The 50,883-nt window shown below is 41.9% G+C and carries 43 protein-coding genes (1 of these 43 cut by a window edge); 19 read left to right on the top strand and 24 right to left on the bottom strand.

The features are described from left to right. Positions 1 to 145: 145 nt before the first annotated feature. On the top strand, positions 146 to 655 hold the full coding sequence (locus H6G05_RS10555; protein WP_190578132.1) for a hypothetical protein: 510 nt from the start codon (positions 146 to 148) through the stop codon (positions 653 to 655). A 196-nt stretch (positions 656 to 851) separates the two neighbouring features. On the opposite strand, the gene H6G05_RS10550 is transcribed toward H6G05_RS10555, so the two are convergent. Beyond that, positions 852 to 1,958: a hypothetical protein gene (locus tag H6G05_RS10550; RefSeq protein ID WP_190578131.1), complete on the bottom strand. Its 1,107-nt coding sequence runs from the start codon at positions 1,956 to 1,958 to the stop codon at positions 852 to 854. A 909-nt stretch (positions 1,959 to 2,867) separates the two neighbouring features. Between H6G05_RS10550 and gnd the strand changes: the two genes are divergently transcribed. The 8 genes from gnd to H6G05_RS10510 all read left to right on the top strand — a co-directional run bounded on the left by gnd (position 2,868) and on the right by H6G05_RS10510 (position 8,457). Then, positions 2,868 to 4,292 carry a decarboxylating NADP(+)-dependent phosphogluconate dehydrogenase gene (gene gnd / locus H6G05_RS10545; protein ID WP_190578130.1) on the top strand — a complete coding sequence of 475 codons (1,425 nt, stop codon included), beginning with the start codon at positions 2,868 to 2,870 and terminating at the stop codon, positions 4,290 to 4,292. A 195-nt stretch (positions 4,293 to 4,487) separates the two neighbouring features. Further along, complete coding sequence (locus tag H6G05_RS10540) at positions 4,488 to 5,300, top strand: hypothetical protein (RefSeq protein WP_190578129.1); 813 nt, start codon at positions 4,488 to 4,490, stop codon at positions 5,298 to 5,300. A gap of 1 nt (position 5,301) precedes the next feature. Continuing rightward, positions 5,302 to 5,724, top strand: a complete 423-nt coding sequence (locus H6G05_RS10535; RefSeq protein WP_190578128.1) for a DUF488 domain-containing protein — start codon at positions 5,302 to 5,304, stop codon at positions 5,722 to 5,724. Positions 5,725 to 5,797: 73 nt separating this feature from the next. Then, positions 5,798 to 6,100, top strand: a complete 303-nt coding sequence (locus tag H6G05_RS10530; RefSeq protein WP_190578127.1) for a hypothetical protein — start codon at positions 5,798 to 5,800, stop codon at positions 6,098 to 6,100. A 12-nt stretch (positions 6,101 to 6,112) separates the two neighbouring features. Then, a complete protein-coding gene (locus tag H6G05_RS10525) occupies positions 6,113 to 6,754 on the top strand; it encodes a PD-(D/E)XK nuclease family protein (protein WP_190578126.1) in 642 nt (213 codons plus the stop codon). Further along, entirely contained in the window at positions 6,747 to 7,907 is a 1,161-nt protein-coding gene (locus tag H6G05_RS10520) for an anhydro-N-acetylmuramic acid kinase (protein ID WP_199310453.1), read from the top strand. Before H6G05_RS10525 ends, H6G05_RS10520 begins: the two co-directional genes overlap by 8 nt. A 36-nt stretch (positions 7,908 to 7,943) precedes the next feature. Further along, a complete protein-coding gene (locus H6G05_RS10515) occupies positions 7,944 to 8,201 on the top strand; it encodes a hypothetical protein (protein WP_190578138.1) in 258 nt (85 codons plus the stop codon). Continuing rightward, on the top strand, positions 8,188 to 8,457 hold the full coding sequence (locus H6G05_RS10510) for a type II toxin-antitoxin system RelE/ParE family toxin (protein ID WP_190578125.1): 270 nt from the start codon (positions 8,188 to 8,190) through the stop codon (positions 8,455 to 8,457). The genes H6G05_RS10515 and H6G05_RS10510 overlap by 14 nt, the downstream gene beginning before the upstream one ends. Before the next feature lie 52 nt (positions 8,458 to 8,509). On the opposite strand, the gene rpsB is transcribed toward H6G05_RS10510, so the two are convergent. The 9 genes from rpsB to H6G05_RS10465 all read right to left on the bottom strand — a co-directional run bounded on the left by rpsB (position 8,510) and on the right by H6G05_RS10465 (position 20,078). Continuing rightward, a complete protein-coding gene (rpsB, locus tag H6G05_RS10505) occupies positions 8,510 to 9,289 on the bottom strand; it encodes a 30S ribosomal protein S2 (protein ID WP_190578124.1) in 780 nt (259 codons plus the stop codon). A 288-nt stretch (positions 9,290 to 9,577) separates the two neighbouring features. Beyond that, entirely contained in the window at positions 9,578 to 12,562 is a 2,985-nt protein-coding gene (locus H6G05_RS10500; protein WP_190578123.1) for an ATP-binding protein, read from the bottom strand. 71 nt (positions 12,563 to 12,633) lie between these two features. Then, positions 12,634 to 14,043 carry an ABC transporter substrate-binding protein gene (locus tag H6G05_RS10495; protein ID WP_190578122.1) on the bottom strand — a complete coding sequence of 470 codons (1,410 nt, stop codon included), beginning with the start codon at positions 14,041 to 14,043 and terminating at the stop codon, positions 12,634 to 12,636. Between the two features lie 82 nt (positions 14,044 to 14,125). After that, positions 14,126 to 14,776: an HAD family hydrolase gene (locus tag H6G05_RS10490; RefSeq protein ID WP_190578136.1), complete on the bottom strand. Its 651-nt coding sequence runs from the start codon at positions 14,774 to 14,776 to the stop codon at positions 14,126 to 14,128. A 23-nt stretch (positions 14,777 to 14,799) separates the two neighbouring features. After that, positions 14,800 to 15,741 carry a phosphoglycerate dehydrogenase gene (locus H6G05_RS10485; RefSeq protein WP_190578121.1) on the bottom strand — a complete coding sequence of 314 codons (942 nt, stop codon included), beginning with the start codon at positions 15,739 to 15,741 and terminating at the stop codon, positions 14,800 to 14,802. Positions 15,742 to 15,930: 189 nt separating this feature from the next. Further along, positions 15,931 to 16,953, bottom strand: coding sequence for an AEC family transporter (locus H6G05_RS10480; RefSeq protein ID WP_190578120.1), 1,023 nt, complete (start codon positions 16,951 to 16,953; stop codon positions 15,931 to 15,933). A 198-nt stretch (positions 16,954 to 17,151) separates the two neighbouring features. Beyond that, a complete protein-coding gene (locus tag H6G05_RS10475; RefSeq protein ID WP_190578119.1) occupies positions 17,152 to 17,913 on the bottom strand; it encodes an SDR family NAD(P)-dependent oxidoreductase in 762 nt (253 codons plus the stop codon). Between the two features lie 67 nt (positions 17,914 to 17,980). Then, complete coding sequence (locus tag H6G05_RS10470; RefSeq protein WP_190578118.1) at positions 17,981 to 18,424, bottom strand: cupin domain-containing protein; 444 nt, start codon at positions 18,422 to 18,424, stop codon at positions 17,981 to 17,983. A 79-nt stretch (positions 18,425 to 18,503) separates the two neighbouring features. Continuing rightward, the gene (locus H6G05_RS10465) at positions 18,504 to 20,078 is read right to left on the bottom strand and encodes an iron uptake porin (protein WP_242025401.1); all 1,575 of its coding nucleotides are present in this window, start codon (positions 20,076 to 20,078) and stop codon (positions 18,504 to 18,506) included. A 581-nt stretch (positions 20,079 to 20,659) separates the two neighbouring features. Here H6G05_RS10465 and H6G05_RS10460 point away from each other — a divergent pair. The 3 genes from H6G05_RS10460 to fabF all read left to right on the top strand — a co-directional run bounded on the left by H6G05_RS10460 (position 20,660) and on the right by fabF (position 23,241). Beyond that, positions 20,660 to 21,502 (top strand): glutaminase, encoded by an 843-nt coding sequence (locus H6G05_RS10460; RefSeq protein WP_190578116.1) that lies wholly within the window; start codon positions 20,660 to 20,662, stop codon positions 21,500 to 21,502. A 186-nt stretch (positions 21,503 to 21,688) separates the two neighbouring features. After that, positions 21,689 to 21,925 carry an acyl carrier protein gene (gene acpP, locus H6G05_RS10455; protein WP_094536188.1) on the top strand — a complete coding sequence of 79 codons (237 nt, stop codon included), beginning with the start codon at positions 21,689 to 21,691 and terminating at the stop codon, positions 21,923 to 21,925. A gap of 62 nt (positions 21,926 to 21,987) precedes the next feature. Beyond that, positions 21,988 to 23,241: a beta-ketoacyl-ACP synthase II gene (gene fabF, locus H6G05_RS10450; protein WP_190578135.1), complete on the top strand. Its 1,254-nt coding sequence runs from the start codon at positions 21,988 to 21,990 to the stop codon at positions 23,239 to 23,241. Positions 23,242 to 23,433: 192 nt separating this feature from the next. On the opposite strand, the gene H6G05_RS10445 is transcribed toward fabF, so the two are convergent. Then, positions 23,434 to 23,799 (bottom strand): Rieske (2Fe-2S) protein, encoded by a 366-nt coding sequence (locus tag H6G05_RS10445; RefSeq protein ID WP_190578115.1) that lies wholly within the window; start codon positions 23,797 to 23,799, stop codon positions 23,434 to 23,436. Between the two features lie 925 nt (positions 23,800 to 24,724). Here H6G05_RS10445 and H6G05_RS10440 point away from each other — a divergent pair. After that, the gene (locus H6G05_RS10440; protein WP_190578114.1) at positions 24,725 to 25,258 is read left to right on the top strand and encodes a hypothetical protein; all 534 of its coding nucleotides are present in this window, start codon (positions 24,725 to 24,727) and stop codon (positions 25,256 to 25,258) included. Between the two features lie 359 nt (positions 25,259 to 25,617). On the opposite strand, the gene H6G05_RS10435 is transcribed toward H6G05_RS10440, so the two are convergent. The 4 genes from H6G05_RS10435 to H6G05_RS25015 all read right to left on the bottom strand — a co-directional run bounded on the left by H6G05_RS10435 (position 25,618) and on the right by H6G05_RS25015 (position 32,414). Further along, positions 25,618 to 25,821, bottom strand: a complete 204-nt coding sequence (locus H6G05_RS10435; protein ID WP_322096348.1) for a toxin-antitoxin system HicB family antitoxin — start codon at positions 25,819 to 25,821, stop codon at positions 25,618 to 25,620. A gap of 266 nt (positions 25,822 to 26,087) precedes the next feature. Continuing rightward, a complete protein-coding gene (locus tag H6G05_RS26000; RefSeq protein ID WP_408962473.1) occupies positions 26,088 to 26,189 on the bottom strand; it encodes a ribbon-helix-helix domain-containing protein in 102 nt (33 codons plus the stop codon). A gap of 88 nt (positions 26,190 to 26,277) precedes the next feature. After that, the gene (locus H6G05_RS10425) at positions 26,278 to 30,513 is read right to left on the bottom strand and encodes an AAA-like domain-containing protein (protein ID WP_190578113.1); all 4,236 of its coding nucleotides are present in this window, start codon (positions 30,511 to 30,513) and stop codon (positions 26,278 to 26,280) included. Beyond that, the gene (locus H6G05_RS25015; RefSeq protein ID WP_199310449.1) at positions 30,513 to 32,414 is read right to left on the bottom strand and encodes an AAA-like domain-containing protein; all 1,902 of its coding nucleotides are present in this window, start codon (positions 32,412 to 32,414) and stop codon (positions 30,513 to 30,515) included. Before H6G05_RS25015 ends, H6G05_RS10425 begins: the two co-directional genes overlap by 1 nt. Before the next feature lie 463 nt (positions 32,415 to 32,877). Between H6G05_RS25015 and H6G05_RS10410 the strand changes: the two genes are divergently transcribed. Next, entirely contained in the window at positions 32,878 to 34,269 is a 1,392-nt protein-coding gene (locus H6G05_RS10410; protein ID WP_190578112.1) for an NAD-dependent malic enzyme, read from the top strand. 101 nt (positions 34,270 to 34,370) lie between these two features. Here H6G05_RS10410 and H6G05_RS10405 read toward each other — a convergent pair whose 3' ends face one another. Beyond that, a complete protein-coding gene (locus H6G05_RS10405; RefSeq protein WP_190578111.1) occupies positions 34,371 to 35,039 on the bottom strand; it encodes a hypothetical protein in 669 nt (222 codons plus the stop codon). Positions 35,040 to 35,172: 133 nt separating this feature from the next. Then, entirely contained in the window at positions 35,173 to 36,486 is a 1,314-nt protein-coding gene (locus H6G05_RS10400) for a 3-isopropylmalate dehydratase large subunit (protein ID WP_242025398.1), read from the bottom strand. 139 nt (positions 36,487 to 36,625) lie between these two features. Here H6G05_RS10400 and H6G05_RS10395 point away from each other — a divergent pair, with 139 nt between their 5' ends. The 4 genes from H6G05_RS10395 (at position 36,626) to H6G05_RS10380 (ending at position 42,478) form a co-directional block, all read left to right on the top strand. Beyond that, positions 36,626 to 36,883 carry a hypothetical protein gene (locus H6G05_RS10395; RefSeq protein WP_190578109.1) on the top strand — a complete coding sequence of 86 codons (258 nt, stop codon included), beginning with the start codon at positions 36,626 to 36,628 and terminating at the stop codon, positions 36,881 to 36,883. Then, entirely contained in the window at positions 36,876 to 38,492 is a 1,617-nt protein-coding gene (locus tag H6G05_RS10390; RefSeq protein ID WP_190578108.1) for a site-specific DNA-methyltransferase, read from the top strand. Before H6G05_RS10395 ends, H6G05_RS10390 begins: the two co-directional genes overlap by 8 nt. A 554-nt stretch (positions 38,493 to 39,046) precedes the next feature. Beyond that, positions 39,047 to 39,406, top strand: a complete 360-nt coding sequence (locus H6G05_RS10385) for an endonuclease domain-containing protein (protein ID WP_190578107.1) — start codon at positions 39,047 to 39,049, stop codon at positions 39,404 to 39,406. Positions 39,407 to 39,766: 360 nt separating this feature from the next. Then, positions 39,767 to 42,478, top strand: coding sequence for a DEAD/DEAH box helicase (locus H6G05_RS10380; RefSeq protein ID WP_190578106.1), 2,712 nt, complete (start codon positions 39,767 to 39,769; stop codon positions 42,476 to 42,478). 10 nt (positions 42,479 to 42,488) lie between these two features. On the opposite strand, the gene fbp is transcribed toward H6G05_RS10380, so the two are convergent. Beyond that, positions 42,489 to 43,517: a class 1 fructose-bisphosphatase gene (gene fbp / locus H6G05_RS10375; protein ID WP_190578105.1), complete on the bottom strand. Its 1,029-nt coding sequence runs from the start codon at positions 43,515 to 43,517 to the stop codon at positions 42,489 to 42,491. A gap of 74 nt (positions 43,518 to 43,591) precedes the next feature. On the opposite strand from fbp, the gene H6G05_RS10370 reads away from it, so the two are divergent. After that, positions 43,592 to 44,791: a protein phosphatase 2C domain-containing protein gene (locus tag H6G05_RS10370; protein ID WP_190578104.1), complete on the top strand. Its 1,200-nt coding sequence runs from the start codon at positions 43,592 to 43,594 to the stop codon at positions 44,789 to 44,791. Positions 44,792 to 44,816: 25 nt separating this feature from the next. Here H6G05_RS10370 and H6G05_RS10365 read toward each other — a convergent pair whose 3' ends face one another. The 6 genes from H6G05_RS10365 to H6G05_RS10340 form a co-directional block, all read right to left on the bottom strand. Next, positions 44,817 to 45,941: an alginate O-acetyltransferase AlgX-related protein gene (locus H6G05_RS10365; protein ID WP_190578103.1), complete on the bottom strand. Its 1,125-nt coding sequence runs from the start codon at positions 45,939 to 45,941 to the stop codon at positions 44,817 to 44,819. Between the two features lie 87 nt (positions 45,942 to 46,028). Continuing rightward, positions 46,029 to 47,492, bottom strand: a complete 1,464-nt coding sequence (locus tag H6G05_RS10360) for an MBOAT family O-acyltransferase (RefSeq protein WP_190578102.1) — start codon at positions 47,490 to 47,492, stop codon at positions 46,029 to 46,031. Then, positions 47,489 to 48,274, bottom strand: coding sequence for a cell division topological specificity factor MinE (gene minE / locus H6G05_RS10355; RefSeq protein WP_190578101.1), 786 nt, complete (start codon positions 48,272 to 48,274; stop codon positions 47,489 to 47,491). Before minE ends, H6G05_RS10360 begins: the two co-directional genes overlap by 4 nt. An 8-nt stretch (positions 48,275 to 48,282) precedes the next feature. Beyond that, a complete protein-coding gene (gene minD, locus H6G05_RS10350; RefSeq protein ID WP_094536334.1) occupies positions 48,283 to 49,086 on the bottom strand; it encodes a septum site-determining protein MinD in 804 nt (267 codons plus the stop codon). Positions 49,087 to 49,088: 2 nt separating this feature from the next. Then, entirely contained in the window at positions 49,089 to 50,177 is a 1,089-nt protein-coding gene (gene minC / locus H6G05_RS10345) for a septum site-determining protein MinC (RefSeq protein ID WP_190578100.1), read from the bottom strand. 90 nt (positions 50,178 to 50,267) lie between these two features. Then, positions 50,268 to 50,883 carry the 3' end of an ATP-dependent Clp protease ATP-binding subunit gene (locus H6G05_RS10340; RefSeq protein ID WP_190578099.1) on the bottom strand. 1,874 nt of this gene lie beyond the right edge of the window, so the window shows 616 of its 2,490 coding nt (coding positions 1,875-2,490); its start codon lies beyond the right edge, outside the window; it ends in the stop codon at positions 50,268 to 50,270.

The following is a 50,883-nucleotide window of genomic DNA, read 5'->3' as shown; positions in this document are numbered from 1 at the left end:
GAAATTTATGCTATTCATTTTTGGTGCTGGTGTTCAATATCCGCACCTTATACGATGAATGGCTTTTTTATCTATAACTCCTAATTCTGTCCGCAGTATTGATGGGAAGCATAAAATAAAAAATATAAACATCAAAATCTAAGCTGTGATACCAACTCTTGATGTCAAATATGCTTATTCGATGTGTCTGGGAATAATAATTGCCCTGACAGGTGTTTCCCTATGGCAACGTTTGCACCCAACGACACCTCGAGATATTGCTGAAAATATTGAATCGACTAAAGTTGTCGTACCGCCTTTACCCGCAACTTTTACGCGCCCCAGTCTCAATGATGGCGAGAATATTGGCAGCCTGCGCGTCGGCAATCGTACCGATCGCTCCGTGCGGATTGTCCTGTTTTCGCGAGTTACCTCCCAAAATGTGTGGCAAGCGATTGAGCCTCTGAATTGGGACTTCGCGCCCAATGAAGGTGGTAAAGAGGGCTTATTGTTGTCTTTGCCAAATTATAAAATTGCGATCGGTAAAGGTGATGTGATTTTTGCCTTCGCCACCGATGGTTCCCGCACTTACTGGGGACCAAATATTGTTGGCGAAACCGATGCCCCATTTTGGGACAGCCAAAACAAAGAATGGAGTATGGTATTGCAACCTTAATAGCTATAGCAAAAAAAGAGTTAGCTAGTACAAACCAAAACCCAAGAATCAAGTGGCGGCGCGAAGCGCCGCCACTCGATTCTTGGGTTTTATGTCCTAAACAAAACTTGCTTTGCTATATCAGTAGGGGCAATTCATGAATTGTCCCTACTGATAGCTAAAAAAAGCCCCTCTCGCATTGCGAGAGGGGCTTTTTTTAGCTATCAGTAGGCTCTTTGCGCTTAATCAATGGCTTCGGTACGGGTGGACGATCTTCCGAAGAAAATCTGGGACGTGGTGGATAAAAAGCACCATCACCGCCATCACCTGTATAGGATGGCTTAAATGGGCGATCGCTATAGGGGCGATCGTTGTATTTCCTAGGCGCAAATTTGCCACCGCCACTAGGACGACCCTTAAATTGTGAGCCGCGCTTACCCTTATAAGGAATAATTCCAATAAATTCACCATCAATAATCGTCAAGACATCCCCTTGACGTTGCACATTCACGCTCCAGAATTGTCCAACAGCATCAGTTGGCAACAACCCTGTAAGACGAACCTTGAATTTGCTGTATTCCTTGGTGACTTTATCTTTATGTTTATCAAACTTTTGCTCAGTACGGCGTACCTTAACAATTACTGAATTATCTTCAGTAGATTGGCTAGAGATCTCACCGCGCACCGAAAAATAACCATCTTCGACACTAGGATCAAGGGGGATATCAGGTTTACCAAGCTCAACAGGAGCCCACACGCCAGATATCTGTACATGTAATTTGCCTGCTTTGTCATTGGTTCGTGGATATACTACCCACAAATATTCGCGATCGCTTTCTAGACGCTTTTTAACAATCGAAATAATCTTGCCAAGTAGTACGGCATCAACTTGAGAACCATCCGTTGTGAGGATATGCCCTTTCGCAAAGTTATCTTCACTAGCAACATATTTCCCATAGATTACGCCGATCGCTCGGTACTGAAATGGCTCTGTTGCGGCTGGAATTGGCTGTAAACAGACTTTATTTTCTTTAGAATCTTCAGATTGATTATCTACAGATGCTTGACTGTCGCCAGTACGAATTAAGTTAGGATTTTTAACTTTTAAAGCCGCAGGAATAATCTTGGGAATAGGTTTAACTATATCCTCGGTTTGTTGCGATGACTTTTGCTCTTCAGCCTGAGTAGACTCTGGAGACTTAGGGGCGATAACTTTAACAACTTCTAGTTTAGGCAAGTCTTTAATCGGAGGTTTAGGTGTAACAGATCTTGGTAGTTTACTATTTGAGTCATCGGATTGGCTGGACTTATTGATTTTACTCATCTGAACCTCCAGAAAAATAAGTTGTCTAATGCGGACTAGACCTTACTAAGCAATTGCTAGAAAAATATGTTAATCAATCAATATCGAACTTACTTCTAAATACAGTCTGTATAAAAAAGAATTCTAGTCGAAAGATATCTCAGATTTAACTGAGATAAACCCATATTTAAAAACTACCTAAACTTAAGTTCCGCAAAAAAATTAAATGTCTAGGTAGTCTAACTTATCCCCTTGCTAATTGGCTTTGTGGCTTTAGTTTGGTTAGCGATAGCGATATTGTTAAATTTAGTTTTAGTTGGAGATGCATATATTGCCCACCTTAACTAAACTAAGCATACACCGTTATAAGTCAGACCTGTGAATACTTCCCTGAATGCTTCACAGAATTTCATGGTGTCCGCGATCGTATGGTAATTAAATGAAGCAACTTAACTTGCTTTGATTATACCAATCCTAATTCATTAAAGAAACTTATAGGATTAGTGAGAATTTACTTCTGCGGGGTAACTCCTCTTCACCAGATTATACAAAATCACAAAATGGCGTAGCCATTTTGTGATTGTAAAACTCTTGCTGGGCTTGGTTTTAATACGCAAAAGTGTGGTCACACTTTCGTGAATTGTTATTTATTGTTATTTCTTGATGTTTGAATTAATGTTTGATTTAATCCCCCCCCCAAAAAAAAAAGTAATGGCGACGGCGAAGTGTCGCCATTACTTATACATTTAGACAAGCGATAGCCATAGAAGTAGAACTTTTGGTGCTGATGGTATTAAGGATTTACAAAGGATTTGCGATCCCCGCTAAATCAGCGCTTACGATACCTTTGTCCTTAAGTTCAGTAAAAACTGACTTAACTTTGGGAATGCATCATATTGTTCATGGACGTTCATGAATAGAGAGGATTTTATGGCATCTGACAAGCAAAATTTTGGATTGATTGGTTTGGCGGTGATGGGTGAAAACCTTGCTCTAAACATTGAGCGCAATGGGTTTTCGATGAGTGTTTATAACCGTAGCCGCGACAAAACTGATAAGTTTTTAGCAACCCGTGCTGCTGGTAAAAATTTCAAAGGCACATTTACGATCGCTGAATTTGTTGCATCCCTAGAGCGTCCCCGCAAAATGTTGATCATGGTTAAGGCGGGAGCGCCAGTTGATGCAGTTATCAAAGAGCTAATTCCCTTTTTGGATGAAGGTGACATTATCATTGATGGCGGTAACTCGCTCTATGACGACACCGATCGCCGCACCGTGGAGCTAGAGGCAATTAATCTCAAATTCATTGGTATGGGCGTAAGTGGAGGTGAAGAAGGCGCACTTAATGGTCCCAGCATGATGCCTGGTGGGCAAAAGTCAGCCTATGCTGAGATTGAGCCAATCGTGACTAAGATCGCGGCTCAAGTCGATGATGGTGCTTGTGTAACCTACATCGGTAAGGGTAGTGCGGGGCATTACGTCAAAATGGTGCATAACGGCATTGAGTATGGCGATATGCAGTTGATTGCTGAAGCTTATGATTTGCTCAGTACTGGTTTGGGCTTGACGGCGAGTGAGCTGCATGAAACCTTTACCGCTTGGAAAAGCTCAGAGCTTGATTCTTATCTAATCGATATCACGACAGATATTTTTACGAAGATTGACGATCTCACTGGAGATGCGTTGGTCAATAAAATTCTTGATGCGGCTGGGCAAAAGGGGACAGGTAAATGGACGGTACAGAGTGCCTTTGATTTGGGTGTACCGATCCCCACGATGATCGCGGCGGTGACTGCAAGGGTAATGTCTTCTTATAAAGAAGAGCGGGTTGCAGCCTCGAAGGTGTTAATCAGTTCGACTTCTGGTAAGTATGAAGGCGATCGCCAAGAATTTATTGATGCGGTACGTGATGCGCTGTACTGTTCCAAAATTTGTTCCTATGCTCAAGGTATGGCGCTACTTGGTGCGGCTTCCCGTGACTTTGGCTATGACTTGAATCTAGGTGAAATTGCCCGTATTTGGAAAGGTGGTTGCATTATCCGTGCGGCTTTCCTTGACAAGATCAAGCTTGCATTTCAGCGCAATGCTCAACTACCTAACCTGCTAGTTGATCCCGATTTCAAGCAGACGATTTTGACTAAAGAAGCAGCATGGCGCAAGGTGGTTATGGCGGCGGCACAGTTGGGTATTCCGATCCCCGCGTTTAGTGCATCTCTTGATTATTTCGATAGTTACAGACGCGATCGCCTACCTCAAAACTTGACTCAGGCACAACGCGATTACTTCGGCGCTCACACCTATGAGCGCACCGACAAGCCCAGAGGCGAATTCTTCCACACTGAGTGGATGAAGTAAACCAAAGAAGGCGGCGCAATGCGCCGCCTTTTTTAATATTTGTTAAAGAAAGCGGCGCAAAAATAAATCAACTAAAAATTTTAGTTTTAGCTGAAAAATTACTGTTAAAGTAGTAAGATTTTTATTGGGAAAGTAGAGCAGAGATTCTAATATGCCGATTACAACTTTGATAGCAATATTTTTGCTAATTTTGTTATGGAAAGAAGAAAAATTTTAATTGCGACTAAAACCTATCCAGCGATTAGTACTAAATATAAAGAAACGGTTTGTACGGCTGGCATCCTATTAGATGATGATGAAAAACCTCTACAGTGGATTCGCATTTACCCTATTAGATATCGTGGTCTAGATACAGATAAGCGTTATAAGAGATGGTCTATTATTAGCGCTGAAATCGAAAGGAACGACAAAGATTATAGACAAGAAAGCTATCGAATCAATGATACATCGATAAATATCATTAGAACTATAGGCACAGACAATAATTGGGAAGATCGCAAATCTCTTGTATTGCCTTTACAATTTAATTCAATATTTGAAATTGAATCGCAAGGAAAATCCTTAGGTATTGTTAAACCTAAAAGTATAGAAAAATATTTCTCTAAGACTACTGAACGTGAATGGAGTAGCAAGCAGCAAGCCGTGCAAGATCAAGGTGATTTGTTTGAGCCATCAGTTGAATTAGATAAAATACCATATCAGTTTTACTACCAGTTTACAGATATGGATAACATAAAGCACTCATACTCTATAAGTGATTGGGAAATTTCACAGCTCTATAGAAATTGTAGAAATAACTCTCAATCGAACACTTTAGAAGGTAAGGAAAAAGAGGCTATAATTAAAGTTAAGGAACAACTAGAAGGCAATTTTTTAGCTAAAAAAGACCTTTATTTCATTGTAGGCAATCTAAAAAATCACAAGAAAACTTTTATGATTATAGGTATTTTTTATCCTCAAAAAATTGAACCTTTAAAATATCAAACTTTAAGTTTATTTGACTTATAAAATGACTACTTCAACAATTTCTACTAAAAATTCTATCCTAACTTTTGGTTATGGAAATAGGAAAGACTATGACTCTTTTCTAGAATGTCTAAAGACATTTAATGTTACTTGCGTTATTGATGTAAGGATGACTCCAAGGGCTTGGACTAGAAAATGGTATGGAGATGCTATTCAAAAACTTTGTGCGTCTCATGACATTCTTTATATATCGAAAACAGCACTTGGCAATGTATCAGGCAAGAGTAATTGGATACCACCTGATGCAGCAAAAGCAAACGAATCATTGCTAGAAGTTGCTGAAATACTTGAATCTAAAAACATATTATTGCTTTGCGCCGAAATGGATTGTTCAAAATGTCACAGGCTCGAAGTTGCAAAAAAATTACAGAAAATGACTAGTTCTTTGATAAAGAACATTACTTAAATAATTTTGTGTGTCTGTAAATTTTTCAGATCTGAATCACTTAAACTTAAGGGAGATCGCAGAGATTAAACTAATGGCTGAAAGATGGACAGATGAACGGTTAGATCGTTTTGCTGACAAAGTAGATCGGATCGCTGACAAGATAGAGCAGCAAGGCGAACAAATAGGCAGACTCATAGAGGCTTTGTACCTTGAACTGCCCAACATCAAGGCTGAGATAAACAGTGTTAGAGAGGAAGCCAGAGAGCAACGTGAAACCCTCCATGCTGAATTGGTAGAAATCAAAGAAATTACCAGACAGCAAGCCATTGTTGCTCAGACTCAAGCCGAAAGCATTAGACTGATGATTGAAATGCTAAATCGAAAACAAGCTTAGCAAGATAAAAAAATGCCTCAAACTGCTGTCACACAGGTTATCAAAACCTTAAACCATGTCCATCAAAGGCTCGGTCTACAGAGAGCCACTGATAGCCAATTTTTTACAGAGTGGTTTGAGGGGTTACCACAACTAACAGCTTTAGAACAAGAAACTTTAGATTTAATTCGACAACGCTTTCGATACCATCGTGAGGAAGGACAAGTTACTGAAGGTGCAGTCAATGCGATCGTCGTGTCGCGATTAATGGAATTAGCTGGTTTCTACGATCCCCCATTTCGCTTGCGATCGGAATTATCTGTCGAGATTGAAACCACAGTTGAGAATGAAACCTTACGGGGACGCATTGATTTTTTGGTCGTACAGGAACGTTTTTGGCGCGTAATTATTGAATCCAAAGAAACTGAATTTGATATTGAAGTTGGCATTCCCCAAACACTTGCCTATGCGATCTCCTCTTCACAAGAATCATCACCATTATTTGGCATGGTTACAAACGGTAATAATTTTATATTTATCAAGATTGATCCCCAGCTTAAACTGTATGACTTTTCAGAAACCTATTCAATGTTGTCGCGAACCAATCATCTTTATGATGTACTGCAAATATTAAAAGCGATCGCTACTATCTTTTTAGCTACAACTCATGATTAATGCGCCAACGGACAAAATATTAGCGATCGGCTTAATTAGTGGCACATCGGTGGATGGCATCGATGCAGCTCTGGTGGAAATTATCGATCGCCATGAAAAACTTGAAACTAACTTAATCGCAGGATATACCTATCCTTATGCTGCCGACCTGCGTACCGAGATATTAGCTGTCTGTGCAGGTGCGCCGCGATCGCTACAACAAATATGTGAACTCGACGATCGCATAGCCGAGAGTTTTGCCCAAGCGGCGATCGCGATTATGGAGAAAGGCGATCGCTTACCAGATTTGATTGCCTCTCATGGTCAAACAGTTTTTCATCGCCCACCAGTCACTCCTCAGGACGGCAAAACTGGACTCGGCTATTCGGTGCAATTGGGGCGAGGTGCGGTAATTGCCGAATTAACAGGGATTAAAACTATCAGTGATTTCCGAGTTGCTGATATTGAAGCAGGTGGACATGCGGCTCCCCTAGTGCCAATGCTAGATATTTTGTTGCTATCTGATCCTACAAAATATCGAGTATGTCAAAACATTGGTGGTATCAGTAACCTAACTTACCTGCCTCCAAAAGCCCTAGAAAATCAAGAAAAAGTTTTTGGTTTTGATAACGGTACAGGTAATGTCCTGATCGATATGGCATCACAAAAATTATTTGGGGTTGCGTTTGATGCGGATGGCGCGATCGCCCGCCAAGGTCAGCCTGATTTGCTATTGATTGATAAATGGTTAGAACAAGAGTTTTTTGTCACCGCACCACCAAAATCTACTGGGCGCGAGTTATTTAGTCCTGCATATTTAGAAAAATGTTTGCAGGAATGTGGAGGACTTAGCGATCGCGATATTATGGCAACACTTACAGAATTTACAGCAAGGGCGATCGCCAAAAGTTATCGTGACTTTCTGCCCGTATTTCCCGATGAGGTTTTAATCGGTGGTGGTGGTGGTCATAATGGCTATTTGATGGAGCGCTTACAGGATTTAGTTAAACCTGCGATCGTGATGCGTACCAATGACTGTGGCATTGATAGCGATAGTAAAGAGGCGATCGCCTTTGCGGTGTTGGGATATTTAAGAATCAAAGAACGCTGTGGCAATTTACCCAGTGTCACAGGTGCTAAGCGATCGGTTTTATTAGGTAAAATTTATCAATAGCAATATTTTCAACACTACTTTTATAGGTATCGAGCAATGTCAAATAAAGATGCCATCATTAACGAGTTGCAATATATTCCCGAATCTAAACTATCTGCTCTATATGATCTGATTCACTATTTTCGATTGGGAATTAATAGCGAGATAGAGCAAGAATCTGATAAAGATCTCGCAATAGATCAACATCAATGCTTAAAAACCATACAAAAAATTAAACAGGAAGGTTTATCGGGCTTTACCGAGATTAGTGATGTAAAAGCTTATATTCAAGATTTAAAACATGAAATTATTTAAAGATGATGACTATAAACGTAAAGAACACAAATTCTTTAAAAAACGTCCTCACTTAATTGACAAGTATGGAGAAGTTTTAGAAAAGCTTAAAACTAATCCATTTGATCCATCACTAAAAACACATAAATTAAAAGGCGATCTTAGCGAATTTTATGCCTTTAGTCTGACCTATGAATACCGCATTATTTGTGTTTTTTTAGTCCAAAATGAGACAATAGTTTTAGTCGATATTGGTAGTCACGATGAAGTTTATTAATACCAATAAAAAAGGGGGCGCTTAGCACCCCCTTTTTTATTTTTGAGAAGCTTTAAGCAACTTCCTCTTCATCGCCTGTGATGATCGCTTCATCTTCGATGTAAGCTTCAGCATCTTCAGCAGAAACTTCATACTCGATATCTTCGATATCGCCATGACGACCTTCGTAGATGGCATCTGCAAGCTTGCCAACGATCAACTTGATCGAGCGAATTGCGTCATCGTTTGCAGGAATCCCAATGTCAACGCTATCGGGATCGCAGTTGGTGTCAAGCAAAGACACAATGGGAATCTTCAACTTTTGGCATTCTTGAACAGCGTTGTACTCACGTTTGTGGTCAACTACGATCACGATGTCGGGTGGCTTACGCATAAGCTTGATACCGCCAAGGTACTTACGTAGCTTTTCCATTTCGCGGCGAAGTGTAGATGCTTCTTTCTTAGGGAGGCGATCAAGTGCGCCACTTTCGTCGCGACGTTCGAGATCCTTGAGGCGATCGACACGGGTTTTGATCGTTGTCCAGTTGGTGAGCATTCCACCCAACCAGCGTTGGTTGATGTAGTAGCTACCGCAACGGGCTGCTTCTTGAGCAATCAGACCAGCAGCTTGACGCTTTGTGCCTACAAACAATACTTTTTTGCCTTGCTCGGAAGCTTGACGCAAATAAGCGTAAGCTTCTTCGAGGTATTGTGCGGTTTGCACAAGGTCAATAATATGAACGCCATTACGCTCGGTGAAGATGTAAGGCTCCATCTTGGGGTTCCAGCGACGGGTTTGATGCCCGAAGTGAACGCCCGACTCTAGCAATTGAGCTAGGGTTACGACTCCCATTTAAGTTTTCTCCTGTGTTCGGGTTTATCCTTGCGCCTGAGATGGAATCTAGTAGTTACAAGTAACTCTAAACACCCGAAACCTCAAGCGTGTGTTTTTTAACAGCTTGTCTAGGATAACTCATATGTGGATCAATAGCAAAAGGCGATCGCCTTTTGCGTAAGTTCTAAATTTGTGAGTTGTTAAATTAAGGCGAAGCACTTAATTTAACAACTTGATTTTTGATAGCGCAGCTTCGTCGCGCTATCAAAAATCAAGTTGTTAAATTGCAGAACCCTAATATCTTTACTATTGGTCAGCAATTAATAAAAAACGAATATGTTCCATATTTTGCTCAGCACGCAGAGATTGTACTTGCTCGGCTAACTTGGTACTAGCAATAATTACATCAGGTTGAGATGCGATCGCACTAGCTCTCAAATCATCTTGAGGAGAGATTTTAGACGGTAAGAAACCTTGATTTTGCAACATATCCATCAATAGATCAATCGAGCCAAAGTTATCTTCAACTACGAGAATCTTTTTGCCTGTAGAAGCTTTACTAGATAAAAGAATATCTACCTCACGCAACAATATCGCCATATCTAGGGGTTTCGTCACATAACTATCAATACCTAGATGGCGACCCTTGTTTTTGTCATCTAATACAGAAACAATGATAATCGGAATATCTAATGTCGCAGGATCGGATTTGAGTATCGCCGCTACATCGTAGCCACTAATACCTTCCATCACAATATCAAGGGTAATCAGATCAGGACGACTTTCTCGTACTTTGGCGATCGCATCTTGTCCACTTCCTGCTTCGCGCACAGAATATCCTTTAGCTTCCAATTCCTGTCTGAGGAGATTACGGATGCTAGGATCATCATCAATAACGAGAATATTTTTGGGATGATCAATTGCACTTGGGCTGTCAGTTGGAGTTTGACCATCAGTCACAACTCTTTTCTTGAGTTGCTCAATGAGAATATCAAAATTAATGGAAGGAAGTTGTTCGGCTCCTGTACTAATCGGTAAAGTGAAAGAGAATGTACTACCTTTGCCAACTTCACTTTCCACCCAAATTTTGCCGCCGTGATGGGCGACGATTTCCTTAGAAATTGGTAGTCCTAGCCCTGTTCCTTGGGGCTTATCAGTGAGAGTGTCACCAACTTGCTTAAACTTTTCAAATACTTTCGGCTGATCGGATTCGGAAATGCCTACGCCTTGATCGACAACACTGACCACAATAAATTGATTGTCTTGTCTCACTCGGCAAGTGATACAGCCTTTCTCAGTAAACTTTACAGCATTAGAAATGAGATTAATTACAACTTGGATCAGACGATCCTTATCTCCATAGACATCTGGCAAATCCGCTTCAATTTCTCGTACTGGGGCTAATCCCTTTTGCTCAAAAAGGGCTGAAGTTGCCGAAAAAGCCCGATCAATTACTTCCGTAATTGCCATTGGCTGCATATTCCATTGCATTTTACCAGCTTCGATTTTGGCAACATCTAGAACTTCGTTTATTAGCTTGGTGAGACGTGTTCCCTCAGATACAATAATTTCAATATTTTCACTGACTTGGCGCACACTTCGGTTCACTTTCTTGTCATCGGACTGGATTAGAGGAAATATTGACTCTTCTAGTTTTTTCTGAATCAATTTAGCAAAGCCAAGTACAGAAGTAAGTGGTGTTCGCAGTTCATGGGATACGGTAGAGATGAAGTCTGTCTTCATTCGATCTACTTCTTTTTCGGCAGTAATATCACGAATTAGAATTACTGTCCCCAAATAATTTGTTCCCAATGGAGTGTCTTCTGAGATATTTTCTTCGCCAAAAATCGAAGTAGCAACTGCTTTGCCAATACGACGATCAGGCAAAGAGAACTCCTCACTAAAGACTTGTTTGGGATTTTCTCTCGTATTGATCACTAGATTAGTGATTTCTTCAGCTTTAAATATTTCTTTATAACTTGCAGCTTTAGATATAGCTTTGCTGCTGATCCCGATCATGCCTGCAAGGGCGGGGTTAAATTGAGTAACTTGATCTTCGCTATTAACTACCACCAATCCATCGACCATGTTATCGATAATTGCTTTGATCTCACTGGTACGCTGCTCGACTTTCTGCTCCAGTGTACGGCTGTAATCAGCTAATTGTTCACCCGAAGCTTTAAGTTGAGATGTCATTTGATTGAACGCGATCGCCAAAATCCCAATTTCATCTTCAGTTAATACAGGCGCTTGTGAATTAAGATTACCTCCAGAAACTTGGTTGGCGGCATCAGCGATCGCTAAAATTGGTTGAGAAATTCTTCGCGCAATCAAGTACACAGCAGTCAATAAGATACCTGCGGAGCTTAATCCAATCAGCAAAATATCACGAGCTAGGCGATCAGCTGGCTCAAAAGCTTCTGACTGTGAGATTTCTGCAAGTAAAGCTAGATTGAGGTTGTCAATCCAAATAAAACTACCCAGTACAGGAACAGTTTTATAGTTCTTATATAAACCTTCCCCATCTTTTCCTAAAGCGGCGGCGGAAATACCTTCACTTTTGATATCTTTGGCAAGTTGCTGATTATCTGCTCCCGCCCCTGAAATCAGAACATTTTTAGCGGTCAGTCTACCTACTAAATAGGTTTCACCACTCACACCTAGTCCAGTACGTTCGCGAATAATATCATCCACCCCTTGCAGATCGAGATCAACTGCCACGACACCAATGCGATCGCCCAATTTATTAATTAAAGGCGCAGCAAAAGTCATCGCCGCCTTTCCTGAAATTGGCGATATATAGAAGTTAGGAACAATAACGCGGGATTGGTCGCGAGTAAAGTAAGTAGTGGTATTGCCGAGAGGCTGATATTTTCCTTCTTTTTGTTTGTCTGTGGAAACGATGGTAATTCCGTTATTTGTCAGGATAGAAATTTGACGAATATTTGGTTTGACAGTAGATACATCCGCCATAAACTTCTGGAGAGATTCTACAGCCGCTTTAAATTCTGGAGATTCGCGATCCTTCGTAAAAGTGATCTCAGAATTAACGAGCAGATCTGGTAACTGCGTCATCAAAATTACATCACGCCGTTGATTGTCAACCCATTGATTTACTTGAGCTTCCTTTAGCGATGTGGCTACCGCGAGTCTATCAATTACTGATTTCCTCAGAGCATCACGACTGCGTGTATTTGCACTTACAGCAACGACTAAAACTGTGACAATCGACAGAACCGAGAAATATGCCACAAGTTGTAACAGCAAGCGTTTCTTAAATTGGTTGATCATCTTCCATACTCACTTTACTAACGATTCTGAAGGAAATAAGAGAGGGTGCTTTGCACCGCTTAACATCCCGATCATTTCCACTGGGTGAAAATATTCTTAATTTGAGCGATCGCTTCATTGGCTGCTTGCTGAGGCGTATTCGCACCTGTAGCTACAGATTTGATGGTTTTCCCCCATATTTGCTTTGCGCCTACTTCTGAATAAGCAGGATTCTGCGATGTATAGAAAGATTTTGTATTCTGAAATTGCTTAGTTGCAGCCAAAATATGAGGATCTTTGGAATCTTTATAATAGGGATCTTCCAATAATTTGGGCATGGTCGGGAAGTACCTTCCTCCTGCACCCTTCAAATAGGTGAGCAAATTATCAGGTTGGATAATGTGGGACAACAAATTCTTAGCAAGATCTTGCCTTGCTTTCTCTTTAGCAATATCATCCTTGTTTTCTTTAACGTTAGCAGCAGCAAATATAACCGCTTGTTTCACCGCTACTAAATAGTTGAGAGGTTTTCCATCGGGGGCAAGTGACCATTCTGTGGTTACGAGTTTTTTGTTGTAGACTTCAGGATCAAACTGCTGAGATGCAGGGATAGACAAGCCGGGGTTGGTGGTCATGAATGAATTGCGACTCAGAAATACTTGATTATTGTCAGCATCTGTCCATTGCACAGCCGTGGGCGGCACATGTTTACTCTTATAAAATCCTGTATATTTTGTTAATGCGTCGATAATACCTTGGCGATTTTTGGGACTATCAATTTGCAATTGTCCATTGTCATCAAGTAGCTCTACCCCATAAGCAGTGAGGAACTGCTCAAACATGAAGATCACATCCGTACCTTCGGCAGACATGGGCAGTCCGATGCCATAGAGATCTTTTTTGCCTTTGTTGTTAGCACGGTCTTGTGCTGTTTGCCAGAACGTCCAAAAGCTATCCCAATCTTTAGGGATACTAGTGTCAGCCATTCCGACATCAGCAAGGAGGTCGCGCCAATAATGTAAACCAGCCGATAATTGGGCGATCGGTACAGCATAGTAAGCAGGCTTAGGATTGGCACTATTTTTATAGGCGACAGCTTTAAGAGCGATTGGGCTAAATAGATTTTTAACAGGTTCTACAACATCAGAAACATCTACTAATTTATTTTGCCAAGCTAACTTTGGATAGAGGGCAAATTCAGCCGTGTTACTAAATAAAATATCAGGGGGATTGCCATTCTCAAGGGCATTTTCAGCATCACGGTTGATCGAGCCATCATTATAAAAAGTGATCTCCACCTTGCTATTATTCCTTTTTTCCCACTCCGCCACAATTTGGGAAAGAGCCTCGGTCTCAGCAGGATAGAAGCTTTGAATCCACCAAACACGAAACTTAGATGTTCTTTCGGGGATTCGATAATTTAGGACTGTGGAATCGCTACAGGCTGCCAAACCCAAACCTGCTAAAGACAGAGACAACCGATTAAACTGACGACGAAGCATAGGTTTTTAAGATAAGAAGAAAGCAAAACTGGAAATCTCAGAATTCAATATAAACATTGCAATGCAATGTTTATATTGAATTTTATATGACTAGTTCAACAAGGTCTGGGAGAACTATTGTCCCTTCAGGAAAGGGATCAGTTTTAGGATATTTCATCACCCTGCCTATAAATTTTACACCCGCAGCGATCGCACCTTCATAATCAGCGATCGCATCGCCAACCATCAATACGCGATCAGGCGCGAAATCATATTTCGACAAAATCCTTTGAATAATATCTCCTTTTTGGTCTGGAGAACCATGCACAGATACAAAATAATGGCTCATATTCCGACGTGACACAATCCTTTTTAACTCTTGATCGGGAGTTCCTGAAGCTACAAATAGCGGGATGGATTGATAAGTATTTTCTAAAAAATCATAGGCTCCTGACACATAAACTGCATCTACTACTGCATCTTCGACATATTGCGAAAATAGATTTCCCAGTCTCAGTTCCTCTTCTTGGGTTAAAGTTTTACCCAGCAAAACTTCGTGATAATACCGAAACTTGTCAAACCTTGACACGCCTCCATGAAGTAGATGATAGGCTTTCACCTGCTCGACAATGCGATCGCCATATTCTGCGTATAAAGCACCAAAAGCTTGAGTTTTGACATCCACTGACTCCACGAGGACTCCATCAAAATCAAATACGATCGCATCATATTTTTTAGGGATGCTTTTAGTCATGATTTCGGTCATGGTATTTTGAATCACTTAGCTAAACCTAGACTTACGAGGCTATTAAATAGATTTTGAGAAGCTTCTTGTTCCATCTGGGTTCGGGCTTCTTTAGCATAGGAACCCATATGAGGCGTTAAAATAACTTGGGGCAAGGTACTGAGTTTTCCAGAATATGGCTCTTCTTCAAACACATCAAGGGCTGCACCTGCCAAATGCCCAGAAACTAGCGCATCATACAAAGCTTCTTCATCAACTAGTCCCCCTCTAGAAGTATTGATTAAAATACTACCTGCTTGCATCTTATTGATAAAGTTGCGATCGACTAAATGATGATTGTCTTGGTTATAGGGAATGTGGATCGTGATTACAGTTGAACGGGCGATAAATTCATCTAAAGATGAGATGCAAACGGTATCAGCAAATAGGGAATCATCACGAAAAATGTCATAGGCGATTCTCTTTGCCCCAAAAGTTTTTAACAACTGCCCTACGCGATTGCCAACTCTTCCATAGCCCAAAAGTCCCACCACTTGTGAGGCTAGTAATTTGCCCATTAGAGGTTTCCATGTACCTTCACGCAAAATGCGATCGGCTTCTGATGTGCGCCTCAGCAGGGAAAGGATTAGACTCACTGTTAGTTCAGCCACAGCAATTACAGGAGCTGTAGGAGTAATATGCACAGGAATTCCTAATTCTTGCGCCGCCACGAGATCGACACTATCGGTTCCAATTCCACACCGTGAAATCACTTTTAGAGATTTCGCTGAATTTAAAACATTACCAGTCAGAGGTTCAACACCTGCAATCATGCCCACAATAGCGTCATCACTGAGTAGATCTAAAATCTCTGTTTCCTTGAGCTTTCTACCATAGGGATTTAAAACAATTTCAAAGCCTTGATCTTGTAAGCTTTGCAATACCTGATTGCTTTTTACATCAAAAGACGAAGTACTGATTAGTAGTTTAGGCATGTTTTTATTGCTTTCTAGATTGACCTTATCAATTCTGTCAAGAATTTTCCAGTAAGTCTACATAACTATGGCTGATATATTCAACTATTTTTCACGCAAAGATTAGATTAAACTAATGATTTTTGTTTATGGATTACATAAAAACATACCTAAAATTAAATTTTATATAGCTGAAGCCAAAGGTAGATTTTATGAAAATAGCCATAACCAAATAGGTATGGTGAACAATAAAAGAACTACGCCAAAAGCTAAGGTGGTAACTGTTAGATCGCGATCAAGATTATAGGCTTGGGCAATTACAAGGGTCGAGAAAGCTGGGGGCATCGCCATTTGTAAAACCATTGCCATCCGAGGTTCTCCCGTTACCCCAAAAAACATTAGCCCTGTACCAACTACTAATGGAGTAAACAGCATCTTAATGGATAGGCAAGTTAAGGCTCTCTTGACGTTGCGGAGAGTCTTTAATTGACTTAGCTGCATCCCAATCATCACAAGGGACAAAGTTACTGTTGTCCATGCGATCGTACTCATCCCCGTTGTAACCACTGTAGGCAAAGGGATAAATCGCATTCCCACCCCAATTGGTAAGCTCCATAAAGCGGGTGTCTTTGCCATTGATACGAATGGATTTGGTCTCTTTTGACCGCCAGACATGCTGCCATAGCGACTAGCCAGAGCGATCCCCACCGAATAAGCCGCAATAGTTGAGCCAATCAGGTCATAAAACAGTGACCAAGCAAAATATTGGGGACCCACCAGAGCCAGACTGACGGGATATCCCATAAAAGCGGTATTCCCTAAAGTCATGGCAAGTAAGAAACTCCCCTGCGTTGCCCCTGACCACGAAGTTTCATGTTCTAAGGCTGTATCCATACTGGGACTAGTTTCCACATTCTTTTCTCTAGAAGTAATCCCCCTTGATAACTTACTAAATCTTTCATCACTTACACCAAGATCGATCCAAATCCAAGCTAGTCCCGCACCGACTAAAATTGCTACCCAAGCTGTAGTTGGAGCAATCACGATCCATCCCGATAGATCCGCTTGACGCAGAAAAGAAATAATACTGATCGGAACACCCACAAACAGTAAAGCCTTACCGAGATAAGTAGTAAAGATTTTGGGGAGGAGCTTTCCTAAGACATAGCCTAAGAGAGTCCATCCAATTAATCTCACGTAGAGCATGACGAGAGGGTTTTCTAACGTGAACATAAAATTTCAACCATAGGAACTAAGTGTGAAAGATAAGAAAGAAATCATAGTATCTGCTATGCCAAAGCACAAAATAGCTATTCTATTTTGTGCTTTAAAACCCCTACTGGGTTTGCTTTACAACTCATAAAAGTGTGATGACACTCTTGCGAATTGGTATTAATTGTCTGTGTCAAAAGCACTCCAGATTAAGTGTTGTTATAATTGTCCCCCGTTTACATCAACGATCGCACCTGTCATATAGCTAGATAGTTGCGAAGCTAAAAATAGAATTACATTTACCTGTTCTTCCATTGAGGCAATTCTACCTAGAGGAATGGAGTCGATTAACTTTTGTTCTGCTTCAGGTGGCAAAGTCGCTACCAGCATTGGCGTGTAAGTTTGACTGGGACAAACCACATTGACATTAATTTGATAAGGGGCTAGCTCGTAAGCAAGCTGTCTTGTAAAGCCAATTACTCCTGCTTTTGAGGTAACGTAATGAATTCCTGACAATTTACTGCGAAAATGCCCAGCGATCGAGGAAACATTGATGATTTTGCCACTTTGTTGACGCTTCATGATTGGCACTACATGTTTGCAACAGAGAAACTGACTAGTGAGATTTGTTGCCATAACTTTGTTCCAATCTTCGAGGGAAATATCCTCAATCTTGGCAACTTGGTTAATCGCCGCATTATTAATCAAGATATCAATCTGTCCATATGTCTGGAAGACTGTGGCGATCGCCTGTTTAACTTGATCTTCGTCAGAAACATCACAGGGAATCGACAATGCTGATTTACCCGTTGCATTTAGTTCTGAAGCGATCGCCTCTGCACCACTACGCGAGATAAAGACAGTATGCGCTCCGTAAAGCGCGATCGCTTCAGCCACTGCCAGACCGATGCCACTACTTGCCCCAGTAATAATAGCCACTTTTCCCTTAAAATCGTGGGGAAATTCATGGGGTTTAGTCATAAGCTGAATCAACTAATTTTTTAAATGTTTTTGAGTAATGAATCGCTGTGTTTAGCGCAGAAAATCATTACTCAAAAACATGATCTTCCACAAAAATATGATTTACATCAGGTTTGCCGATCGCCAAACGGATTGAAGGTTTATCGCCAATAACACGAATATTATGGATTACCTTGCGTGGCACAAAAATGATGTCATCCTTAGTCGCACGGTAAGATCCATGTCCATCCACATCCCACTCTAACTCGCCTTCCATGATTACCCACCACTCATCTTCGTTGGCATGGTAGTGAGTACGATTACTCTCACCAGGTTTTTGGCAAATCATGACCGCGCTCATCATGTCAGTATAAATGAGGCGCACTGACCAAGATGGTTCGCCCATCTCTTTTTTGATGTCTTCTAAACGGTTAAAAATGCGGTTGATGCTGTCATGGGTATTCGCTTTGGCAACACCATCATCTTTCATTACCGTAGCAAGATCTCGGTCTTGTTTTGCGATCGTGGTCATAGCTAAAGTACTCCATTTAACTTTTTATAAAAATCATCATAATAAATATAAAGGCACGCTAAGCGTGCCTTTATATTTATTAGAACGAGAACGTTGTGCGAATTACACCAACGGTTGCAGTTGGATTAGTACTCACACCTTCAGGATTAAACACCCAGAAAACTCCAGGGGTAATACTGATATTCCTGCTGAGACGATAACGATAGAACAGTTCTAAATGATAGGGAGTCGAATTAACTGCTCCCAAATTTGCCAAGCCACCAACTGATGAGCGATTAATCGGCTGTCCAAATAGAACACTTCCCATACTACCTTCGCTAAATAAATCATTGAAGGTTAAGCCCGTAATCCAAGTGGTAAAGGTTGTTGATGCAGAGGTATTGACTGAATCTGCAAAAATCAGCGCTCCCCAAGTATGGAAAGAGATTTTTGGGGTGATTTTCCAAGCTAAGTTGCCTGCGATCGAGTTAGCTCTGGTTGAACCAGATACAGCATTAATCCCATCAGTGGTAATAGATTCTGAGCTAGTTAGCCCAGTTCCCAAAGAACTTCTGCCATTACCTGCAAACTGATGGTAAGTATTTGCATAGGTAACAGAAGCATCAAGATTTTCAGCAGGTTTGAATAAAAGCTGAACTAGAGCAATGGTTGATCCACCAAACAAACCACCCTGTCCACCAGGTGAAGGCGAAGCTGCATTGGATGCACCGTAACCTGCTTGAATTTTGAATTGATCAGAAACCTTCCAGTCAAAGGCAAATAGCGAAGATGTGCCAGCAATCCGCATTAGGGGATCAAAGCGACCGAACCGAGAAATTGAACCCTGACCATTGCTAGCTACTGGTGAAAGTACGGTGAAGAACTCATCGGGGAAGCTGATTGGGGCAACGTAGAGAGTTACTTTATTGTCAAGGATAGGGAATTTATAATCAAGAAGGCTAAGTGCAAAAGAGTTGTCTGTGGTAGAAGCACCAGGTCCAATTCTGACTGAGTTCGTTCCTAACAGACCAGCAAGACTGGTTGATCCACTAGCGGCAGCAAGGTTGTTGCCTGCTTCCAATCGAGTTCTGAGGGCATCTTTACCTGTAAAGCTGGTATTGAGCACAAGGCGAGTACGATTGCCTAATGTAACGTTGGATCTGGCATCGTTAGGTCCACCACTACCTGCGGTTGCCGAGAAGATCACTTCGCCAGTGAGTTTTGTCGTGGTGGAAAACTGTTGTGCTTCTAGCTTGGCAGTTTTGGCATCAAGGGCATCAACACGACCACGTAAAGTAGCAAGTTCAGCAGCAAACTCTTCCTGTAGCTTTTGTAGAGTGGCTAAATCTTCCTTACTAACTTTGTCAGCTAAGCCAGCCGAGATGATTTCATTGATTTTGTCGAGACAAGCATTCAGCCCTGCGGCAAATTCGTAACGGCTAGTCGCTTGTTTACCACGATAGGTACTGTCTGGGTAGCCTGCAATACATCCATATCGCTCAACCAAAGATTGCAATGCCGTGAAAGCCCAGTCGGTTGGTCTTACATCACTAAGCTGAGATACAGATGTAACATTTTGCGCTTGAGTGGTTAAAGGGTCTAATGGTACAGCTTTATAAGTGTCAGGCTTGTTAGGCGATGTCGATGTTTCTGCATAAGCCAGAAGCGGTGACATAGACAAAGCTGTTAAAAAAGACAAACAAGCTACAGTACGAACAGAAAAACTTTTTACCTTAAACATCCTAAATATTATCCTCTTGATACACCTAGTAATAAGGTTAAACTTCTTAGTCTTGGATGTCAAAGGCATATTTGGCTGATATTTTAAAGCAAATAAATTGACGAGGTTCAATCGCTCGATTTTGCTCTAGGTGTGAGTGATTACAGTAGCTAGACATAATCAATTACAAAGCAAAACCCATAAAGTTGCACCTACATGGGGGCAACTTTATGGGTTTTGGTAATTTAGCTTGTGCAGGTACTTGTAAAAACTGTGTTTATTTGATGACTTAATACCAATTTAGGACTTACGCAAAAATGTCTTTAAACCCGCATTGCATCGTAAGGGCAATTCATGAATTGCCCTTACGATGAGTTCTTTTGCGTAAGTAATACCAAGTTAAGAATTTCTTAACTTGGTATTACTGGCTTTAGTGCCGATGTGTGAGTGATGCAGATTTAGAGATAATGATGCAACGTAATAAACTGTTGTAAAGATAGGGTGAAGCACTATCTTTACAACATAAGTGGGATTTTATGCTCGAAAATCATCTTCAACAATGGCTACAATTAGCGCGACAAGAAGTCTCAAGGGGAAAGCTGCCAAACTATATTCCTTTATTAGCTAAGGCTGATCCCGAGTTAATCGCGATCGCTGTTCAACAGATACAAGGCGATCGCATCATGGCTGGTGATAGTGACGCTGCTTTCCCATTGATGAGTGTGATCAAGCCCTTTTTGTTACTTTATTTACTCGAAAATCTCGGTAGAGATGCAGTTTTTCAGATGGTTGACTATCAACCGAGTAACGATCCATTTAATGCAATTCCTGACAGCAAGCCCCAGAACCCGATGATTAATAGTGGTGCGATCGCCCTTTCTTCACTATTAAGATCCTCTGATACTTTACAAAATTGGCTCAATCAGCGCTCTGGAGCAAAACTAACACTCGATTTAGCCATGTTAGATTCTGTGAGATCGGTGACCAATCGACGGAATTTAGCGATCGCCGATCAGCTTCAATATTTAGGAATAATTGCTAATCCTAGTCAAGCCCTTGCAGTTTATGAAGAAATTTGTTGTTTGCGCGGCAATGTTCAAGATCTGGCTCAAATTGGCACTTTATTAGTTAGTACTGAGCGATCGCCACATATCCCCATAGTTTTAGAAATTATGTCTCAATGTGGCATGTATGAGTCATCAGCAGACTTTGCCAAAAATCTGGGATTACCTTCAAAGTCCAGTATTAGTGGGGCTTTGCTATCAATTATTGTTGATAAAGCGGCGATCGCTTGCTATAGCCCTGCTCTTGACGAGTTTGGTAATTCCATTGCGGCAGTATTTTTAATTCAACAGGTTAAAAATTATGTCCAAACTTAAAATTCAGTGGTGCAAGGGTTCGCCACGCGCTACTGAATTTGAGGCAAAGCCCTAAAATAACCCTAAATATTCGCTAAAAAATTGAATTTGTTAGATAGTTATTTGCGATCATGTATATACAGCTACCTTTATCCGATAAAATTAAAAACGCTAAAAAGTTTTTGGTAGTAAGCAGAGAATAAGTAAATGAGTACATTTGAGCAAGTTCAAGAAATCGTTGCATCCCAATTAGGCGTTGATAAAGCCGAAGTTAAGCCTGAAGCTAGCTTTGCGAACGACCTTGGCGCTGACTCTCTTGATACCGTCGAACTAGTTATGGCTTTGGAAGAAAAATTCGGCGTTGAAATCCCCGACGAAGACGCAGAAAAAATTGCCACCGTGCAGAACGCCGTTGATTACATTGACAGCAAGCAAGCTGCCTAGTGAAATATGAGGGTTGCTTGGCAACTCTCATATTTCGTAAACTCTATCCAAATCATTACGAAATGCAAAACCCTCAGCCCCTCTCTCGCGTCGTTGTCACTGGACTAGGTGCAATCACACCGATCGGTAACACGGTCGAAGAATACTGGCAAGGTCTAGTTGATGGCAAAAACGGGATTACCGAAATTACGCGCTTTGATACCACCGATCATGAATGTCGAGTTGGTGGTGAAGTCAAAGATTTTGATCCTCTTGCTTATGTCCCAGCCAAAGAAGCGCGACGTATGGATCGCTTTGCTCAATTTGGTGTGAGTGCCAGTATCCAAGCTTTGCGCGATGCAAATCTAGAAATAACGCCTCTTAATGCTCCTCAGATTGGGGTTTTGCTAGGTACTGGCATTGGCGGCTTACAAGTACTCGAAGATCAGCATGAAATTATTCGTACTAAGGGTCCAAGCCGTTGCAGTCCATTCATGATTCCGATGATGATCGGCAATATGGCGGCAGGTTTGACGGCAATTCATACGGGTGCACAGGGACCAAATTCCTGCACAGTGACTGCTTGTGCGGCGGGTTCAAATGCGATCGGCGATGCATTTCGTCTAGTCCAAAGTGGTTTTGCCCAAGCGATGATCTGTGGTGGCACTGAGGCGGCGATTACACCACTTGGCTTTGCGGGTTTTGCCTCGGCAAGAGCCATGTCTCGCCGCAATGATGATCCTGCCCATGCTTCCCGACCCTTTGACAAAGATCGTGATGGCTTTGTGATGGGTGAAGGTGCAGGAATTTTGATTATCGAAAATCTCGAACATGCTCTAGCGCGTGGGGCGAAAATCTACGCTGAAATTGTAGGTTATGGTTGCACCTGCGATGCCTATCACATGACCTCACCTTCTCCCAATGGTGAAGGCGCTGTCAGAGCAATGTCCTTAGCTCTTAAAGACGGTGATATTACACCTGAGATGGTGGACTACATCAATGCTCATGGTACAAGCACTTCAGCAAATGATAGTACTGAAACTAAGGCTATCAAAAAAGTTTTGGGTGATCATGCCTATAAGGTTGCTGTTAGTTCCACCAAGTCGATGACGGGTCATTTGCTGGGCGGTTCGGGTGGCATTGAGGCTGTAGCGACAGTTTTGGCAGTAAAAAATGATATTGCCCCGCCAACGATGAACCTAGAAAATCCCGATCCTGATTGCGATCTAGACTATGTACCTAACAAGTCTCGTCCGATGACAATTAATGTGGCGACTTCTAACTCCTTTGGATTTGGTGGTCATAATGTCACTCTAGTCTTCAAAAAATATCAATAGACTCGATATAGCAAGTGTCAGTCTTGTTAAAAAGTGAGGGGCGGCGCGAAGCGCCGCCCCTCACTTTTTTGTTTTTTATAGCAAAAAAAGAGTTAGCTAGTAAAAACCAAAACCCAAGAATCGAGTGGCGGCGCGAAGCGCCGCCACTCGATTCTTGGGTTTTATGTCCTAAGCAAAACTTGCTTTGCTATATTATGCGTCAATGAATAGATCGGAGCCTTCCTGAGTGACTGTGAAACTTTTCACATCAGTAGAAGTTTTACCCATAGCGATCATTTTCTTGGCAATATCAGGCAGGGGAATCCCGACAAAAGATTCTACCCATTCAGTATTCTTGCCAGTACAAACTTCAAACTTGGAACCGTGGAAAGGGCAAGTAATTACACCATTTTCAAATTTGCCTTTGGCTAGGGGTAGTCCAAAGTGAGGGCATTTATTCGCGATCGCACAATATTTATCACCAACTTTTGCAACGATGACAGATTGTCCATTGGCGCTAGCTTTCAGGACTTTATCAGAACTGACATCTGTAGCTGAGGCAACTTTGACTTTAGCCATTTGTTTTATTAAGTAATGAATTGAGTAATGTAAGACACAAAAAACTATATCACACGCCTAATTTACTCTTACTTTCAGCAAACCCGAAAAGAGAATGATAGTGCTTCACGCAGTCATTCTCTTTTCGGGTTTGCGTCCTACAGCGCCTTGCGCTCAAACCCAAACCAACAAAAATCATGAAAGCGTTGCGAAGCAACGCTTTCATGATTTTTGTTATGGTTCGTTTGATTGGTAATTGCTGTAATACGAGTGACGACAGCTATATGTAAGCTCAAAAATAGTGGAGGCTCTCAGGGACTCCACTATTTTTGAGCTTAGCTTAATATTTTGTCAGAAAATGCTAGAAAAAAAGATCATACTTTTTCTGTTCCAAGAACTTGTTTGTTAATGTCTTGATTGATGTCATCAAATATCAGTATTTTTATCGTTAAAAACAAGTTTGAGATAGCTATAGAAAATATTATGAACCCTGAAAACCTTGCTAATAGATGTTTTTGAAGATTTCATCTATACAATTACTCTACATAACCAATTCAAATAAACTGTGCTAACTTAGCTGTGTCAACGGGAACAACATACAAAACATTTTGTTTTCTACGTTGTTATCTGTATTGATGTTTGGATTAATCTCTAAGATTTTTTAGCGAGTCTAACGGATGGGTGTTGAGCAATTGTGAATTGATTAAGAAATTCTAATCATTGAATTGGGATATCAGTTGGCAAAGATATTTGTAAATGTGTTGAGTACAAACTATTTGTTTGTCGAATCAAGCCTACTTATGTCTAATTAGATGGAGATTTAATTAGATAGTTCCCAATTTAGTATCAAGATTTAGAATCAAAATATTATTAAAGACATTTTGACTCGCTAATTTTTTGCAGAGATTATCTAAACCCAAATAATTAGTGAAATGTGAGGAAAACGATGACTATTGAAGACGCACTCAATATCGTAGATTCTGTCTTGGGAAATAAGAGCCTCAGTACAATTCAAGAGGCAATCTTTCGTCAGACTTGGGAGGGTAAGACTTATTCGGAAATTGCTGAAAAAGCTGGTTATGATGCCGCTTATATTCGTGATGTTGGTTATAAACTATGGCAATTACTGTCAGAAGCTTTTGGCGATCGCGTTACTAAAAATAATTTGCAAGTGGTTTTGCGTCGTTACAGCAATCGCGCATTAAATGCTAATCCTAGTGTTAGTAATAATTACCAATCTGTGATTAATTCCCAAATGGTTAGTGCTACTGCATCACCTGTGACTTTGCCGACGGCTACAGAGTCATTTAGTCAAGAGATTAGTAATGGTGCTTCTAAGCTTTTGCAATTACTTGCAAGGGTTTTGACTGAGCCTATTGGCGATCGCCCCATTAATCATCATTGGCAGCAAATCCATGACTCAACCACTGATTCTTCGCTAAAGTTAACGATTACCGTAAATCTCAGCATGGCTGATTAAAACCTCGGCTCTAGCCACTCTCTTTTGTAATGGGGCGTAACTATAGCAATGCAATTTTTGCTTAGGGCATGAACTCCAAATAAATGAAGGTGGCGCTTTGTCCCAACCTCCTATTTATACCAACCCACAAAACGGCGTAGCCGTTTTGTGGGTTTAAAGCCTTTACTGGGTTTAGTTTTTAATTCACGAAAGTGTGCCAACACTTTCGTGAATTGGAATTAACTCTTGCTTAGGTACTTATGTTGAGGTATGGCTTCAGATCGAAGATTTTTTGTTCGCCATTTTAAAACCAGAGCATTAAACGATAGTTGTCAGAGGGTTTAACTCTTTCGATGTAGGGATTCAGGATTATCTCCGTTTTATTCGGTTAGGGAATCCAATTTATCAAGTAGTTCTAGTCCTGCCGCCCGATCGCCTTTAGCTGCTAACAGCTTAAATCTGGTATGGGTATCAAATTCGACAAGGGCGATCGTGGAGAGTTCTTCGATGAGTTTATTGACGCTCAAGCCTTGACTTTCTGCGAGTTTTTTTAGCCTGAGGTGTTTGTCGTCTGGTAGACGGATGGTTTAGGTTGCCATGAGTCACTCCTGATAATTTGTTCTGGTTTTAGAAGAGTTTACAGTTTTTCCTCAAACATAGCTTCTAGATTACGATTGCGCCTCTAATCACTCGCATGATTTCTATGTCTTCAGATCCTGTGAAGTCTTGCTCTTAGCTGATTAATTGCTGTTTCGCCATCAACGCCTTCTCCGCGATCGAGTTCTGCGGCGGCGATGTCGATTTTGTTGCGGAGTTCTTCGACCCAGCGATCGTAATGGTTGCGTTTTTCTCAAAGTTGCAATGCTTCGGCAATTACTTCAGTGGCTTTAGTGTAGCGTCCTGTGGCAAGCTGGGTTTGAATGAATTGCTCTTGTTCGGGTTGGAGGGTGATGGTTATAGGCTAGTTGATGCGATCGTTATATCGATTATATCTAGCGAGAAAATAATAAACATTATCCCTGTTTTTTCCTTTTACCTTTTTACTTTTTCCTTGGCTCAATGCCACACATTTGTCTGTCGCTGTCTGTGGCGTTGGGGTTAGAGGAGAGATAGTCGTGGAGTTTATTGCAGCCAAGGATTAATAGGCGATCTAAATCTGTTTCAATACTGTTCCATAGCCTCGCTGTATTATCGGCAGAAGCAGTGATAATTTTGCTGCCATCAGCACTGAAATTAAAGTTCCTGATCGACCCTGTGTGACCTCTTAAGGTTGCGAGATGATTGCCATTGAGATCCCACACTTTAGCTGTTGTATAATCAATAGTAACAATTATTTGACCATCTGGGCTAAATTTTGCACTCCCAACGACAGCTCGATCATGACTTAATTCAGCAAGTAGATTACCTTGGATATCCCACATTCTTGCTGTACCATCTTGATAAGAAGTAACTACCATATTGCTATGGGGGCTGAAATTAGCACTCTCAATAATAGATCTATTCTTTGCTTCTAGTTTAGAGATTAAATTTCCTTTAATATCCCATACATCGGTTTTACCTTGAGAAGTAGTGACAATTTTTTGACCATCTGGGCTTATGTTTGCAATTGTAAGATACTCTAACCCTTTCAGTTCTAAGAGCTGATTGCCATTGGTATCCCATAAACGTGCAGAGTTGTCATAGGAGGCAGTAACAATTTTGTTGCTATCTGGACTAAAATTCGCACTTGTAACAGCATCTCTATGCCCTTTTAGTTCAACTATTAGATTGCCACTGAGGCTCCATATAAAAGCAGAGTTGCCAGAGGTAGTAACAATTTTGTTGCCATCTGGGCTAAAACTCGGATTTTGCTGCTTTTTGAGTGTTGTGAGCTGATTACCATTCAGATCCCATACTCGGACAGTATGCTCGTAAACATTGTTGTCATAGGAAGCAGTGGCAATTTTGTTGCCATCTGGGCTAAACGCACTGCTACCACCTTCTAGCTTTAAAATTTGATTACCTTTGAGATCCCATAGTCTTGTGGTGAACATAGAAGAAGTAACAATTTTGCTGCCATCTGGGCTAAAACTTGCGCTCTCAACAAAATGTTCCAAATATTCATGCCCCTTGAACTCTGCAATTAAATTATTTTTGATATCCCATATCTGTAACTGACCATATAAAATAGTGACAATTTTGCTTCCATCCATAAAACTAGTACCTTCTCTAGAATAACCTTTTAGTTCTGCAACTTGGTTGCCTTTAAGATCCCATACTCTCCCTATTCCATCTGGAGAAGCAGTGATAAGTTTACTACCATCTTTGCTAAACGTAGTTATAGAACCTTTTATGCTTACTGTAGAACTTGGAGGAGGTAAATACTTGTTTTTGAGTTCCCCTACTGTTGTATTGCCATCGAAGGAGATATATTCACTGAGATCCCGTACTACTGTATTGTCATTTCCAGAGGTAATAAGCTTACTACCATCTTTGCTAAAGGACACGCTACCGTTCAAAGTTGTAAGATCTTTGAATTCTGCGAGTTGATTGCCTTGTAGATTCCATACTCTTACAGTGCCATCATGGGAAGAGGTAACAACCTTGCTACCGTCTGGACTAAACTTCGCTCCTCCTCTAAGGTAATCTGTATGACCTTTTAGTTGTGCGAGTTGATTGCCTTGTAAATCCCATATCCTTGCCGTTTTATCATCAGATGCAGTAACTATCTTGCTGCCATCATGGCTAAAATATGCACTCCATAAAGATCCTGAATGACCTTTTAGTTCTGCGAGTTGATTGCCTTGGAGATCCCATATCCGTGCTGTCTTGTCAAAGGAAGCGGTAACAACTTTACTGCCATCTGGACTGAAATTGCCTCTCCATACCATATCTGTATGTCCCTTAAGCTCAGCGAGCAGATTACCTTGAATATCCCACACCCGCGCAGTATTTCTTTCATCAGTAATGACGATTTTGCTGCTGTCGGAACTGAAATTTATTGCTTCCCCTCTAACAGCAGCCGAATGACCTTTTAGTTCTACGATTAAATTACCTTGAATATCCCATATTCTTACAATTCCATCAATAGAAGGAGTCGCAATTTTAGTTCCGTCGGGGCTGAAATTTCCCTCGTAAATATCATCTTTCGGAAACTTTAAGCGATTTATCTCTGACATTTGATACACAGCTTGTTGCAAGAGCGGCAAAACATCAGATTGCCTAACTTTTTGCCAATCTCTTGAAGCTTTATCAATTTGTTTCAGTTTGTTACCCGCTCTCAAAGCCGATAGCTGAAATTCAATCTCTTGATTATCCAAAAATGCAACCTTTGCATTAACACTCTCCAATCGCACTTCTGCTAAAGCAACTTGCGTACTAGCTCTTTCTCTAGCCGCCTCAGCCCTATCTAACTCAGCCTTTGCACTAGCCAATTGCGCCTGAGCGTCATCCGTCAACTTAGCCAATTCCTCCTTTGCTTGTTCAACCTCTGCATCCGCTATCTCCTTTTCCGTCTTAGCCTTCTCCGTCTCAACCTTCGCAATCTTAAGATCCTCTGTCGCTTTCTTAGTTTTTTTATCTGCTTCCCTAGCCCTTTGATTCGCCCCCTTAGCGTTAATTTCTGCATCTTTCTTATCAAAATTAGCCCTATCCGTTATCTCTTTCGCGTCCTTCTCAATTTTTGCAACCTTGCGGTTAGACTCATCAACCGAAGCTTTAGCCCCAAAAATCACCAATACTGCCGCCAATAAAGTCCCTGTCAAAATTAACGAACCAATCCTTATTCTCCGCTTAGCAGTCTCATTCGCTTGGTTGAGAGTTTCATTTGCCTCATTCAGTTTCTCATTTGCCTCCTCAGTAGCCACCCGTGCCAACCTTTCAGACTCCAAGGACAAAGCGATCGCCTGTTTCTCCACCTCACGACTAGACTGCAAAAACTGCTCATCCTCATCACCCAACCTTTTCCCCTTAGCCCAAGCCTCCGCCTCAGTCAACGCTTGACCTCGCAACAAGAATGACTCCTTCTGCTCATCATTCTCCTGCCACGATCGCATAGCCGAAGCATAAAACTCTGGGCGCAAATCAGCTAGGGCGCGACTTACCCATACCTGATTGAACACTTCAGCATAAATCCGATTGTAAACAATCAACCGCCCGTCTCGCTTCACCACCAACCCCGTTAACCGTAACTGCATCTGGTCATAACTCTCATCGGCGGCGATTCCCAAAGAGATCCCCCCTACCCCCCTTGCAAAGGGGGGCTTTTCTGATTCTCCTCCTTCTAAAGGAATCTCTAACAGAATCTCTTCTCCCCCCTTTCGTAAGGGGGGCTGGGGGGGATCTCCATCCAAAACCTGCTGATACAACCCCAACAATCGCCCCCTTCCCCTCTCATCACTCTGCAAAATCCTATCTCTAATCGTCTTCAAATGCGCGGGAATATCCTGCGCTTCCCAATTCTCAATCACATTATCATGCACGATCGCACTTACAAGCTCATCAGCCGATCGTCCCAAATCATAAGCCGCCGAGATTAAAGCCAAAAGCTTTTGCGTCAGAAAAGGTTGTCCACCCGTCCAATCTAAGATCGCCGCTAAAACTGCTTGCGGATCGCTGACGCGATCGCCTAAACCTCGCGCCAAAGGTTCCGCCTCTTGCAGCGTAAACCCACTCATCTCCACCGCATGACCAATATTAAACGCCGAACTGCCCTTACCACGGATCAAATCCGCAGGCGTGGCAACTCCCAAAAAAGTAAAGGTTAAACGCTTATATTCAGGCTTCTCCGCACGACGTTCATACAACGAGCGAATTAGAATAAAAAAGCCATCAGTATCAAATTTGAGACTGAGCAGATTATCAACTTCCTCAATAAAAATCGCGATTTTGTTAGGGATATTTGGTAATAGAACTTGCTCAATGAAATAGTCAAAACGTTCCACTACCGAAATTGATTGAGCATCCAGTTCCTTCCACCATTTCGGAAAGTCGATCGCCGATTCTAAATGCAAATCGCCAATTAATCGCTTAATCGTCCCCGCATACCATTGATCCTCGCGCAAAGTCGTCCCCCTCGTCTGCGGATCGATTACCGCACAGACAAAGCCTTCCATCTGCAAACGTTGCATTGTCCGCACCCGCAAACTCGACTTACCCATCTGTCGCGAGTTAAACACAAAGCAATATTCGCCATTTCTGAGACGTTCTAATAATTCGCGATCGCACTGTCGTTCCACATAGGCTGTATTGTCAATCGGCAAGCTACCGCCAACTTGGTATTGAAAATTGCTAGACATTAGCTACCTCCTAAGCGATCACGAAAGTATAACTTATACAACAAACATCTCGGTGTGACATCGTTATCAATGCGGGATATTAAACCCTGACTATCGAGCTTAAAACTGATTTCCGATCGCAACCGCACAGGTGCATCGGCAACTACTACCTTTTGCATCGCCTCACCAAGTTCGGGATAGTCCTCTAGGGTTTTGAGATGTCCCATCAAGTAACTGCTGTAAATTCCTGCTTCCGTTGGTGCAGTTCGCAAAAAGTTCTCTAGGGTAATGTCTCCCGAAGCAATCCGATAGAGCGCCGATCGCACTAGATAGGGATGTCCGCCGATCAATTCCATAAATCGTGAAAGTTCAGCGTCAGTCCAAACCAATCGATGTCGCACCAGCAGTTCCCGCACCTGCTCCGTCTTAAATTCGCGCAATTCTACAGGAAAACCGACATTAAATGGTGATTGATTAATATCCTTTTGGGCGTAGGGTTCTTGGGAATGCACAATGATCAGGCGCAGCTTACCCCATAGCGGATGACTTCGCGATCGCTCATACCAGCCACGCAACAAGCCGCAAAAATCCGTCTCGATTTCGGGATAGTTAAATACACGATCAAAATTATCAATGGCGATCGCTAGTGGTTGTTCATTGCCCTCTAATAAATATTTCTCGAAATAGTCCGTACAGTTATCATTTGCGCCAAAAATATCATCCCAATATTCCTCAGTCTTGACCCGCACGCCCAGAGCTTTGCCAACAGAAGCACAGAACCACTGCATGAATTTTTCAGGATCGGCAAAGATTTTTTGATTGGTCTGTTCCAGATTTAAAATCACGGTGCGATAGCCTAAACCCTCTGCATGATTAATCACCCTTGCCATCAGTGAAGACTTGCCCATACGGTGCGGCGACTTAATCCGCAATAGCGATCCTGATTTTTTGATCTCCTCATAACAGCGCGACTCATAGCCTGAAGCGATGTAAAACCGCGAATCGATCGCCACCTGTCCTTCCGTTGATTCCAAGGCGATCGCCGTATTTTCGTGATCTGGTGGATTTTGCTTGATGGTGATGATCGTGGTGGAGTCATCCAGAATTTCGCGCAAGGCAACCAGCATCTCGTTAGCAGTGCCATAGCGATCGCGAAAGTTTAGCCTTATCGCCTTATCTAAAAACGCCACAAAAGCAGGATTAAAATTCCCCGCAAAGCGCTGCCATGAAAGTTCGCCCGTCTGCGGATCAGTATCAAATTCAGAACTTAATTTGCCTGTTAACAAAAAAATCGCTGTTAAGCCCAAACTATACAAATCACTGGCAAACCCAACTCGCCCGATCGCCTGTTCCGATGGCATAAAGCTGGGCGTGCCGATTACCACTGAGCAAGTTACATCACCTTGCGCCGTCATCGCTGTTGCCAATGTTGCCTTGACAGCTCCAAAGTCAATGAGTACAGGTTTGCGATCGCTAGTTCTTAAAATAATATTTTCAGGTTTAATATCGCGATGGATGATACCGCGATCGTGAATGTGTTCTAAGGTTGGCAATAAATCGAGCAGAAGTTTCTGAACTTTAGATTCTGACAAACATCCATCAACACGGACAAGATCATTTAGATCCTTGCCATCAATCCATTCTTGAACTAAATAAAACTCGTCATTTTCACAAAACGACGCATAAAGCTCTGGCACAAGTCCATTATCTTTGCCCAAAGCTTCTAGTGTTGCGGCTTCCCGTTGAAAGCGATCACGCACCATTTGATAAATGTCAGGATTATCAGCGATCGCCTTGAGTTGCTTGATCACACAAATCCGTCGTGATGGCATCTGTGTATCTTCCGCCAAAAATGTTTGACCGAATCCACCTGAGCCAAGCACTCGGAGAACTTTATACCGATTGGACAGGATGGTAGTCATGGTTCCTTACAATTCGCGACTTTCATTAGAAGCATCATGAACATTGCTAAACATCAATAGTTCATGATGTTTACTACTTAGAACTTGGATTATTAATTGACGTTATCGCTGATGTGCTAATGATATTAGGAAATTGAGATTTTGCCATCAAATTATTGGGAGTTAATGTATGGCTTTTATCAGAACAGTATCAGGACAAATCAAAACCCAAATAGTGTGAGGCGGCACGAAGTGCCGCCTCACACTATTTGGGTTTTATGTCCTAACAAGAATGGCGACAGCTATAGAAATACAAGAAAGAATAAGTGGCGGCGCTTCGCGCCGCCACTTATTTATCAAGAGCATGGGTAGAACTGCTTAGCATAAAGAAAGTGTGATTTGTAACGCAACCCAACCAAACAATCAGGTAACATTGCATAGAGTCAGGTAAAGCCTGATTCTATGCAATTAATTACTCCTCACGATGCAACAACTAACACCTAATCCCAGCTTTAGCTTGACCATCCGCGTGCAACTCCTCAACCGCGCAGGAATGCTATCTTCAGTCATTGGCGCTCTAGCTGAAGCGGGAGGGAATCTCGGACAGATTGACCTGATCCAACAAACTCGCAAAATTTCGGTACGGGATATCACAGTAAATGCTTATAGTGCCGAGCATATGGATAAATTGATTGCCGTCGTCAAGGCAGTCCCCGAAATTCGGGTTCTCGATGTTTACGATCGCACTTTCCAAATTCACAAAGGCGGCAAAATCCATCTCGAAGCTAAAGTAGCCGTTAAAGGACAAGACGATCTGGCGATGGTCTATACCCCTGGGGTGGGGCGCGTATGTATGGCGATCGCCGAAGACAAGCGTAAGGTTTATGACTACACGATTAAATGCAACACGATCGCCGTAGTTACAGATGGCACGGCTGTTTTGGGACTTGGAGATATTGGGCCAGAAGCAGCGATGCCTGTGATGGAAGGCAAGGCGATGCTATTCAAGCAATTTGCAGGACTAGATGCTTTCCCAATTTGTCTAAATACCAAAGATGTTGATGAAATTGTGGAAACTGTAAAACGTATTTCACCAGCATTTGGAGGTGTGAATCTCGAAGATATTAGCGCTCCCCGTTGCTTTGAAATCGAAAAACGACTCAAAGCAGAACTAGATATTCCTGTGTATCACGATGACCAACATGGCACTGCGATCGTCGTGGTCGCAGCTACCATCAACGCGCTTAAGGTCGTCAGCAAACCAATCGACACCGTCCGCATTGTCATGAATGGTGCAGGCGCATCAGGGATTGCTGTAGCCAGACTTTTACGTGAAGCAGGTGTAAAGCGCATAGAGATGTGTGACTCCAGAGGATGTATCAGCAAAGATCGTCCCGATCTCACTCCTGAAAAACAAGAGTTTGCGAGCGATCGCTCTGGTTCCCTAGCAGATGTAATCAAAGGAGCCGATATGTTTGTCGGTCTGAGCGTCAAGGGTGCGCTCACTCCCGAAATGGTAAGAAGTATGGCTCCCGCGCCGATCGTCTTTGCGATGGCAAATCCAAATCCTGAAATTCAACCAGAGCTGGTGGAAAACGATGTAGCCGTCATTGCTACTGGGCGCAGTGACTATGCCAACCAAATTAATAATGTTCTTGCCTTCCCAGGGATTTTCCGTGGTGCGCTTGACGCAAGGGTAACGCAGATTACCATGCAAATGAATCTAGGAGCAGCTCAAGCGATCGCCTCTTTAGTTAGCAGCAGTGATCTTGCCCCTGATTTTATTATTCCTTCTGTATTTGATCCCCGTGTCTCCCATGCCGTTGCTGCTGCTGTCCATGCGGTCGCACGTCAGCAAGGGATAGCCAACGCATAAAGGAAAGGGCGTGCAAAGCACGCCCTTTCCTTTATATAAAAGCCTGTAAAGTTGCGCCCCACAGGGGCGCAACTTTATAGGCTTTTCTTTGGCGTAGCTACTTATGCTTGCATGGCAATAAACTCGTCCACTAAATTTAGAAGTCTTTCGATCGCCTCATTGAGATTAATTGAATTTACGGGAAATCCATGGGCAACCCGATTTCTAATTTCATTTAAAGCGATCGCTCTTTCAAATTGATCAGGGGAAATTGCCAACTGATTAGAGAGATGATGAATCATTAATATGGTGGGTAAGCGATCAATCGGTATTAATAAGTGCCTTGCATGTCTTCGCATTAATATCTCTGCAAATATCCACAGGGATAGAAACGCCGCCTCATGCTCACCAATCGAGATTAATTTGGCGATCCGTTCTTTGCGATGTAGGATTTGCGATCGCGTGAGTTTATGGTCGTCAATATCTTCTTCAGCGATCGGTGTAGCATCTTCTCCCGTAATTAGTAGAAAACGCCAGCCACTATGCTCTGCAACAAACTTAGCAATATCTCGATAGTGAGAAACGGCTAAGTTTGTCGCTACATCTATAACCTCAATAATAAATCCTTGATCAGCGGATATTTTTACCAATAAACTGGGGCTATATCCATTTAAATCAAACGGTAGCTGATGGGTAAGAGGTTGATAAACAACTTCATATCCTTGTGAGCTATAACAATCAATAACTTTTGTTTTGACTAAACTATTAATACTTGTAATACCTGAACCCATTCATCATCCTGACTTATATCAATATCCGAAATTGCGACTACACTTTCGGATATTAAAAACCAATCCTCGTAATACTCAAACATAAGATGGCTAAGCTATTTTATGTTTGGGCATTACGGGCTTTAGGAAAAAATCACATAAAATCACGCGGATCGGTGATATGTCCTGTCAAAGCCGAAGCCGCCGCCGTATAGGGAGAGGCAAGATAAATCTGGGCTTGTTTGTTCCCCATACGTCCAGGGAAATTGCGGTTTGTGGTCGAGACACAAACTTCTGCTTCGTTCACCCGCCCAAAAGTATCTTGGGGACCGCCCAAGCAACCTGCACAGGAAGGAGAAGCAGGTTCAATACAACCTGCTTGCAAGAAGATTTCTGAGAGAGTTAAGCCATCAATCTTCAAGCTAAATAAATCGTTGTAAACCTTTTGGGTAGCTGGCACAAGGTAGGTTGGAACCTTGACTTGTTGACCTTTAATCAATTGAGCTGCGTGATAAAAGTCTTCCGTTTTACCACCTGTACAAGAACCAATATAGACACGATCAATCTTCACATCTTGGACTTCACGCACAAGGGCGCGGTTGTCGGGGGAGTGGGGCTTGGCAACAACGGGTTCGAGCTTAGAGACATCGTAATGCTTGACATAGTAGTACTCAGCATCAGCATCGGCATAGAGCGACTCAAAGGGCTTATCAGTACGCGATCGCACATAGTCAAAAGTGGTTTGATCTGGAGCGATCGTGGCATTTTTTCCACCAGCTTCGATCGCCATATTGCAGATGGTCATCCGTTCTTCCATCGTCATTTTGGCGATCGCATCTCCTTCAATTTGCAGCGATCGATAGGTTGCGCCATTTACACCAATATCGCCAATGACCTGCAAGATCAAATCCTTAGCCAAGAGATAGGGGGGCATTTCGCCATCAAAGACAAACTTCATCGAAGCAGGAATTTTAAGCAAGAGTTTGCCTGTACCCATGACAAAAGCGGCATCGGTATTGCCGATCCCTGTCGCAAATTGCCCAAATGCTCCTGCGTTGCAAGTATGAGAATCAGTGCCAAATAAAACTTCTCCTGGACGGGTGTGACCTTCTTGGGCTAAAGCAATATGGCAAACACCTTTGTAATCAGGATTAGCTTTAAAGTCAGAAAGATCAGTGATGTCGTAAAAATATTTAATGTCTTGCTCTTTGGCAAATTCTCTCAAAATATCAATATTGCGGTTAGCTCTTGCATCTTTAGTAAAGATGTAATGGTCAGGAATTAATACTAATTTTTCCTTATCCCATACCTTCGCATCTGAACCAAACTCGCGCTTAAATACTCCGATAGTGCCAGGTCCACAGACATCATGGGTCATTAGCAGGTCAGCATTCACCCAAATATTTTCGCCTGGGCTAACGTGACTTTTGCCCGACGCTTTTGCCAAAATCTTTTCGGTGAGTGTCATTCCCATAATTGTGATGTCCTTGCGTAGATGTCTATTCCTACTTGTGTTGTAAATTAAATTATAGTCTGAGATCGGAATATCGCTATGGCTTAAAACGAAATAGTATCTTAGAAAATCATAAAATATTCGAGATCAACTGATGCCCCAGCCAAATGCCATTGCTAAAAAGACTCAAGTTATTGATGTATTAAAGCGCGACTATTTTTTGATAATTCCTGAGCTTGTGAGGAATTGGACAGCCGATCAGCATGAGAAAAATCGGTTGAGCAGATCGCTGGCTGCATTTGAGATCGCTAATCTGGCGGATATTACAACGGCTCAGACGGCTAGCTCGATTATCAATGGGGAAAATGATAATGGGATTGATGCAATTGAGTTGGAGGGTTTATATGACTAAAAAGCAAAGATTAGAACTTACTTGGATTGGGAAGGATGTACGTCCGCAGTTGGAGCCGCGTATTTTGTTGGAAGATCCTGAGAGGTCTTATACGGCGGCGCATCGGGTGAGTGATGATGATATTTTTGATAATCGCTTGATTTTTGGGGATAATTTGTTGGCTCTCAAGGCTTTGGAGTCTGAGTTTGCAGGAAAGGTTAAATGTATTTTTATCGATCCGCCTTACAATACGGGGTCAGCTTTTGAACATTATGATGATGGTGTGGAGCATTCGATCTGGCTTGGCTTAATGCGCGATCGCTTAGAAATTTTGCGAAATCTATTATCTAATGATGGTTCTTTATGGATAACGATTGATGATAATGAAGCTCATTATTTGAAAGTAATGTGTGATGAGATATTTGGACGTGCAAATTTTGTAGCAAATGCAGTTTGGCAAAAGAAATATACAGTAGCAAACGATGCTAAATGGTTAGCAGAAAACCACGATCATCTTTTGATATTTGCTAAGAATAAAGAATTATGGCGACCATATAGACTTGGACGTACTTCTGAAATGGATGAGCGCTATCGCAATCCTGATAATCATCCTAAAGGAGTCTGGAAAGCTACCCCTATTTATGCAAAAAGAACTGGTTCTGAAAAAGAACAAGCATTCTCATTTCAATTTAAAAATGGCTTTGTATGGATGCCGCCCAAAGGAACTTCGCCTAGATTCCCTGCTGAAACCCTGCGAAAGCTAGATGAGAATGATGAAATTTGGTTTGGAACTGATGGAAAAGCAAATCCTTCACGAAAGACTTTTTTAAGTGAGTTAAAAATTTCAGGGACTCCACCAGCGACTATTTGGCTACACACTGAAGCGGGAAATAACCACGAAGCACGAGAAGAAGTTAAAGCAATAAATCCTGATGATTCATTTGCTACACCTAAACCAGAGAAGCTTATTCGACGCATATTAGATATTGCAACAAAACCTAACGATCTTGTTCTTGATTCCTTTGCAGGATCAGGCACAACAGGCGCAGTCGCGCACAAAATGGGAAGACGCTGGATCATGATTGAACTTGGCGAACATTGCCATACCCATATTATTCCCCGAATCCAAAAAGTCATCAATGGCGAAGACCAAGGCGGCATTAGCAAAACCGTTAACTGGAAGGGCGGCGGCGGATTTCGGTACTATCGCCTTGCGCCATCATTGCTCGAAAAAGACAAATGGGATAACTGGGTGATCAACAAAGACTATAACCCCGCCATGCTTGCCGAAGCCCTTTGTAAAATCGAAGGATTCAAATATGCACCCTCAGACACCTTCTATTGGCAACATGGCTACTCCACCGAACGCGACTTTATCTACGTCACCACTCAAAACCTCAGCCATGAGCAACTCGCCAAACTATCCGAAGAAGTAGGCGAAGAACGCAGTTTACTCGTTCTATGTAGCGCCTTTCGCGGCAAAACTGACAACTTCCCTAATCTCACCGTTAAGAAAATTCCTAAACAAATACTCTCTCGCTGTGAATGGGGACATGACGACTACAGCCTCAAGATCGAGAACTTACCCAAAGCACCCGTAAAGCTTGGACAATTGGAGTTAGGACTATGAGCGAGATTAAAGACAAAAATTATCTGCCCCCTAGCCCCCAATTCTGGGGGAACAAGAAAATAAAAGTCTTTCAAAGTCCCCCAGAATTGGGGGATTTAGGGGGCTTAGATACATTGAAACGTAGACAAATCGATGCGTACTCAGTAGCTAAATACTACAAAACTAGGGCTATGAGCAAATCACAGAATCCAGTCAAGTCAACAATTAATCGCCCCCTAGCCCCCAATTCTGGGGGAACAAGAAAATAAAAAAAGTATTTCAAAGTCCCCCAGAATTGGGGGATTTAGGGGGCTTAGATCCATTGAAACGTAGACAAATCGATGCGTACTCAGTAGCTAAATACTACAAAACTAGGGCTATGAGCAAATCACAAAATCCAGTCAAGTCAACAATTAATCGCCCCCTAACACCCAATTCTGGGGGGATAAGAGCAAGAAATTATTCAAAGTCCCCCAGAATTGGGGGATTTAGGGGGCTTAGATCCATTGCAACGTAGATAAACTGATGCGTACTCATTAAAATCTAGAGACTCAAGCTGGAAATATTACACAAACATGAAAAATTCTAATAGGATTCGTGGTACTACAAGAGAGATTGAAGAAGCTGCCCGTCTCTTAAGGCAACAGTTAACACCTGCTGAAGAAATATTGTGGCAAGCATTGCGAGGACGTAAACTCAATCAACTTAAGTTTCGTTGTCAGCATCCTGTCGGAAGATTTATAGTTGACTTTTATTGTCCTAGTGCCAAATTAGTTATAGAAGTTGATGGAGATATTCATAATCAACAACAATCCTACGATCAAGCAAGAACAGAGCAAATGCAAGCTTTTGGTTATCGCGTTTTAAGATTTACAAACGAAGAGGTGATAAATGATTTGTCAAATGTTCTTATCCAAATTACTGAAGCCAGTTGATTGCAGTTATTCTCTTCCTAGCCCCCAATTCTGGGGGAACAAGAAAAGAACCGTCTTTCAAAGTCCCCCAGAATTGGGGGATTTAGGGGGCTTAGATACATTGCAACGTAGACAGAAAAACCTTAAACGCAAATTAGCTACGCACTGCGTAGCCAATCTCAAGCAAAAATATAACTGGTAATTGCCCTCTAGCCCCCAACTCTGGGGGAACAAGAGTGGAAAATTCTTTCAAAGTCCCCCAGAATTGGGGGATTTAGGGGGCTTAGATACATTGCAACGTAGACAGAAAAACCTTAAACGCAAATTAGTCACGCAGTGCGTGACCAATCTCAAACAAAAACATAAAAAGAGAAAACCACTATGAATAATCATGTCAATGCGATCGCCAATCGCCTCAGCCTCCGTCATCCCCAACGCGACTCATTGCAAATATTAGATCGCCTTTGTGAACTCTTGCCAATTCACAAAATCCAAGATCTTGAAACCAGCCTCGCCGTTATTAAAAAAGAATTTCCCACCGTCACCGACTTTGATCGCGAATTTCCATCTCTCTGCTTTGCACTCGCCACAGGCGTTGGCAAAACCCGACTCATGGGCGCATTTATCAGCTATTTACACCTAGCCCATGACATCAAAAATTTCTTAATCCTTGCCCCAAATCTCACCATTTACAACAAACTAATTACCGACTTCACGCCCAATACTGCCAAATATGTATTTACGGGTATCTCTGAATTTGCAATTAATGCCCCCGAAATTGTTACAGGCGATAACTACGAAAAATCTTCAATCATCACTAACTTTACGGGTTGTCGCATTAATATTTTCAACATATCTAAAATCAATTCCGAAGTACGCGGCGGTAAAAGCCCAAGAATCAAACGCCTATCGGAATTTATTGGCGAAAGCTATTTCGATTATCTAGCGCAACTAAAAGACCTCGTAATCTTAATGGATGAATCCCACCGTTATCGAGCATCCGCAGGAGTTCGCGCCATTAACGAACTCAAACCATTGCTAGGCTTAGAAGTCACCGCCACACCCTTTATCGAAACCAATAAGGGAAGCGTACCGTTTAAAAATGTGATCTATGACTATCCCCTCGGACGCGCCATGAGCGATGGATTTGTCAAAGATCCCGCCGTCGTTACTCGCAAAGATTTTAATCCTTCATCAATGTCACCCGAAGCGATCGAACGTCTCAAACTAGAAGATGGCATCTATCTCCACGAAAACATCAAAGCCGAATTAGAAACCTACGCCATTCAAACAGGCAAAAAAATCGTCAAACCCTTTATGCTGGTCATTGCCCGTGACACCACCCATGCCTCAGATTTAATCAAACTCATTCAATCCGATGAATTTGCTCAAGGGGAATACAAACATAAAGTCATTCAAGTTGACTCCAGCAAAACAGGCGCACAGGAAGATGAAATGGTCGATCGCTTACTCAAGGTCGAATCTCCCGATGAACCCACCGAAATCGTAATCCATGTAAATATGCTCAAAGAAGGCTGGGATGTCACCAATCTCTATACAATCGTGCCATTGAGAGCCGCTAATTCTAAAATTCTAATCGAGCAATCGATAGGGCGTGGCTTACGTTTACCCTATGGAATGCGTACAGGCGTAGAAATAGTTGATCGCCTCAACATTGTCTGCCATGACAAATTCCAAGAGATCGTCGATGAAGCCAAGAAACCCGAATCTCAAATTCGTCTCAAACAAATCATCCTCACTGATGAAGACCTCCAACAAAAAACACAACCCATAATTTCGCGATCGCAACTATCCCAAGCCCTAGGACTGCACCCTATAGAACCTATTTATTTACCTGCTCAAGTATCTGAAAATTTATCCGAACTTGAACCGCAATCCGAATCACACTCTACTCAACCGCCCCTATTCACTACACCCATAGAACAAAAAATTGCCCAACTCACCTATCAAGCCATCCTCAAACTCGAAAGCCAACCTGAAAAAGTCCCCACCACCGCCCATCTTGCCAATCCCAAAATCCAAGCGATCGTCCGCGAAGCCGTAAAGCGAGAATATCAACCCGCTCAAATCGAAATCGAAGGCGTAACCCCACCACCAAACATTGAAGCGATCGTTGCCAAAACCACTAACCTAGTTATTCAACAAACTATTGATATACCTAGAATTCTGGTGCTTCCCATTGGCACAGTGAGATCGGGCTTTCGCTCCTTTGCGATCGATCTCACTGACTTAAATTATGGTATTCCATCCAAAGAAGAACTTCATATTCAATCTCTTTCCACCGAACAATTCACATCCCTAGAAATCACCAGAATAAACTTCGAGAAATCACACCTAGAAAACTACATTGTCGAAAGCTTAGCCAAGTTTGATGATATCTGCTACGACGAACATTCTGACTTGCTCTATGACTTAGCAGGTCAAATCGTCAGCCATTTTCTCAATCAATATTCAGAAGATGATACCCGCAATATTTTAAGAGTTCGACAAAATGAAATCGCCAACTTTATCCATCATCAAATGCAGCAAAACTTTTGGGAAGAAACCACAGATTATGAAGTCAAAATCAGCAAAGGTTTCACAACTCTAAAAGATAGTGCCTACAACACAAGTCCCAAAAATCGCCTCGATTATCGCTTTTCGCCGCCAGATAAAAGCAATATGTCCAAATATCTGTTTACGGGCTTCTCAAAATGCCTCTACAAAGAGCAAAAATTTCAATCTGAAGCCGAAAGGATTTTGGCAATAATCTTAGAACGCGAAGCAATCAAATGGTTTAAACCCGCCAAAGGACAATTTCAGCTTTATTACAAATGGCATGGCAACTATTCAGAATATCAACCCGATTTTGTCGCTGAAACGGCAGAAATTATCTATATGCTCGAACCCAAAGCCCAAAATGAAATGGATAATCCCGAAGTACTAGCAAAAAAAGACGTGGCAACACAATGGTGTCAACACGCCTCAGAATATATGCTCAATCATGGTGGCAAGCCTTGGCAGTATGTCCTCATCCCTCATGATGCGATCGCCCAAAATATGACAATCAAAGGTTTAGGCGATCGCTATTGAGTTATTTCTTTTAAGGATTTAAGAAAGACTCTACTACTTTGACATTCTCAGAACTACCGATAATCAATGGTGTGCGACTGTGTAATTTTTGGGGGATCACATCAAGAATTTCTTGAGTTCCTGTAGTCGCACGACCACCTGCTTGCTCAATTAAAAATGCTAGAGGAGCAGACTCGTAAAGCAAGCGTAACTTCCCATCCGCATGTCCAACTGTGCCTGGATAGAGAAACACCCCACCTTGAAAAAGAATGCGATGAATATCCGCAACTAAAGCTCCTGAATAACGTGCTGTATTTCCTGCTTGGCGATGAATATAACGGACATATTCACGCATTGGTTCTTCCCATTGCCAGAAGTTGCCTTCATTAACACTATAAATTGAACCTTTAGCAGGAATATGAATATTCTCTTGAAAGAGAATGAATTCTCCAATACTAGGATCGAGGGTAAAGGCATGAACGCCGTTCCCTAGGGAATAAACCAGCATCGTGCTTGTGCCATAGAGAATATAGCCTGCACCAATTTGTTTCCGTCCCGACTGCAATAAATCTAGAGCTTCTCCAGATTCATCATTCCCTTCTTGTTGACGAATCGAGAAGATAGAACCGATCGCTAAATTTACGTCAATATTGCTAGAGCCATCAATGGGATCATAAAGTAAAGTGTAGCGACCAATGGGACAGTTTTCAGGGATATAATAGGGCTTCTCCATTTCTTCTGAAGCAAGCCGACAGACTAATCCGCTCTGCTCAAAAGCGCGAAGGAAAACACGATTAGCATAGCGATCCATATTTTTGACCGCTTCACCTTGAACATTAACTTCGCCTGTGACCCCAAGCACATTTTCTACTAAACCTGCACGGCTAAGATGGCGAGCGATCGTTTTGCCTGCTAGCCCAATACGTCCCATAAATGCGCTCAGATCATAGGCTTCAGCCGAAAATGTCCCAAACTGTGAAAGAACGTGCTGAGAAAGAGTCATAAAGTCTCGTCCAAGGACGATCTCATCGGCGGGATTGAGTCTGGTAGAATCAGTCATGGGTGCGATTACCTTAGTTCTTCTTCTCTATTATCTGTCTAAATCTATGGCATTGTGCCAACATAAGCATAATTATGAGCATCTGTCCTAGTTGTAAAGCTGTAAATCCTGATAATCACCAATTTTGCCAATTCTGCGGTACTAAGATTGCGGTAGAAATTGCTGTAGATCCCACTTTAAATCTTCTTGGAGATGTTGCTATACAACCTTCTTCAGTCCCAACGCGACCATTAAATTTAGAGTCTGTGTTAGAAGAAATCAAAATTCAGGTAAAAGATTTGGCATCTTCTCAAGTAGTGAGCGATACAGAGGAATTTCCAGATGAATTTGCTCTAGAAGAATTACCACTAGAATTTAATTTAGAAGACTTTGCTGATGTTGAGTCAGAAATGACGATGATTATATCTTCCACAATGCATCTACAGGAGCTAGCCTATGCTGGCAAAACTCATGTAGGAATGCAACGCGATCGCAATGAGGATGATTTTGTCACAATTTTTCAAACTCGTAGCATCAACGGCAAAAGCCAAATCCGCGATCGCAGTCATCGAGGGTTATTTGTGTTGTGTGATGGCATGGGTGGACACGAGGGGGGCGAGGTGGCGAGTGCGATCGCGATTAATTCTATTACGGAGCAGTTTCGTCCATTTTGGATCGATACTTTACCAGGCGAGAAAAAAATCAATGAAATTATCTGCAAGGCAAATCAGCAGATTTTTGCTAAGAATGAAAGTGAGAAGAGGCAATCGCTGGGGCGAATGGGAACAACCTTGGTTGTTTTAGCAATTCATGATCTAGATGTGGTCATAGCCCATGTTGGTGATAGCCGTATTTACAAAGTTACAAATTCTACTCAAGAACTAAAATCAGAACCAAAGTTAGAGCAAATTACTCGCGATCACGAAGTTCTCAATCAGTTAATAGATTTGGGTGTGGAGATTGAAGTCGCAAGGGCTAGACCTGATGCTCACCAACTTACTCAAGCGCTTGGACCAAATCCTAGCGATCGCATAGAGCCAGCTATTGAGTTTTTTACATTAACTGAACCCACTTTATTCTTATTATGTTCTGATGGTTTATGTGATAACGATGTAGTCGAGGATAATTGGCGATCGCATTTACTACCAATTTTAAATAAAGAAACCGATTTGCGAAGAGGTTTGGATAATCTCATTGAGTTAGGGAACAACGTCAATGGTCATGACAATCTGACCGCGATTCTAGTTTTGTGTGAGCCTAGTACCAATTCCCAAAAGTATGATGACATTAAATAAGAAGTCGGAGCTTTGTACCGACTTCTTATTTGATGAACTTTAAATGTCTTTCTACGCGGGCTTCGATCACAATATTAGGTTGATTGGATTGCTGATATTTTTTGATTAAATTGAGATCTGGCCATTCCCAAACATAAACAGTCTTAGCAAAATGTTGAGAAATATAGGGTTGTAAGGCAATAAAGAATGAATCTCTAAAAATTAATGCTCTTGGCGCATCAGCAAGGCAATCCGTAAAAAAGGTAGCCTTCATCTGATCTTCGGGATGCTTCTCTACAATATGTTGATCACATATAGGGAGTGGTTGGCGTAATTCAGGAACCATTTCCTTGAGGAAGTAAGAAATATTCAACATATTAGCAATATCCCCTGACTTATACTCTGTCAATCTAAAATCCTGCCAAGCGTAATTCCTTGGATTAAGATTTGGATAAAACTTTTGGATTGCTCGGAGAATTTCATACTGGGCGATCGCTGCACCAAAGTCATTCCAATGCGTATCCGTTTTATAAAACAATTGTCCTTGTTGCTTAGCTTGGAGTAACCTAGGTCTCAAATCTAGAACTGGTACTGCTGAATTCTTCATATATTCTATTAGTTGATCAAGGCGGGTTTGCTTACCGACTTGACGAATATGTTTAGGGATATATTCTGGATAGATAGAATATTTGTCAGGTACAACTACAAAAATATAGGGAATCCCCTGTTGCTTTAACCACGCATGTTTTTCTTCTAATCCAATTTTCCAACTTCTAAGTTCCTCTAGTGTCAATGGATCATTTCGCCGATAATCCTCAAGACTATTTCCCTCCGCAGGATTAACATAAAATAACCAATCCTCTAATCCAATCAGCACTTTAGGATTAGAGGAGCTTTTCAATAGGATGCTGTAGAAAGAATAAATCTGAGTTAGTTGATCGCGTAATCCGAAATGGTCATTAAAGAATAATTCAAACTGTGATGGAAATTTAATTAATGCTTTTTGACTCAATTCTAGTTTAGGAAAATCGGCAAGCTTACGTTTTTCTGTAATCGATTCTTTACGATTATGGGTTAAGACTAGAGGTAAAAACAGACCAATGATAAAAGTTGCAATCAACAGATTGTCAAATGTCCGAGCCACTTTATTGTTGCGTTGTTCTGTCTGCATAGAGCAATCTGTCTAGGGATTTGTAAAATAGCCTTTGTTGATTTTTGATGGCGAGGCGAAGCCTCGCCATCAAAAATCTGTTTTTTATTAAAAGCGATAATAGATAAAGGGATTATAGGTTCCTGCGGCTAAACTAGCGGTGGAAAGCAGAAATAGACTCAATAAAAGAGAATAATACCCACCGTACAAAACAGGCTGAAGATGACTAAATTGAGGAGAAATAATTCTCGTTTGTAGTTGTTTAGCAACGCCAATAGCTATTGGCGTTGCTAATACACAGCCGATGATTAAGTTGATTAGAGTTTTTAGATCAAAATAGAGCAATGTAAAATATTTGACTCCATCAGCATTAGTAACGCCTATCATACTTCCTAAATATTGGATTGCATGGCTCACAGTTTCTGAACGAAAGAATACCCATCCAATCATTACCAGTAATAACGTATACAAATGTCTAAGTGGGAGCCATAAGCGATCGAGATATTTATGCCATCCCATTCTCTCAATTACCAAATAGGCTCCATGCAAGGCTCCCCAAATTACAAAATTCCAATTCGCGCCATGCCATAGCCCACATAGTAGAAACACTATCCACAAATTGAAATATGTCCTCAGTGCAGAGCCACGATTGCCGCCCAAAGGAATATATAGATAATCACGAAACCAAGTTGATAGAGAAATATGCCATCTGCGCCAAAAATCCCGCATAGATTGAGCTATGTAGGGATAATTAAAATTCTCTAGAAATTCAAACCCAAAAAGTCGCCCTAATCCGATCGCCATGTCGGAATATCCTGAGAAATCAAAATAAACCTGCAATGTATAGCAGACAATCCCTAACCAAGCCATACCTGTTGTAACTTCACTGACTGGGACAGCAAAGATTTTGTCAGCGACTTCTCCTAATGGATTGGCAAGCATCGTCTTTTTCGCTAACCCAAAAATAAATCGCTGAATCCCCGCCGAAAATTGTGGTCTAGTGACAGTTCTCGACACAATCTGCTTAGCAACATCATGGTATCGAACGATGGGTCCCGCAATGAGTTGGGGAAATAAGCTCACATATAGTCCACAATTAATCGGATTTAACTGCACATCGGTTTCTTGTCGATAAACATCAATCACATAAGACATTGCTTGAAACGTAAAAAAGGAGATCCCAATCGGTAGCGGAACTTGAGAGTAGGCGATCGCTGGAATTGAAAAATTGTGTAGTACTAAGTTGAGATTGTTAATAAAAAAATTGGCATATTTAAAATAGAATAATAATCCTAAATTAATCACAATTGAGCTAAGAAGAATCTGCCTTTCGTTAAGGAATGTGAGCAGTTTTTGGCGTTGAAAATGTAGTAGTAGCCCTGCTAAATAGTTCAGCAATATAGAAGCAACCATGAGGAACACATAAACTGGCTCTCCCCACGCATAAAAAATCAAGCTCATGATCAACAGAAAAATATTCCGTAGATACAGTAACTTTGAGCTAATCAGGAAATATCCTGCTAAGGTGAGCGGTAAAAATAGAAATAGAAACAGAGCTGATGCAAAAATCATGTTTCGCGATCATCACACTCTTGCTCTTGGTTGTAAAGTTTGGGAGGTTCTTCAATTACTAATTCTTGAGATTCTAGAGAATCAGACAAACCTAAAGACAACTCCAATTGATCACTTGACTGCTCATTAAGTTCTTCTAATTCTTCATGCTGATCATTAACAGAGTCCTCTAATACAACTTCAGAAGTAGCTGACTCAGAACTTTCAGCAATATCCATAATGACATTTTCATTTTGGGGTATATCAGCTTCTACTGCGGTGCGATCGCTGATTTCCCCATTTTGAGATTTATTTGCAGCAGTTCTGATTTTGCTAGTAACTTCGATAGTTCGTTCCGCAATTACTGCAAGACTCTCAGGAGAAATATCCTCAGTGGTCGATTTGATATTTTCCTTTGCCGCGATCGCATCAAGGGCATCTTCAGCAGATTGATCCATTTCTAAGGCTAAAGATTCAGAATTATTTGATGTAACTACTTCTTCAGTGGGTTTATCAAAAAGACTTACCAGATCAGGTAGCTCTTCACGTACCATCCTGATTGGTAAATTGGCAATCAATGCTGTCATCCGCTTATCAGACTCTAGGCGAATGTCTAATGTATTTTCATCAAGCTCCACATATTTAGAAACTACGCGCATAATCTCATGGCGCATATTTTCAAATACCTGTGGCTCGATCGCAGCACGATCATGGGCAAGGATGAATTTCAAACGCTGCTTGACTTTTGCCCCACTAGGGACGTTACTTCTTTGAAATAGGCGATCGAGCAGTGTTGAAATCATCTCAAACCTCAGGAGTTCCCACTAATCCAGCTTGACAGACGCGCCAAAAATCCTTTAGGAGGAGCTTCGAGTTGTAAAAACTCAATATTTTTTCCCTCAAGACGTTTTGCCACATTTTCATAGGCTGTGCCAGCCAGCGATGGTTTATCTGACAACACCAATGGTTCCCCTTTATTAGTAGAAACGATCACCTGTTCGTCATCAGGAATTACGCCAATTAATTTAACTGACAAAATATCTAGTACATCTTCGACACTCATCATGTCGTTGTTTTTTACCATAGCTGGGCGAATACGGTTCAAAATTAATTTAATATCCGTAATTCGATTTGCTTCTAGTAAACCAACCACGCGATCGGCATCCCGCACCGCCGAAATTTCGGGAGTCGTCACGACGATCGCCTCTTTTGCCCCAGCGATCGCATTTTGAAATCCCGACTCAATACCCGCAGGACAATCAATTAAAACATAATCAAAATATCGCCCCAAAACTTCAACAAGCGCCTTCATATGAGCAGCCGTAATTGCAGTTTTATTGCGCGTTTGGGGAGCTGCTAATAAAGACAGATTGGGCTGACGCTTATCTTTAACTAGGGCTTGGTCGAGTTTACATTCTCGCGCAATCACTTCTAAAGCTGTATATACAATGCGATTTTCTAATCCCAATAAAAGATCGAGATTGCGTAAGCCAAAGTCAGCATCCACCAAAACCACTTTGCGTCCTAGTTTGGCGAGCGCCATGCCGAGATTTGCTGAAGATGTGGTCTTGCCGACACCACCTTTACCAGAGGTAACAACGATAATGCGACTCATGTTTACGAATTACTGATTAGCGAGGGATAGTTTAGCGAAGAATGATTAAATGCTGAAAAATCAACAACTTGGACAATTTTAATCGCAGGTGTACCTTGCGTACTTACAAATGCGACTTCTGGACAGAAAGATGTACTCGGACTCTCAACACGGGCGATAAAACTCGCAATCCTAACTTGGGTTGCATTGAGGTGTAAAGCCATAACTACTGCTTGGGCATTGCCTTTAGCACCTGCATGAGCCATGCCTTTAAGCTTGCCGCACACAATAATATCACCTTCAGAAATTAGTTCTGCGCCTGCATTGACATCACCGAAGACAATGATACTGCCAGAGTGCCGAATTTCTGTACCAGATCTTACGGTCATCTTAATGTACAGCGGGTCATCCGTAGGTGCGTTAGGAATTGGATTAAATCCTAACAACTCACGAAAGATTGTCCCTTGCTCTACGCAGAAGCCCATACTAGCAGCATTAACCGCAGTTTGACGGCGATTGGTGACTATACAATGCAGCAAAAGTTGATAGTTTTGCAAGGCTTCGGATATTTCTTGGAGCTGGCGCGTATCCAAGAGGCGATCGCCTGATTGCAAATATACTTGTGTACGTGGCTTCCAGTCATGCCCACTTGCCGCCATGCGTTGCTCTAACTGAGAAAGTATTTCTTCCCAAGTCAAGGCTAGCAGTGAAGTCTCAGAATTATTAAACTGATTGCTCTCCAGCCCAATTGGAGGAATTTCGCCGTTATCATTCGATTTACTAAATGGCAACTTGATCTTCTTGTCAGTTGGCAACAACAGATTCAGCTTGCCATCAAGGGTCTTAAAACGAACTTGCGAGATTTCAGGATCAGGTTCTGGATCGGGCTGAGATTTTTTGGTAAGTGCAGTCGGAATTGGTTTAAGTTCACCACCCTCAACATCTGCGATCGTCAGAGGAGCAGGCACATTCCCCAAATACTCCTCATTTTGGTCAGCCACGACAATGACTTCAGGCATCTCCGCAGATGACAAATCCCCTGCAACCGACTGAAATTTTGTAGGAGGCAGAGGATTAGATTTCACGGCAATATTACGCTGGTTGGCATTCATGAAGCTTTTTTTAATTTAGCGCTATGCAAGTTACCTACATCTAGATAAATGCAAGCCCTGCGCTGAGCGTAGGGCTTGCATTTATCAATCTTAAGCTGATGGCAGCAACTGAAGATTATTTTCAGAGCCACTCAGAGCTTCTTGTTCGATCACTTTGACTTTGCCATCGTCATCGACATCTACTTGCACCGAAGCACCTTCACGGACTTTACCCGTCAAGATCTCTTCAGCAAGAGAATCTTCGAGTAAGCGCATGATTGCCCGACGCAGTGGACGCGCACCGTAGCTAGGGTTATAGCCTTCTTGGACTAGCAAATCCTTGAAGCGCTCGGTCACCGTAAGCACAATATGCTTATCGAGCATCCGTCTGAAGAACTCGTTGAGCATGAGATCGGCGATCTCCTTGACTTCGGGTTTAGTCAACTGACGGAAGACGATAATTTCGTCAAGACGGTTGAGGAACTCTGGACGGAAGTATTGCTTAAGTTCTTCGTTAACCAGCGATCGAATGCGGGTATAGAGCGCATCCTCTTGGCTAGCAGCGAAGTCAAAGCCCAGTCCACCACCACCTTTTTCGATGACTTTAGAGCCAACGTTAGAGGTCATGATCAACAAGGTGTTTTTGAAGTCAACGGTACGACCCTTCGAGTCAGTCAAGCGTCCATCTTCAAGCACTTGCAATAGCAAGTTGAAGACATCGGGGTGA

The organism is Phormidium tenue FACHB-1050 (genome assembly GCF_014696925.1).
Classification (GTDB): domain Bacteria; phylum Cyanobacteriota; class Cyanobacteriia; order Pseudanabaenales; family Pseudanabaenaceae; genus Pseudanabaena.
Note: the sequence above shows the minus strand (reverse complement) of the source record. Positions and strands in the feature narration are given on the sequence as shown.

Excerpts from the sequence above, each read along its gene's own strand:
- H6G05_RS10550 (WP_190578131.1), bottom strand. The coding sequence starts at position 1,958 with ATGAGTAAAATCAATAAGTCCAGCCAATCCGATGACTCAAATAGTAAA.
- gnd (WP_190578130.1), top strand. The coding sequence starts at position 2,868 with ATGGCATCTGACAAGCAAAATTTTGGATTGATTGGTTTGGCGGTGATG.
- H6G05_RS10540 (WP_190578129.1), top strand. The coding sequence starts at position 4,488 with ATGGAAAGAAGAAAAATTTTAATTGCGACTAAAACCTATCCAGCGATT.
- H6G05_RS10535 (WP_190578128.1), top strand. The coding sequence starts at position 5,302 with ATGACTACTTCAACAATTTCTACTAAAAATTCTATCCTAACTTTTGGT.
- H6G05_RS10530 (WP_190578127.1), top strand. The coding sequence starts at position 5,798 with ATGGCTGAAAGATGGACAGATGAACGGTTAGATCGTTTTGCTGACAAA.
- H6G05_RS10525 (WP_190578126.1), top strand. The coding sequence starts at position 6,113 with ATGCCTCAAACTGCTGTCACACAGGTTATCAAAACCTTAAACCATGTC.
- H6G05_RS10520 (WP_199310453.1), top strand. The coding sequence starts at position 6,747 with ATGATTAATGCGCCAACGGACAAAATATTAGCGATCGGCTTAATTAGT.
- H6G05_RS10515 (WP_190578138.1), top strand. The coding sequence starts at position 7,944 with ATGTCAAATAAAGATGCCATCATTAACGAGTTGCAATATATTCCCGAA.
- H6G05_RS10510 (WP_190578125.1), top strand. The coding sequence starts at position 8,188 with ATGAAATTATTTAAAGATGATGACTATAAACGTAAAGAACACAAATTC.
- rpsB (WP_190578124.1), bottom strand. The coding sequence starts at position 9,289 with ATGGGAGTCGTAACCCTAGCTCAATTGCTAGAGTCGGGCGTTCACTTC.
- H6G05_RS10500 (WP_190578123.1), bottom strand. The coding sequence starts at position 12,562 with ATGATCAACCAATTTAAGAAACGCTTGCTGTTACAACTTGTGGCATAT.
- H6G05_RS10495 (WP_190578122.1), bottom strand. The coding sequence starts at position 14,043 with ATGCTTCGTCGTCAGTTTAATCGGTTGTCTCTGTCTTTAGCAGGTTTG.
- H6G05_RS10490 (WP_190578136.1), bottom strand. The coding sequence starts at position 14,776 with ATGACTAAAAGCATCCCTAAAAAATATGATGCGATCGTATTTGATTTT.
- H6G05_RS10485 (WP_190578121.1), bottom strand. The coding sequence starts at position 15,741 with ATGCCTAAACTACTAATCAGTACTTCGTCTTTTGATGTAAAAAGCAAT.
- H6G05_RS10480 (WP_190578120.1), bottom strand. The coding sequence starts at position 16,953 with ATGTTCACGTTAGAAAACCCTCTCGTCATGCTCTACGTGAGATTAATT.
- H6G05_RS10475 (WP_190578119.1), bottom strand. The coding sequence starts at position 17,913 with ATGACTAAACCCCATGAATTTCCCCACGATTTTAAGGGAAAAGTGGCT.
- H6G05_RS10470 (WP_190578118.1), bottom strand. The coding sequence starts at position 18,424 with ATGACCACGATCGCAAAACAAGACCGAGATCTTGCTACGGTAATGAAA.
- H6G05_RS10465 (WP_242025401.1), bottom strand. The coding sequence starts at position 20,078 with ATGTCACCGCTTCTGGCTTATGCAGAAACATCGACATCGCCTAACAAG.
- H6G05_RS10460 (WP_190578116.1), top strand. The coding sequence starts at position 20,660 with ATGCTCGAAAATCATCTTCAACAATGGCTACAATTAGCGCGACAAGAA.
- acpP (WP_094536188.1), top strand. The coding sequence starts at position 21,689 with ATGAGTACATTTGAGCAAGTTCAAGAAATCGTTGCATCCCAATTAGGC.
- fabF (WP_190578135.1), top strand. The coding sequence starts at position 21,988 with ATGCAAAACCCTCAGCCCCTCTCTCGCGTCGTTGTCACTGGACTAGGT.
- H6G05_RS10445 (WP_190578115.1), bottom strand. The coding sequence starts at position 23,799 with ATGGCTAAAGTCAAAGTTGCCTCAGCTACAGATGTCAGTTCTGATAAA.
- H6G05_RS10440 (WP_190578114.1), top strand. The coding sequence starts at position 24,725 with ATGACTATTGAAGACGCACTCAATATCGTAGATTCTGTCTTGGGAAAT.
- H6G05_RS10425 (WP_190578113.1), bottom strand. The coding sequence starts at position 30,513 with ATGTCTAGCAATTTTCAATACCAAGTTGGCGGTAGCTTGCCGATTGAC.
- H6G05_RS25015 (WP_199310449.1), bottom strand. The coding sequence starts at position 32,414 with ATGACTACCATCCTGTCCAATCGGTATAAAGTTCTCCGAGTGCTTGGC.
- H6G05_RS10410 (WP_190578112.1), top strand. The coding sequence starts at position 32,878 with ATGCAACAACTAACACCTAATCCCAGCTTTAGCTTGACCATCCGCGTG.
- H6G05_RS10405 (WP_190578111.1), bottom strand. The coding sequence starts at position 35,039 with ATGGGTTCAGGTATTACAAGTATTAATAGTTTAGTCAAAACAAAAGTT.
- H6G05_RS10400 (WP_242025398.1), bottom strand. The coding sequence starts at position 36,486 with ATGACACTCACCGAAAAGATTTTGGCAAAAGCGTCGGGCAAAAGTCAC.
- H6G05_RS10395 (WP_190578109.1), top strand. The coding sequence starts at position 36,626 with ATGCCCCAGCCAAATGCCATTGCTAAAAAGACTCAAGTTATTGATGTA.
- H6G05_RS10390 (WP_190578108.1), top strand. The coding sequence starts at position 36,876 with ATGACTAAAAAGCAAAGATTAGAACTTACTTGGATTGGGAAGGATGTA.
- H6G05_RS10385 (WP_190578107.1), top strand. The coding sequence starts at position 39,047 with ATGAAAAATTCTAATAGGATTCGTGGTACTACAAGAGAGATTGAAGAA.
- H6G05_RS10380 (WP_190578106.1), top strand. The coding sequence starts at position 39,767 with ATGAATAATCATGTCAATGCGATCGCCAATCGCCTCAGCCTCCGTCAT.
- fbp (WP_190578105.1), bottom strand. The coding sequence starts at position 43,517 with ATGACTGATTCTACCAGACTCAATCCCGCCGATGAGATCGTCCTTGGA.
- H6G05_RS10370 (WP_190578104.1), top strand. The coding sequence starts at position 43,592 with ATGAGCATCTGTCCTAGTTGTAAAGCTGTAAATCCTGATAATCACCAA.
- H6G05_RS10365 (WP_190578103.1), bottom strand. The coding sequence starts at position 45,941 with ATGCAGACAGAACAACGCAACAATAAAGTGGCTCGGACATTTGACAAT.
- H6G05_RS10360 (WP_190578102.1), bottom strand. The coding sequence starts at position 47,492 with ATGATTTTTGCATCAGCTCTGTTTCTATTTCTATTTTTACCGCTCACC.
- minE (WP_190578101.1), bottom strand. The coding sequence starts at position 48,274 with ATGATTTCAACACTGCTCGATCGCCTATTTCAAAGAAGTAACGTCCCT.
- minD (WP_094536334.1), bottom strand. The coding sequence starts at position 49,086 with ATGAGTCGCATTATCGTTGTTACCTCTGGTAAAGGTGGTGTCGGCAAG.
- minC (WP_190578100.1), bottom strand. The coding sequence starts at position 50,177 with ATGAATGCCAACCAGCGTAATATTGCCGTGAAATCTAATCCTCTGCCT.